The organism is Paenibacillus sp. B-A-8 (assembly GCF_048572915.1).
In the GTDB taxonomy this organism is placed as follows: Bacteria; Bacillota; Bacilli; order Paenibacillales; family Paenibacillaceae; genus Paenibacillus_AQ.
Genome location: NZ_CP183882.1, coordinates 980,418 through 1,038,088, shown reverse-complemented (window position 1 = coordinate 1,038,088; position 57,671 = coordinate 980,418). Strand labels below are relative to the sequence as shown.

Genomic DNA, 57,671 nt, shown 5'->3' with positions numbered 1-57,671 from the left:
CTGCCCAGATACCAAGTACCTTACGCAGTTCCCCAGGGTAGCCGCCTACGGTTACGAGATCGTTCTCATTAACAATACCGCTGAAATAAGTTGTAATGAATGTGCCGCCTGCTTTTACAAAGGCCTCAACCTTCTCAGCAAAACCTGGCTTAACCATATACATCACAGGCGCGATTACAATTTCATATTTGAACAGATTCTCTTCGACACCGATCATATCGGCTTCGATATTTTGCTGATAGAGTGCATCATAATATTTATGAATCTCATTTACATAATCCAAAGCAACGGATGGTCCGCTTGAAAGGTTGATCGCCCAGCGATTTTCCCAGTCATACATAATCCCTATTTTTGCTGCACTACGCGCATCCAATAGTTGATCACCAAGCTGTCCCAGCTCTTTCCCTAGCTCAGCGCATTCACGGAATACACGCGTATGCTCATGTCCCACATGCTCAATAACAGCTCCATGATACTTCTCACATGCACCAATCGAACGGCGCAGTTGGAAGAACAGAACAGTGTCTGCACCACGCGCTACAGCCTGATAGCTCCACAAGCGCATAACGCCTGGACGTTTCAACGAGTTGTATGGCTGCCAGTTCTGCTGGCTAGGTGTTTGCTCCATCAGCATGAACGGTTGTCCATTCTTAAGTCCACGCATGAGATCATGCGTCATGGCTGTGAAGCTGACCGGTGTATCCAGTGAAGGATAGTTGTCCCAAGAAATGACGTCCATATGTTTAGCCCACTCAAAATAGTCCAGTTCATCATAAAAGCCCATCAAGTTAGTGGTAACAGGTACGTTAGGACTGTGCTCCTTAATTGCATCGCTCTCAATTTTGTAGCATTCCAGCAAGCTATGTGACATAAATCTCCGGAAGTCTAATGAAATGCCTTGGAAGTTGGTACGGTTGCCGTCCCATTCTTCACTCAGCTCACTAGGCAGAACAATTTCTTCCCAATCATAGAAGGTGTGGCCCCAAAAACGTGTATTCCACGCTTTGTTTAATGCATCCAGAGAACCATAACGATCCTTCAACCAGACACGGAACGCCGCTTCAGATAAATCAGAGTAATCATAGTTACTGAACTCATTCGAAACATGCCAAGCTACCAGTGCCGGATGATCTTTATAACGTTCAGCCAGCTTTCCTGCCAGCTTCGCTGCAAACTTGCGGTAAACCGGACTGTTTGGATTCGAGTTGTGACGCCCGCCGAACTTGCGTTTTCTGCCCTTCACATCAACACGAGTCACTTCAGGATAACGATGAGCCATCCAAGCTGGGTGCGCTCCTGTACCTGTTGCCAGACATACGTAAGTACCATTTTTATATAGTCTATCCATTAATTCATCTAGTGATGAGAAATCATAAGTGTCTTCGGAAGGCTGAATCAGCGCCCAGGAAAATACATTAATTGTGGCAACATCAATTCCTGCCAGCTTAAACATACGCTCATCCTCTGCCCATACAGGCGCATCCCATTGCTCTGGATTGTAATCTCCACCGTACCAAATCTTAGGTAATTTATCGTTAATCACACTTCGCACATCCTTTATAGTATAATTATATATATATTGTAATCGGTTAACCTCACGCTATAAATATAAAATAATCTTCACAGCATATAAGAATATGGAACTAGAGGAGATGAAGTCATTGAAGGGAATCGTGCATCGTAGAATTGTGTTCCCCCATGAGGGCGGACAACATCTACCTATCACATTAGACAGCATCGGTCACAATCATCAACAGGAAAAAGTATCACGTTTAGATGGCTACGAAACCTATCATTGGCTCCAAACGGCGTCCGGTGAAGGGGTGATTCATTTTGACAATAAAACCTTTTCCCTTCCCGCAGGCAGCGGTGTATTACTTCTTCCTTATACCCCACATCGCTATGAAGCATCGGCTGCTAACTGGAGTACCTCTTATTTAACGTTTGGCGGCAGCTCCGCAGGGTCTATTTTGGAGACGCTGGGGATGAATATGAATTCTTTTTACCGCTGGGAAAAAGAGGCACCTCTCTCTAAATTGCTAAGAGAAATACTAGATCAATATGATGCCTCACAGGACATGTTTGGTCTGACCGCCTCCACTGATGCTTATCGCTTTCTACTTACTTTAAGCAAATATGGGCAATTACATAACAACACGACGATCTCCCGCAATGTGGATAAGCTGCAGCCGCTGCTGAAATGGATGGACAGCCATTATGGTGATCCTGATCTCGGACTTGACGATTTGGCCGATCAGCTCGGAGTATCTGGGCGTTATCTCAACAATCTATTCATACAAACCTTTGGGCTATCTCCTTATGCCTATTTCGTACGGTTACGTATCCGCAAAAGCAAAGAAATGCTCGTTAGCCAGCCTGATCTCACAGTAAAGGTCATCTCACAGAGAGTCGGGTTTCGTGATGTCAGCCATTATGTAGCCACCTTTCGAAAGCAGTCTGGGACTACACCGGAGCAGTTTAGACGACTTCACTAATACTCTAAGGTATACAGCTTAATCGCCTTCTGCGTAGTGAAATGCTACATAAGGTTGTGATGACAGAGCTTATCGCTGTGTGAATCTCATTAGTATGGGCATGTGCGTCAGAGTAACTGCATTTTGTTCACTTAAATCAGCCTGTTCAGCAGAATATATCCATATAAGTGTATTCTGTGCAGTTATATTCTCAGCATTTGGCTATGAACCGCGATATTTCGCATTATAGCTGCACTAAATACAACTAAATCCATTTCATAAACCGAGAGCACAAAATAAGTGTAGAAAGTACAGCTATTCTGTATCAAACCAACTCTCCATTCCTTCCAATTCAGCTATTCCGCATCGTACCAACTGGCTTGTCTCGACAGCTGCAGTCCCCGCCAAAAAGAGAATTCTATTGCACTTCATACATTAGAATGCCCTTTTCCATCTCATTTCGAGCATTCTATTGCACTTCGTGCATTAGAATCTGGTGAAACCCATCAAAATGGACGTTTCCTGCCAATCTGATTGCGCAATCTGCAACAGATCTCAAATCCACCCACCCAAAAAGGAATTCTATTGCACAGAGTGCAATCACAAACACATTCACATTCACATTCACAAGCACAAGGATTCGATCATACGCCGAAGAAGATAAGAATGCCCTTCCCATCATCGGTTACTTAGAATCCCTACATCTCCAGAATTTCTACACCATACGGCTCAAGCTGCAGCTCTCCTGAACGAAGTGAGTGATCCAGCAGACTGCTATACTCCCGTGGCAACGGGACCGTCACCGGCTCCCGGCTCAAATTAAGCAAGAATAAGAAGCTTCCATGATCACCTGATCGCACAGAGGCCTGTACTCCATCCGGTAATCCCTCAAATCTAAACAACCCCTGCTGCTTAGATAGGCGGTCCAATAATACGGACCAGAATCTCTCTTCCATATGAGTCCCAAAATAATAAACCTGACCTTTTCCGAAGGCATTCACGGTTACAGCCGGCGTTCCACTATAGAAATCATCGCCATACCAAGCAATCGGCCATGCCACAACAGGTCTTAGGATATCGCACCACTGTGTGCATTCATATTGGTTACCCTCAGCATCAACGACCTTATGGGCTTCAGTACCAATCGGATCATACTCCAGCACCTCAACCCCTGTGCAATAGCTAAGCAGCCCCGGCAATGGCTGCATGACTGCGATGTTATTAGTATTTTTGACGCCACTTCGGTTGGTAACAAGCAAGGTTCCGCCAGTCAGTGCAAAATCCTCCAAACTACGTACGATCTCCTCATCCAGCAAATATAAATTCGGAGCAATCACTACTTTATATCCGTCCAGTGGCTGCCTAAGGTCTATCACATCGCAGCCCATGCCTAGCTTCGTCACGGCACGATGAATCTGTTTAATGTTCTCATAATAATCAAATCCCTCGGCCTGAGGCTGAATATCCAGTGCTGCTTTCTCTTCATGAGAATGAAGAATCGCCACTTCATTCTTTAGCGTCGTTCCATTCAGCTTCTCCCCAAGCGTATTAACTTCCCGGCATAACTGAGTGAACTCCGCAAATCTGCGTCCAGGGACATTGCTGTGATCAATCAGTCCGTGCCAGAATTGTTCTGCCCCTGCAACTGCACTACGCCAGCGAAAATGAACGACGGTATCCGCGCCTCTTGCAATCGTCTGCCAGGCATAAGCACGAATCATCCCAGGATACGGCGTTCTCCACATCGGCATCCAACAACCCGGTGATCCGCTCAGCTGCTCCATGATCCAGAAATTTTGACGTTTAATGCCACGGGTTACGTCTAGTGAAAGTGCCCCGCTATACGGCGTTGTCCCTTGCTTGGTTGGCGAAGTATTCGGATAATAGTCAAATGCAGCGACATCCAGATCAGCACCAACTGAATACATATCCAAACGCTGCGGATAACTATGAAAGTTATGAGTAATAAAATGCTGTGGACAAACCGTACGCAAAATATTAATCTGCATCTTCTGAAATGCTACCACTGAATCCCACTGAAACCGTTGATAATCCAGTAGAAACGATGGATTTTGATGGGGCGATCCGCCCAGTGGAACGGTAAGCTCATTCCAATCGCTGTATTCCCCACTCCACACAACCGTTCCCCATTCTGCATTCACCCGATCGAGCGTGACATATTTGGCTTTTACCCAAGTACGAAACGCTATGTTACAGGCATCACAATGACAATCTAACATACCGAATTCATTATCCGTCTGCCAGCCAATAACAGCTGGATGTTCACTATAATGCTCCGCAAGACGCTGAGTAATACGGTTTCCGTATTCACACAAAGATGAACTATTATAGCAGCGGTGTCCGCGTACCCCCGGGTGAAAGGTCTCTCCATTCGCAAATACCGGCAGCACGTCCGGAAATTTCGTGGTTAACCATCTAGGAGGTGTAGCCGTAGGTGTACCAATCACGACCTGCAGTTCATACTTGTGAAAAAGATCCAGCGCGCGGTCCAGCCACCCCAATTGGTAATTGCCCTCCGCTATCTCTAAACGGCTCCATGCAAACTCGGCAACTCGAACTACCTTGACACCTGTTTCTTTCATTAATCTAATATCCGGTTCCCACATAGATTCATCCCAATGCTCCGGGTAATAGTCCACACCCATCTGAACAAGATCATATTGTTTCATCGGCGCCTCTCCCCTATCTTGTTATCATCCAAATAAAAGGCGCTCCCCGTCTCATAATGATGAGGTATACGGAGAACGCCTTTGTTAACCACTAGTCCATTTTAATCTTTATGAACGAGCTTTACTTATTTCTTAAGCTTGTCCCAAGCTGCTTGCATGCCAGTCATCCAGCCATTCACATCCACTTTGCCAGCAATCATCTGTTGAATAACACTAGCAAATTCTTGAGTTACACCATCAGGGAATTTAGAGGATTGCAAACCATATACTTTGTCTTCTTTTACATAGTTCCATACGTCAGATCCAAGTTTACCGATATCTTCAGGAGTTGCTTCGATGGTGGACAAAGCAGGGATGAATTTCCATTTTTTAACGATGTACTCTTTACCCATATCAGAAGTTACCAACCAGTTCAAGAATGTTTTAGCTTCTTCTTTAGATCCGGAATCTTTGTTGATAACAAGGTTAGCAGGAATACCTACTGTCATTTTGTCGTTTTTCTCAGCATCTTCATTGATTGGCATTGGGAACATACCGATGTTCATGTCAGGTGTGATGTTATCAACAAGGGTTTGTGCCCAGTTACCTTCTTGCATCATTGCAGTTTCACCTTTAGCAAACATAGCCAAATGAGTGTTAGCATCTGTAGTCAAAGGATTTTTTTGTCCGTATTTCAAAGTCAAGTTGAGCAGGTTGCTCCAATCTTCAAACACTTTATTACCTACGATTGTACCCGTACCCTCATTCAAGCTCTTAATGAAGCCATTTACATCATCTTGTTGTGCAAAGGCTACGCTGATCCCTTGGTTACCAAGGAGCCACCATTCTTGATATGCATTACCAAAAGGAGTTACACCGATCGCTTGCAATTTTTTAGCTGCTTCTTCTAGTTGTGACAATGTTTTTGGCGTTTCAGTGATGCCTGCTTTTTCAAACAAGTCTTTGTTATATACAAAACCAATTCCTTCAAGGTTCATTGGCATACCGTATACTTTACCATCTTTAGTCATTGGCTCTGCTGCCATAGGAATCAGATCTTTCACCCAAGGTTGATCGGACAGATCTTCCATCTTATCTCCCCAAAGCTCCATCTCAGCATATCCACCATTTGAGAAAATGTCAGGTGCGTCGCCGGAAGCAAACTTAGTCTTCAGTGCTGCAGCATAATCGGCACCACCACCAACGGTTTGGATATCCAGCTTGATGTTAGGGTATTCTTTTTCAAATTCAACCTTAAGCTCATTAAGACCTTCAACAATTTCAGTTTTGAATTGAAAGATCTTAACTGTCTTTACTTCACCCTTATCTGTGCCAGCGCTTCCATTTTGTGAGTTACTAGAAGCGTTATTGCCTCCACCACATGCTGTTAATGCTAAACTCATCGCCATGACTGCCGAAAGAGCAATTGCTGAACGTTTCTTATTCATTATATTTTCCCCCTTAAGATAGTGGACTACTATTAAAATATTTGGAACGGAGGGCTCGGTGTTAACCTTTCACCGAGCCAGCCGCTATTCCCTCAACAATGTAACGCTGCATGAACAGATAGAAAATGATAATTGGAGCAATCCCGATTACGAGAGCCGGAAGCGCCATATCCCATTGTTTGGTGTATTGACCAAAGAAGGAGAAGGTCGCCAGCGGAATGGTACGAAGTTCTGGTGCCTGAAGAATCAAAGATGGCAGCAGATAGTCATTCCATATCCCAAGTGCATTAAGCACGATCGTTGTCATTACCATTGGCTTCAGCAAAGGAAGTACTATGCGGAAGAATACGGTAATTGGATTACATCCATCAACTGTTGCCGCCTCTTCAATTTCAAGAGGAACGGATTTGATAAAGCCGTGGAAAAGGAAGATTGCCATTGGAACACTGATCCCTAGATTCGTAATAATCAAACCCAGGAAGGAATTATTTACTCCAAGTACATTTACGACCTTCAAAATAGGAATCATGATCGTTTGAAACGGAACAACCATTGCGGCTACGAACAATAGCAGCAAAATCTGATTGAATTTCGTATTCGCCCGAACCATACGATAGGAAGCCATTGCACTAAACAGAGAGATTAGAATAACACTGATCACTGTGATGATTACCGAATTTCGGAAAGCTTCACCGAAACGTGCTAATTTCCAAGCATTTGTATAGTTCGACCACATGAAGGCCTGCGGCCAGCTTGCGGCATCACTCAGAATTTCACCGAAGGATTTCACTGAGTTCGCTAGCAAGAAATAAAATGGAGAGAGGAAGAGAAGGGCAAGAAGAATCATCAACACTTCTACGCCGATATTCCATCTGCTTTTTGACTTAGCGTTCATTAAGCTTCTACCTCCTTGCTCTTCGTAATACGGACCTGAATCAGGGTGATAATCGCTACGATAACGAAGAACAGCAGCGCTTTAGCAGTACCCAGACCGTAACGGTTGTTCAGGAAGGCTTCATTGTAAATATTCATTGCAACTGATTCTGTAGATTTGAATGGTCCGCCTTTCGTCAATGAAAGGTTAAGGTCGAACATTTTGAAGGACCAAGAGATAGCCAAGAACAAGCCGATAGTTACAGCAGGCATAATCAATGGAACTACAATGCTGCGTAGTACCTGCCAACGGGAGGCACCATCAATATCAGCCGCTTCCAATACCTCTTTCGATACGTTACTGAGAGAAGCGATGTAGATAACCATTAGATAACCGGAAGACTGCCAAACAAAAACCATTACAATCGCCCAGAAGCCGGTTGTTGCATCACCCAGCCAAGGAAGATTAAAGAACGACCAGCCTGTGAGTTCTCCCATGGTTGCGAACCCTTTGATGAAGATAAATTGCCAGATAAACCCGAGCAACAATCCCCCAATAACGTTCGGCATAAAGAAAATCGTCCGAAGCATGTTACGTGTCTTTAATGGTTTCGTTAACAGATAAGCAAGGAAAAATCCTACCACGTTAGTCAAAATTACACCTAACACAGTAAATCTTACTGTAAACCAAAAGGAAGACCAGAAGTCGGGGTCATTTGTAAATATAGTGGAGAAGTTTTGAAATCCGACCCAGCTTACATTACCTGATACACCGTTCCAGTCTGTGAAGGAGTAATACATCCCCATGATAAATGGGATAATCGTTATTAAGGTAAAAAACAAGACTGCAGGACCAACGAAGAATACCTGTTGACCTAACTGGGACAACTTAGTGCCGCGCATTTATTGCCCCCCCCTTTCTTTTGCTCACTTACTTGTTTATGCTTTATACACATATTATCTGTTTTTTTGAGCGCACCTCACACCTACGAAAGTGATCTTTCAGGTGTAAAATATTGATCGGATGTGACAAATTTCGATGAAATGGAACACGATTCGCACAAAAATGATCTTTTTTATCCTACTCCCAACGTTAATCTGTATTATGACCACGATGTTTATAAGTTATCACTTTAGTACCCAGTCCTTACGAACAAGAGCAGTAGATGAGAATACGAACCTTCTCTTTCAGGGCACTAAAAATATCGAAAGTCTGATTCAGGAAATCAATCGACTCTCCCTTATCGTCTATTCAGACTCAGAATTCTATAGATCACTCGAAGCCGGATACGAGGATATGCTAGCAAATGCACGAATTTATTCTTCTCTGAATTACATTTCATCATCTATGCCTGACATATCTCAGGTCTATTTATACGGTGTCAAGGACAGCAAAGCCACTCTGCTCACCCAAAATACACCGAAACGTTGGCAGGGTGTTCCACCTTATCCTGACTCCAAGATCACTACCGATTCTGCGGTATCCTTACAGAGTACGCATTTAAGTCATAGCTACGGCCTAACGGCACCGATCCCGCAATTTATACCGGAGCCAGTGTTTACCTTACACAGAAGAATCGAAAGAGTCCCTACCACAAAAGCGCTTGGCTACCTGTCGATTGATGTCAAGCTAACGGCTCTAACCGACATCATCAGTCAGTTATATGATCAGAAGCAGGAGAAAATCTGGCTGCTGGATGGCAACGGAAACATTGTATACGGGGACAATAGTGAAGAATACGGCAAGAAACTGAATACAGCTTGGTACGATACGAATATCAGGGACAAGCAAAGCTCACAAGGATACTTTGAAGAGGACAAAGCTATGTTTATTTACCAGAATATAGAAGGTCCAGGGTTGAATTGGACGCTGGTGAAGCAGATTCCCGTATCTTATCTTTTCCGAGAAGCCAATGAGGCGGCAACGATCAATATAGCACTGATGGTCCTGCTGCTGATTACAATTACAACGCTAACGATCCTAATCTCTTTTCGAATCACCGCCCCGATTAAGCAATTGACCCGCTATATGAATCAGGTCCAGACCGGGAAGCTTGATATCGATATCCGCCCCATGGGCAAAGACGAGATCGGTGTCGTTACAGAACGGTTCCGCAGTATGATGGATACGATCAACAATCTGATCTTAAGAGAATACAAGCTGGAATTAACTAATAAAACGAATGAATTGCGGGCTTTGCAAGCGCAAATCAATCCGCATTTTCTTAACAACACCTTGCAGATCATCGGTACGCTTGCCTTGGAGCTTAAAGTACCCCAAATCTACTCTCTTCTTTCTGCACTAGCGAAAATGATGCGCTACAGCATGTACAATGAGGAGAAGATTGTCACGGTTAAGGATGAACTGGATCATGTCAAAGCTTACATCGAACTACAGAAGGAACGTTTTGAAAATAAATTCAGTTTCCGTTACGATATGGAGGAAGCTCTTTTAGAGACATTTATGCCTAAGATGATTCTGCAGCCTATTGTAGAAAACTATTTTAAACACGGTTTTAACCATTCCCGCTCAGACGGATTTGTTGAGATCACCGCGGCCAAATTGGGCGACAAGCGAATGGAAATCTGTATTCAAAACAACGGAAATGCTATTCCTTCAACGAAACTGGATCTTTTGCGGCAGAAGCTTCAACATTCCACTAGAACAGATATAGATTTATTAAGAAATACAGAGCAAGACAAGGAAGCTACTGGATCTGGTATTGGTCTGCCGAACGTTCTGGCTCGGCTCAAGCTCGTATGCGGAGATAGCGCCATCTTGACGGTGGACAACCTCAGAGCAGGTGGAGTGGTTGTAAGACTGGAAATAGACATTATAGCGGAGCGTGAGACGATATGAAGGCGTTAATTGTTGATGACGAGGCGAGAGTTAGAAAAGCTGTTAGACTTCTTGTCGACTGGGACGCACATCAAATAGATGAAATTCTGGAAGCCGGAAACGGAAATGAAGCTATTGAGATCATTCGGCAAGCGAAACCAGCCTTGGTCATTATGGACATGATGATGGAATCCGGTAATGGCGTAGAATTAATGACATGGGTTAACGAATTTGCCGGCAACATCAAATTCATTGTGGTCAGCGGACATAATGATTTTGAGTTCGTGCGCCAGACCGTACGTCATGGCGGAATCGATTATATCCTTAAGCCCATTGAGGCAGAAGCAATTAATGTAGCAGTCGCTAAGGCAGTGGCTGCCTGGCGTTCAGAGGAAGCTGACCGTAGCGAACGCCAGAAGCAGAGCATCCAGCTTAATGAGTTCAAGCCCATCTATGGAGAAAAGCTGCTATCCGCACTAATCGATGATCCGATCAACTCGGAAACATCTCTCCGAAGATTGCGTAGCGATGGCATTATCCCGGAAAATGTCCACTATTCACGCCTAATACTGGTGCAAACCGACACAGGAAATAGTCTCCTGCTAAAACGTTTTGGAGGAGACACCGGTCTCCTGAACTACGCTATCGTAAATATTTGCAATGAATTTTTACAAGGACAGTATAAGGGTGTGGCTTTTCGTTACTGGGGAGGCCCTTCGGAAATTGCTATTATTCTGTGGGATATTCAAACGTCCGTTGCTGAGCTTATAGGTAGAATTAATCAAGGTATCTACGCTACTCTGCAGGTAAGAATGCATTTCGGGATTAGCTGCATCGGCAACCTGCCTAAGCAATTACCTTATCAGCGTGCAGAAGTAGCCGAAGCCTTACAACGTCGAAATTTATTAATACATGAGGATTACTGCCATTTTTCCACTTCCTCCGAAGAGTTTAAAGAGCGGAATGAAACCACGAAGACAGAAATTCACGGAAATGCATCGCCTACGATCTTTGCTCATGTGAAGGAAGATTGGAAAATGGCAGTCATTAGTGGAAGCCCTGATGTATTGTCCTCGGCAGCGCAGCACTGGGTGGACGAGCTTAGCCGAAGCGGAATGGTTACACCGGAGATCCTAAACTCGTGGAAGAATGATGCACTCTTATTTCGTTCCCAGTTGGTACGGGAAACGTTAGGTCCTGATGCCGATAGCGCACTAGCCGAGTTAGAACAGGCCGACCAGCTTCACACAGCTCCTTATACGAATGGTTACTCGTTCTCCTTATTTGCCTGGCGTGACTGGTCATTTGAGCTGATGCAGCGTATGTCAGAAGTGATTGCCGCTAAACAAGCTAAAGAAAACAATCCTATGCATGATATCGTGAAATATATCGAACTCAATTACGCCTCTGATCTCTCCTTACAGGAGATTGCCGGAAAGTTCTTTGTTAGCCGCGAATATATTTCGCGTCGGTTCAAACAGGAATACGGCATTAATTTTTCCGATTTCATCGTTAATATGCGGATAGATAAAGCTAAATTGCTGCTGCAGAACCCTCGTTTGAAGCTGTCGCAAATTTCTGAAATGGTCGGATTTCATGATGTGAAATACTTTAGCAAGGTATTCAAGAAACAGGTTGGTACTTCACCCAAGGACTACCGAAACCAGATTAAGATTTGATTAATATCACTCTACAGAAACGGTTGTCATCCTTTATGGAAGACAACCGTTTCTCGTAGAAGTATAAGGATAATGTATAGCGTGAAACTTATTCTTACTTATATTTTTAAGAAGGCGTCCGCAACTGTCGTACCGGCTAATCCGTTCGGATGCGGGTCGTCTGTTCCGCTCATATATTCCGGTCTGATCCGGTGATCATCTGGTGCAGGTAACGACAATAGGCTTGCTATATCAAACACACGGCTCACGCCTATAGGCGGATTGGTCAATATCTCTTGATTCACCTTGCGCCAAGTCTCTTCTCTTTCACCCTGAAAATTGAACGGTGGTACTGTACTTAGAATAATACTTGCTTCTGCATTTTCAGCCTTGATCTTAGAAATAATAGTCGTCAAATCACCAAGAAGCTCATCCGCCGAACGGCAGCCAATATCAATATCATTTACTCCGAGTACGATCATTACTTCATCACTCTGTTTAGCCTTGTTAAGCCATGGACCATCCGCGGCAACATCATAAGCTCTAGCCCAGCCCGAGCCGATATTCCATACACCAATATCTGTACCAAGACCATCAGCAATTCTCGCTACCCAATATTCGTACTCATCCTTTAATGTCCGCACACCTTGAGTAATTGAATCACCCAAGAATACTAGTCTCTTGTTAACAGATTTCTTATATCCGATAAAACTTGGCAGAACTAACAGCTTATCAGATTCTGTGAAACCTTCCGCTGATTCCTGCACAGTAAGATTTCCGGGCGCGTCATAGGCTGTTGCCAGCATCCCTTCTACATTGAAAGGAATCGATTTACCCGCTGTGAGCGTCTTAATCGTCCATGTAAACGCTAAGTAATGACCCTCCGGCAGATCAATGCTTGCCTCATCACTCCAGAAGCATTCGCCAGCCGAAACGGCTTTAGAGACATTACCTTCAAAAGTAAGCGCATGTTGTGTCTTTTCGGTAATCGTTCCGTCTGGTACGGTTCCACCGTCAGCGATATAAGCTGTCTCGATCACCCAGTCACCTCCAGGTTCACTGCCTACAGCTTCTTGCCCTTGATCCCATGTAGAATCGACCGCGTTACTATGCCAAAATTTTAGCTTCAACGAACCATTTTCCCTCAAACGAATATATGTCCTGAAGGTATGTGTAAACGGTTCTTGCCTATTCATTATAAAATTCGCTGCGGTTGAAAGAACCGTTGCTGAGGTATAATCCGTCTGGTTCAATACTCCACTTCCCTTAGTTAAATTAGCATTCATATTGTTTCCCCCGTCATTCAATAAGATTGTAACACTAAAACCTCTCTTATAAACCAGGGAACGGATCGTCCACCCAGTTTACAAGAGAGGTTATGGCTATATCAATATGCTTTGAGAAACGAGCTTATTTCAGTGTAATTGTAAACGATACGGATTTCGCACCTGCGTTTACTTTTACTGTAGTTTCATCTACTTGCTCTGCACCTTCTACAGCAGCGATCGTTCCGAGATCTTTAAGAGAAAGCGAGAATTCTTTACCGCCGCCTTCTGCAGTAACTGTTACGATACTGCCTTTACGGTCAGCCTTCACAGTCAATTCAGGAGTACCTTTAAGATCGCGAACCGTTGCAGTAGTGCTAGTGCCATCTTCAAGCGAATACAGGCCAAATTTAACGCCATTCGCATAATCGTAATCCGGTTTATTATCCACACTGCCGATTGCCAGCAAGGAATTCTGGCGAACGAATAATGGCAGACTGAAGAAATCATATTTCTCTTTACGCCATGATCCGCCTTGTACAGTTTCACCACTAAGCAGGTGCGTCCAACGACCAGCCGGCAAGTAGTATTTCACTTCTCCGTTTTCTTGGAAGATAGGAGCTACAAGCAAGGATTCACCTAGCATGTATTGACGATCCAATACTTCGCAAGTAGGATCTTCCGGGAATTCCATAACCATAGCCCGCATAGAAGCCCAGCCATGTTCATGCGCCTGTCCTGCTACATCATACAGATAAGGCATCAAGCTGCATTTGAGTTTCGTGAAGAAACGGGTAACATCACAAGCTTCATCATCATAAGCCCAAGGCACACGGTACGAAGTACTACCATGCAGACGGCTGTGGCTGGACAATAGTCCAAACGCCAGCCAGCGTTTGAATACATGCGCAGGAGCAGTGTTCTCAAAGCCGCCGATATCATGACTCCAGAAGCCGAAACCGGACAAGCCTAGGGACAATCCACCGCGAAGGCTCTCTGCCATGGATTCATAATCTGCGTAGCAGTCACCGCCCCAGTGAACTGGGAACTGTTGGCCACCGGCAGTTGCAGAACGTGCGAACAATGCCGCTTCATTCTTACCAAGCTTCTCTTCTAACACTTCAAATACAACCTTGTTGTACAGTTGAGTGTAATAGTTGTGCATTTTCATCGGATCAGATCCGTCGAAGTACACTACATCTGTAGGAATACGTTCGCCGAAGTCTGTCTTGAAGCTGTCTACGCCCATATCTACCAAATCACGCAGATAGCCGGCATACCATTCACAAGCTGCAGGGTTAGTGAAGTCCACCAGCGCCATGCCCGCTTGCCACAAATCACATTGATAAACGTCGCCGTTAGGTTTTTTGAGCAGATAACCGTTCTTCTTACCTTCTTCAAACAAGCGGGAACGTTGGCCGATATAAGAGTTGATCCATACGCAAATTTTCAGGCCTTTATCTTTCAGGCGTTTTAGCATACCTACCGGATCAGGGAATACGCGCTCATCCCACTGGAAATCGGTCCATTGATATTCACGCATCCAGAAGCAGTCGAAGTGGAATACGCTCAGCGGCAAATCGCGCTCTGCCATACCATCTACGAAGGAGTTTACGGTTGCTTCATCGTAGTCGGTAGTGAAAGAAGTCGTCAGCCACAGGCCGAATGTCCATGCTGGCGGAAGTGCAGGCTTGCCAGTGAGTGATGTATAGTTGCTGATAACTTCCTTAATGGTAGGACCATCAATCACGAAGTATTCTAGGCTTTCTCCAGATACGCTGAATTGCGCTTTTTTCACTTTTTCCGAAGCGATTTCATAAGAAACCAGCTCAGGATGGTTAACAAATACGCCGTAGCCTTTGCTGCTTACATAGAAAGGAACATTCTTATAAGCTTGCTCGGAGCTAGTACCACCGTCTTTGTTCCAAAGATCTACGGTCTGTCCATTCTTTACAAAAGCGGTAAAGCGCTCACCCAAACCATATACGAATTCACCTACACCGAGATCCAGCTCTTCACGCATATACGTGTTGCCGTCTTGATCCGTGATATAAGCCATGGACTTGAAACCGCTGCCTGTAATTCTCTCGTCTCCACGATAGAAATCCACAGCCCATTGCTGGCCTTTGCGAATCACTACCCGAAGTCCTCCGCTGATCATCACAGTCTCGGAATCGTTTTCTTCAATCTTAACGTGATCTCCAGTACCTTTCGTAAGTTCGAAGACTGGACCGCGTTCTTGTACGCCATCATGATGAATAATCTTAACCCCTACCACACCTGGAAGCGGGGAATGAAATTTAACAGTAAGCAGGGTTGAATTCAGCGTTGCTGAACGTCCTGTGATTGGAGTCGTTTGAGTAATTGCTGTTAATCCTTCTGGAGTCTTTTCTACAACATAATTTTGAACTGCGCCGTTAATCGTGATACCATCACGCACCAGCCAGAGACCATCAGTAAATTTCATTGTGTACTTGCCACCTTTCAATTTGGTGTTTATAGTTGCATTATACCGATAAAAAATACACAAAACTAATACTATATAGCTCATTTATAACACTATTTTGATGTTTTATCCGAAAGGAGTGACATTTATGGACCGTACAACCCAGAGTTTGCTAAAAGAAGACAGAGTGCATGGCGATAGCATGTTTCCGCTTGCAGCTTATTGGATCGAATTACCTGCAGGAACACATGTACTCGATACCCATTGGCATGAAGAAGCGGAGTTTTTTATGCTGCTAGAAGGAGAGATTCTGTTTCAGGTAGACACCGAATATTTCCCTCTTAAGGCCGGCGAGGCTGTATTTATCGAGTCCGGTGATATTCATGCCGCCTATGTTCTGAATGAAGATACTCCCTGCAGATTCTGCGCACTTGTGTTTCTCCCTGATCTGTTGGCTAGCGCTCAATATGATGCGATCCAGCAAAATGCCATTTTACCCCTTCAGGAGAAAAGACAGAGCTTTCCTCGCCACCTTACATCAGCTGTGCAATGGCAACAAGAACTTCTGCAACACTTAGAACGTATGATGGACGCCTACGCTACAAAATCCCCCGGTTTTGAAGCTTTTATTAAAGGCACACTTCTCATCATGCTCTCCCAGATTGCTCCAGAAGATCGTTTTGTTAACCGCAGCCAGCTGGATGACGCTGATACTACTAAGATCAATCGTCTTAAGAAGATTATTCTCTATATTCAGGATAACTATCAGGAGCCGATTCGAACTCGAGACCTCTCTGAGCTGATTCCCATGAGTGAAGGACAGTTCTGCCGTTTTTTCAAAGAGATGACCCGAAAGACTCCAGTGGATTACATTAACTCTTATCGCATTCGCCAAGCCGCCGATCTCCTGCAACAAAGCGACAGAAAAATATCCGACATTGCATTCGAAGTCGGATTTGATAATGTAAGCTATTTTATTAAAGTGTTTCGCAGAGCGATGAAATGCTCGCCTTCGGAGTTTAGGAAGGGGTCCCGTTGACATCTTGTTGTTCGACTTAGCTAATGGCTCTCTTTATTAATTCTTCCTGTTCATCTACCGATATATTATAGATAGATCTTATCGTCGTAGGAGGAGAATGAGCCATGCATATAACGAATATGACCTCTGCTATGGGAACGAGACTTAATGTAGCTGTTAGTCACCAAACTAACGATAAAACCATAAATTCAAACAGCAAGACAAGTGGTAGCGGAGACCACTTATCGATAAGCAAATCTGCAAAAGCAGCTTTTCAAAATCAATCTAAAATGAGCGGAATGGTTGATTCTCTACTTAAACAAAAACAGAGTATCATCGATAGCAAGAACAGCTTGATTGAAAGAACTACCCAAAGCTCTCACAGTCTGGATTCAATTCAAGATCAACTTAAGGACTTCGACAAGCAGCTCCAAACAATTGACCAACAAATTGCGAAGTACACCTTTGAAGAGCAACAAAAGAACTTAGAAAAAGCTCAAAAAGAAGATCTATCGGATGAACCTAAAACCGAGCAAGAGACACAAAACGAAAGATTGAATACGATTGTTGCTATAAGCCAAAATGTTTCACAAATGGAGGTAGTTTCTTCCACCCATTCTAAGATGCATGGCGAGGCAAGAGTTCTGACCAAGGAAATCGAATCGGATGAAGCTCGTTCTACTCATTCTGCAACAGCCAAACGTGAGCAGTTATCCAAAATCGAAGATAGAATATCGGAAATGAATGAAACGTTAGGCGATACCATAAAAGACACCGGAGATAAAATTAAAGATCAGGAACGGACTGAGAAATTAGCCACCTACCAAGGAATTCAGCGTTTAGCCGAAGATTCTGATAAGTCGCAGCTAGAAATACTAATCTAACAAAGACAAAATTCTCTATATAGAAAAAGCAATCGGACCTCTACTACATCAAAGGGTCTACCGATTGCTTTTTTAAATGCAGATGATGTTATTGTTCAACTATTCCTTCCGAATCACGATAAAGCAGGTGCTGTCTGGCAAGGCCACTTCCTGTCCGCTCTCATCCATGAATCTTACTCTGTCGCACAGTGCTTCGGTATACCCTTCTTGCAAGTAATGCCGGAAGACTTCAATCTTCGCCTGCTTTCCTAAATTCTGCTCAATAAATGAGGCGAACTCCGTAGGGGTAAAGTATCCAAACTGTTCTTGGACCTCATGAATGTAAGCTTCTTCGCCCCAAGTATACGTATATAAAAATTCCATGGCATCATTAACGGGCATAAGAACTTCTTGCGCCTCTAATCTTTGATACTGAATCTGACGTCCGGCAAAATCCTTCGCATATCGCTCCAGCCACACCAGACCGTCCTCTTCCAGAAAGCGAACTCTCCTCAGCAATGATGGGGGTTCGGTCATAATCCCATCACGAATAATGATAACCCCACCTGCTGACAATACATCAAAGGCACTTCGCAGGGCTGCGGAGACGGTGTCATGATTGAACTTTTTACCATTAAACGGCACATAAGAATATAGCTCATGCAAGATGGAAGAGAAGATTACCGTGTCCACTGTTCCAGCCACCACGAAATCTTTAAGGTTCAGCGCATCTCCCTGAAGGACCTCCCACTGACGACCTTCCCGCTGCTTACGCTGCCGCAGAGCTTCCACTACATTGCTCGATATATCAATGCCGATAGGGGTGACATCTGGCATACGCTCTTCCAACAAATCCAGCAGCACACCGCCGCCCGGACCGATATCGAGCACTTTTTGACCAGTAACATGCTCCAGAATTACGGCTTTATAATCTGCTGTATTATTCATCTGACTTAAGTAGGTATCTTCATTATGAAAACGGTCGAATGCGTCCCTCCGCAGCTCGAACAGGTCGAACAACAGCAATACTGCACGTTCATACAAAGGCGACTTTTCAGCTTCCATACAAAATTCAATCAGCTTCTCTGCTGCTGCCGAGAATTGGAACTGGAAAAACACCGTGTCTGGCAGATGCTCCTTAGCATATTGACGAAGCATTAGATGCGGGTTCTCAGCAGGCAAAGTCCCTTGTTCGATTTCCTCCCATGTAAGCTCCGATAAATATTTTTCGATAATCCGCTTCTTATAAACGTTGATCTTCTTAACACCCTTGTAGTCGTAGTAAATGCTGTTCATGACATGTTCGAAGCTGATATGATTTAGGGATTCATTCTGGGCCCTATGAGCAGCAAGTATCATCAACTTCAGAAATTGCTCCAGCGAAAAGGTCTGCAGTGCAGATTCCACATACCAGAAGATAATCTTACTTAAGGCGTCCAATCGTTCCGCATGGAAGCCTTCGTGCATAAGCTTTGCCCATTCCGTAGTGAAATCCTCCCCCCTGGAGATCGGACCCAGCCGCATTCTGCGCAGTCTTTCTTTCATCGGCATTGGACTAGCAAGTTCACCGGATGAAATCAGAGCGATAAGCTGTTTCACTTCATGCTCTACACTCAGCCAGAGCTCGGGGGACACAGCGCCGATAACGCACTGATTAAGTACCGTCAACAACCGTTCCAGTTCCTCCGCCGTCAGCAGCTGCGCTTCCACAATCTCATGCAGCGGCTTATTCACTTCTGGTGGGACCTCCCCACGAATTTGCTGTCCTATTAGCCCATGGGTTTCAATAAGTCGTTGAACCATTGTGCCTTTCTCGGAGACTGTCCTGCCCAAATGCCTTTCATATAACTGAGCGGAACCAATATTATGTACAAAACAGTTAATGCCTTCCTCCTGCCAAAGTAAGCGCTCCTTCAATGTGCCACCTTTAGCCGATTCTGACCAAATTAATGTTTCTTCTACAAGCTCTTTTACCCAAATCGAACAGGGAAGTTGATTCAGAATCCTCAGACTGCGTTCCACATAGTCCAGCACAGAATTCCTGTGGTCCAGCTCCTCCAAAGTTGCCACACGTTCCAGATTTACAATTTGCTCCTCCGCTTGAACAATAAGCTTCAGCCAGAGATGATCTTCTAAATGTTCTTGCACGCCTTCACGGTATAAGGTGATAGCTTCCAACGATTTCAGCATATACTCCTCCTTCGCTCCAAAGCGGAGATGATAATAAAAAACAGAACCAGGACTCATGAAATACCCATGTCCCGATTCTGTTTGCATTCACACATTTAAGTTCCGAACCGTTGCCGATATCCGCACTTGCGGCACAGCTCTTCTACCGCCTCTCTACGAGAGAACCCGTAAAATAGATTGTTCGCTCGTTCACCCTCTACGATTTCTGAGAACGGAGTCTCATGAATGTTTCCGAGGTTAATGACGCCTTCACCATCCAGACAGCACGGTACAACGGTACCATCCACAAGGATTGCCGCTTGGCTGCGCAGCGCATGACAGAACCCTTTTCCGTCATCTTCCGGCTCGTTCAGTGCAGGCCAACGGAACTCATGGTCCTGATTGAGATATACCCGTGGGGCAACCTTGACGCCGCTGCCAGGTACAACCTTTTCTTCGATCTTGAAATCAAGGTTAAAGGCTTCCTCCAGCACAGCAAGGGTCTCACGGTTCCGATTTTTCTCCAGATTGGTCAGATTATCCTCCGTTAAATTCCACAGCCGGAAGGAAATAATGACCCCTTGCGCGGAGGCTTCCCGTACAAAAGAAATTATCTCCGACAAATACCCTTCGCGGTTCTCAGATCCTTCATGCCCGTCAAAGCTATGCAGAGAGAAGTTCATCTGTCGTAATGCAGGTTTGCCTAGAATCTTAGGGCCAGCCTTATGAATTAACGTACCATTGGTAGTAATATTGACCTTGAACCCTTTGGCATGTGCCGCATCCAGCAGCTCACCAATCTTGGGATGCAGCAATGGCTCACCTTTTACGTGAAGGTAAATATGATTACTATGTGGCTTAATTTCATCTAATATCGTATTAAAAGTATCGAGCTTCATAAAATTCTTTGTTCGGGCGGTTGGTGGACAAAAGCTGCAGGCCAGGTTGCAGACGCTTGTTATCTCAATGTATACCTTTTTAAAAGTCTTCAAGTGCTGCTCCCCATTCTATTTATAGATCTGCGGCATAGCGGAGGCCGATTTGTGCTCTGGCTTCCTCCATAACCTCTGCTACCGCCAAGGAATTCGCATGCGTGTTAATTCTGCTTTCCCGGTCACCGTTCTTAATTAAGTTAATAAATTCCTCAACCTCATAATACATAGACTCGAACACCTGAGGCTGCGTAAGCTCCTCGACGGTTCCATCGCGATACTGAATCTTCACTTGGTAAGGCTGGTTGATCTTATCGATCACCATGGTACCACTTTCCCCTTGAATCTCGGCTGGTAAATAGGAATCAGCGATCTTGGAATGCATCACAACTGCGTCCATATCATCGTATTGCATAACAATACTTCCTTCACCATCCACACCAGAAGATAGCATAAGACCCACAGCCTGTACAGAATTCGGTTTCCCGAACAACACTACCATAGGATACAAGCAATAAACGCCAAGATCCATGAGCGAGCCGTTAGAGAAGGCCGGATTAAAAGCATTTAACACCGTTCCCTGCCGATAAGCATCATATCTCGATGAGTATTGACAATAACTCGCGAAATAACGGCGAACTTGGCCGATTTTATACAAATTGTCTCTGATCACTCCGAAATTCGGCATGAATGTCGATTTCATTGCTTCTACCAACAACACATCATTGTTCTTCGCAGCTTCAATCATTGCTCTTAGCTCCGCACTGTTTGAGGCAGCTGGTTTCTCACAGAGCACGTGCTTGCCATGATTTAAGCACATAATCGCCTGCTCAGCATGCATGGAGTTCGGGCTTGCAATGTATATAGCATCGACATCTTTACTGGAAACCATATCTTCCAAATTCGTATAAATTGTAGCTCCAGCATATTTTGCAGCAAAGGCCTGACCTTTCTCCATTGTGCGGGAGTACACGGCTGTCAGGATAAACTCCTCATTCTCCAAGCCGGCTTGCACGAAGCGGTCTGTAATAAAGTTTGTTCCAATGACCCCGAAACGAATTGTCATGATAATCCCGTCCTTTTTAGTTCTTACTAAATCTCTATATGCTATTTTCTCACTCTCTGGGTAGTAATGTCTACTTTTCAGGACAAATTTCCGACAAATTCTGATAGATCCACCTTGTGAAAAAAAGCACCACTCCTTCATCTTTTGTCGATAAGAAACTATTCCTGGTAGACTGCGACATGATTTGTCGAAGGATGCAGTAAAAAGGCTCCCATTCTTAACTTAAGAACAGGAGCCTTATGAGCCATATAGAGTTACTGCTTATTTATAAAAAGCCTGCAATTGACGCACAATTTCATCCTTGTCATGATCCACTACGGTTTGATGCTGTGGCATCTCGAACAACGCTTTAATTTGTGCCGGGAATTCCTGCTTAATATCGATCAGGGTTATCGCTTCATCAAATTTAGCTGGATGTGCCGTCGCAAAGGTAATTCCAATCTCGTCCGAGCCATTAAAAGCCTCGTAAGCCGCGATTCCACATGCAGTATGCGGATCAAGCAGATAGTTATATTCTTTTTGATACTTAGCGATTGTATTCAAGCATTGGTCATTCTTCACACCCAGCGCTGCAAAATCCTGCTGCACCTGCTGAAGCGCATCGCCTTCAACCGTAATCTTACCTTCAGTTTGGAGCTTGGACATATACGCGGATAGTTTCTCGGAATCCTCGCCTACCAAATAATATAGATAACGCTCAAAATTGCTCGCCACTTGGATATCCATTGAAGGACTGTATGTGCTTGTGAAGCTGCCCGGTTTGTATTCCCCGGTGTTCACGAAACGCTCCAAGATGTTATTTTCATTCGTGGCAATAATCAGTTTGTTAATCGGCAATCCCATTTGCTTCGCCAAATATCCGGAGAAAATATTACCGAAGTTGCCGGAAGGCACGCTAATGTTAATCTTCTTCTCACTGCTGCCATCGACATGTAGATACGCATAGAAATAGTAGACGGTCTGCGCCAGAATACGCACAAAGTTAATGGAGTTGATTGCACGCAGATGATAGCGACCCTTAAAGTCGAGATCCGCGAACAGATCTTTAATTACCTTCTGGCAATCATCAAAGTTACCGTGCACAGACAGGTTCAGTACATTGCTATCATCTACCGTAGTCATCTGCAGCTCCTGCACTTTACTTACCTTCCCATGCGGATGCAGAATACAGATCTTGATGCCTTCTTTACCGCGAACGCCCTGAATGGCAGCCGCCCCGGTATCCCCTGAGGTTGCTCCGAGGATGTGGATGATCTTGTTCTGCTTTTTGGAAATATAAGAATACAGCTCACCCATAAACTGCAGCGCTACATCTTTGAAGGCAAAAGTAGGGCCATGGAACAATTCCAAGACATATAAGGAATCATTCACTTGGTGAATAGGCGTTACTTCCGGCGTGCGGAAATTGCCATAACTAGTGTTGACCATGTCCTGTAAATCCTCGTAAGGAATTTCATCATTAGTGTAATAAGCGAAGATCTTCAGGAACAGCTCCTGGTAGCTAAGACTTCTCCACTCTTCCAAAGTAGCTGCTGAAACGACAGGAATCTCGGCTGGGACCATTAATCCACCATCATCCGCAAGTCCCATCAACACCGTATCGATAAAGCCTTTAGGTTCCACATTGCCTCTTGTGCTTATATACTTCATGCTCATCCTCCTGAACCCCTCTATAAATACATATAAATTATAAGTTTCACTTTATAGCTGCTTGTTTTCCCTATATACTACCACGTTTACGCGCTAAAGTCCGTTAATTCTTTGTCTTATTTTGTAGCTCTTTCCAGACAGTTTTGTTGCTGTATTGCCGTTCTGTACTGACATCCTTACCGAACCATTCCGGTGCCTTGAAGCTCTCCGCTTCCTCTAAAGATTCAAATTCAACCTCCAGAACGGACAATTTCAGCTGAGAATACACGTCGATCTCAACCGTTGTGCCCTTCCACACTGCAGTAATCCGCTCTTTGACCAAGGCTACCGCATTTACTGCCTCAATCATCTGATTATATAAACCCTCTGAGATAAAATATTCGATTTCTTCACGTTTGATCCCTTTGCCGTCCTTAAACGTATGCGTGTAGGTTACTTCGCCTGAGTCCAGATCCGTAATTTTACGCACACGCAGCTCTTGGCCCCCATCTATCGCCAAATAAGTCTGATCGATATTATGCCGGGTAATAATCTTCAATTCGCCTTCTTGAATAAGCCGCTCCGGAAATTCCGGCAGCAGAAACTTGCGTTCGATCTCCAAAGCCATGATGTTTCGCTCCTCTTCGTGCCATTTATTTTATATTACTAATCATCATAGGGGTGAGACAAACCCAAGTCAATGTAGATTACAGAGAAATAGGTTATGCTTTTATCAAAAAATGAAACTGTTACGATCAGCCTGTGACTGTCCAGGTTCAGGATCTACGATTGTCGGGGGGGCCTCATTGTCTAGCTATCCGGACCCAGAAGGCAGCGCGGATAATAATAGAAACAGCGACGGTCATGGACGTGAAAAAGCAAGCCCTAGACTGTCGCTGCTAATTATGGACATTTTAAATATTTCCTAACAAAGAGGACATATTTTTTTGATTTTCTGCGAGCCAAATCATTTCCTTCGCAAAGCGAGCTGGCGGTATACTATGTTGATCCTTGTTAGCATTAATCCACCATGTACTTTCCATATACCACAACAACTGTAATGAATGCGTTAAATAGCCCTCTATCACTTCACGTTCCTCACTGTACCCTTCCATAAACGCCGAAGCCAGAGAGACATCTAAATCATCATCTAAAGCACAAGACATAACAGCACGAGCTACATCAAGCTGCGGATAGTCATATTTTAGTCGATCAAAATCTAGAATTGCAGATAGTCCATTATCATTAAATAAAAGATTATCTACCCAAAGGTCACGATGTGCCCATCCTGTTTGAAGTAGTTCGAGTAGTTCTATATTCATTTCTTCTGTAGCTTTTATTTGAGCTTCTATATCAGCAAGTAGCAGAGGTTTACCAATTCCCTTACACTCATGCCAAACTACATTCCAATGTGCTAAACGCGCCTCCCGGCTTGGGGGATTAAATTGCGGACTGTTATTCATACCAAGTGTCCCGTCATTTAACAATCGATGCATTTTTCCTGTTGCTCGACCTAAATCGTATATTTGATGGATATTAGTTTTACCTGGTGACATTATTTTTCCTTGGCAATATGCCATCACTATGAAACGTTCTCCATTACCAGATTCAAGAAAAATATTTTCGTTCTGTGTTAACACTTTGGGGCATGCTAGACCTTGATCATATAATCTAATCTGTTGAGAGAGTGCTAACAATAGCTCCTCTGGGTTATATAATTTATATCTTTCTTTGTTATATTGTTTAAATAAAAATTCCCCTGCATCCGTCGTAACTTTCCACTTTAAATTTAACCAGCCTCGTTTTATTGAAGTAGTCTCTATTACATTCAGACCGAAACTTTGATGAAATGTTTTTATTAGGTCTTCCAGGATCATTTCCTCTGTGAATATAGTCTCCATTGGGTCAACTCCTATATTTAGAGTGTATAAGTTTTTATTCCTTATGGAGACCAATATAACCTTTTGGATAAATCTAAGTTTTGTAAATAAAACCTAATTAGTCTGTTATTAATTTGGAATACATATTGAGATCTATAAACTTTCCGTTTACTTTTTCATACCTTCTTAAGGTTCCCTCAAACATAAAGTTTAGCTTTTGCAAGACTTTTATTGAATTCACGTTTTCGGGTTCCACTTTTGCTTCGATTCGATTCAGCTTCAAGGTTGAGAATGCGCATTCTAACAAAGCACTTATAGCTTCTGAAGCGTACCCGCTTCCCCAAAATGCTCTAGCAATATCATATCCAATCTCTGCTTTTTCATTTTCAAAATCTAAGAAATTATACCCACAAGAACCTATGATTTCATTGGATTCCTTTTCAATTACGGAGAAACGAATAGCTTTGTTATCTCGAGAAAATTCATCAAGCAGTTGTATCATCTCTTTTACCTGACTTTCATCAGTAAAGCAATCGACATTCATGAACTTGGTAACCTCTGGATCAGACCACACTTTAAACAAACTTGGCGAATCCGAAACCTTCATTTTTCTTAAATGTAATCGTTCTGTGTGTAACTCTGTAGTTAACATTATTTTTACCTCCATTAAATTTTAATAGTTGGTTTAAAAATAATGATCTCTGCGCATAGTTCAGTCCCTTCATTTATCATTCCCCATTAGAGTATCACATCATCTCTAAAACGAATAATATACCTCTTTCCCCTTAAGAAAATCCTGACATAAGGTGCTGCATATTTTGGAGGCGTGCTCTTTGATCCAGCCGTTCCTCTCAGAATCATGAATAAAAAATACGTAACTAATAAAAATATCCATAAATATTTGTCCTTCAATGTACCGAATCTCATTTAGCGAAAAGCTAGATTTAGAAGCATAACCCTCCAAAAGCGTTTTGCGGAGCTCACTTTTCAGCATAGAAGATGCAGAGCCCAAATCAAACAAGTAATATCCATAACCAAATAAGCAATAATCTATTAAGATCGGGTTTTGTTCTGACACAACGACATTCCCCAGCTGAAAATCAGCATGAATGAATCCCCATGAGTTCTCCCTAGCGTCTAGTTCTGCTAACTGTTCTTTTACTACGAGTAGAACGCTACGAATAACTTCGTAATCCTCCTGATTAAGGGCTCCATTGTCTGCTCCCTTTCCAAGTTCTATTAAAGTTTCATCAATCTTTTTGACGTTATATACAGGTCTATGTAACTCCAAGGGCATTAGCGTTCGTGAGAATTCATGTAAACTGGCAAGATTTCTACCTAATCTATAAACAATCTGTTCAATGTTGTCTTCATCTTGGGTAAGCGTAAAGCCTTCAATCCATTCTAAAAGCGTTGCCAAGCTGGTACCGAATCGCTCCGAACTATATTCAGTAACCATCTGCCCCTTCTGATTTACAACCGGTCTTTGAACTTTCAGTATGTTCTTCTGATCGATTTCCCGCAGAAAAAACATTTCGGACTGCAATCCATCTCGAGTATGTTGTAAGCCTGAGAACCCTTCCGATATTGGTTTATGTATACGTAATAAGTACTTCTTGTTATCCAGCTGGTTGGTCACTTTAAATGTAATATTCTCATTATGTCTAATGAATTCAATGATTGGATCAATAAACGAATACTGCAACAATACTTTCTCAGCTTCAATAATCACAAGACTTCCCTCCTTTGAATCTAGAATATCCTTTATATTGTACCTGTTGTTCGTTGTATTTTGTTGGAATAAATAACTATATTTAAATTATCTCTTTGATGACTCTTATAAAAAAATAGAGGTACATATTAGTTTCCTAATACGTAACTCTATTTATTACATTAGCTTTTATTCATTGCATTAATGCAAAATCAATACACCAAACCCTTCCAAAGTAACCTCACCCGATAATGTTGTTCCGCTCAGTAAATCCGTTTTGGTCTCATGTAGATGTATGGAGGCAGGCGTCTCACTATAGTTAAGTAAAAAATTATAACTGGAATTAGCCGCGCTACGAATTTGCAGCTCTACTTCTGCTGGAAGCTCGATCCACTCTGCTGGCGACTGCAAACCGATTTGATCAATGATTATAGACGCTGCTTGTTCATTAAAGACTGCTCCGTGATACCAAACTTCGCCTTTGCCGCGATGATTTCTCGTAACCGCCGGTTTTCCCGCGTAATAGTCCGAAGCATAAACCGCCATGACTTCGGCCGAATCATCCTCAATTCGGAGAATATCATTAAAATCATCTGCCCCAGTGACCACTTCGGCCACACCTGACCAGCTAATCGTTGTTGGTTGACGACTGCCTTTAACCATTGTGAATTCTTCGACTGTGATCCCGCATAGATCCCTGGCAGCACCTGGGAACGGACGCATATAACATTGACCACGTTCATCCTTATAACCGGTTCTACATCCGAAGATCAGTTTTCCACCTTGCTGAACATATTCATCCAGTAGTGACGCTGTCTCATCTGTCATGATCGCCGGGTGAGGATAGATAAGCACATCATATCGTGCGAGCTCTTCCAGCATTGTCTTTTTGCGTAAATAGAATACGTCATTCGGGATATGCTTCCGCTGGAGCGCTTTGTACCACTCCTTGTTGCTCTTCCACATAAACGGACCATGCCACACATCGTATTCTCCATCCCACTCATTATCATAATCACGAACGATAGCAACGTTAGCCTGATTACGAGTACCGATAAGTGCTTGACCTGCCGCCGCGAGCTCTTGTCCGATCTGTCCCGCTTCCCGTACTCTTCGGTTCGGCTGATTATGATAGTCGTTAATGCCATGCCAATAGATTTCATTACCCATCGTAGCTGTCCGCCAGCGGAAATACAGCACCATATCGGCGCCATGAGCGATCGATTGATAAGTCCATAACCGCATCTGTCCCGGCTTCGGAGAAGGCATATCCATCCGGTTCACCCAGCCACCCGGCCCCGATTGCTGCTCCATAATACAGAAATTCGGAGAAATCGAACGGACAACAGATAACGACAGCCCCCAGCCTCTATCATTCAGCGGATTCCGCTCGTTCGGGTCATTAGAAATAGTAGAGAACTGCGGATAAGAATCATAGCTGAAGAAATCCAGCAGCTCATCCGTCATTTCATGGCTATCGAGATGCCCGAACAGACCATTCGTGGTTACCCATTGTTTTGGAGCATGTTTACGAATGATATCCGCTTGGTTTTTGGCAAAAGAGATCGTATTGTCCGATATAAACCGTTTTTCATCCAAAGCCTGATGGGGATTAGGCTGCTTAGATACTGGAGTAGGCCGTGGAAGATAGACCTGAGACCAGTCACTGTAGCTTTGATTCCAAAAAACAGCTCCCCAAGCCTCGTTCAAATGCTCAAGCGTAACATATTTCTGCTGCAGCCATTCCCGAAAAGCCTTATGGTCACTCTCGGAGTAAAATTCACTAATTTCGCAGTTGAGCTCATTATCAATTTGCCAGCCGACTACACCTGGATGATTGCCGTAATGTTTAACCATCTGTTCAGTAATCCTTGCACACAGCTCCCGATATATGGGGCTACTGTAATTATAATGACGACGCATGCCATGCTGAAGGGTAACACCTTCATACGTCACGTTCAATACTTCTGGATACTTATGGGTCAGCCAAGCTGGAGGGGTTGCCGTCGGGGTTCCGAGAACAACCTGCAGACCATTTTTATGAGCTAAATCAATCGCCCGATCAAAGAGTCCGAACTGGAATTCACCCTCAGCAGGTTCAAAAATTGACCAAGCAAATTCCCCCATCCGAATGATCGTGAAGCCCAGTTCCCGCATCCGGCGATAATCGTCCTCCCACAGGCTTTCCGACCAGTGTTCCGGATAATAACAGACGCCAAGCTCGAATTTTTCTGTTGCGACAGGTTTCTTCATGATTACCTCCAAAGTATTAAAAATATGCTTTCAGTATTTTATAATTCTATTGTAGTATCAGTAATAAGAAGGCTTATATAACAAAATATTGCGATCGTATAACAATCTTGCGTTAATTACCTTAATCCAACTAGCGCTCTGCAGCGCGATAGAAACGGGTGCTGTCAATCATGAAGAAACAATGGTATTTGCCGACACCGGCTTTTTCAAAATATGTCTGTTATCCTGAATTTTTGGGGCACTACACTCACTTTCCACAGCATACTGAAAGAAGAAGTGAAGGGTTTCTGGGAAGCTATAACCTGCATTTAATCTTTGGTGGGGAAGGTTATGTATTCCATGAGGGTGAACGTATTCCGATGAGCAGAGGACGAGGTTTTCTTTACCCTAAAGGTGCTTATCAGCAGTATGGGTCTGATCCCGGAGAGCCTTGGGATGTTCGTTGGGTTCATTTTAGTACTGAAATTGTACTCCCCTTATTAGAAGAAGTGGACCAGTCACGTGCATACCTGTTCACTTTTGATTTAGAGGCCAAGCTGGACGAGCTGTTCGAGGAAATGTACTTGCTGAGCGCTTCCTATGTAACACGTAGTGAGCCAAGACTATCCGCGCTACTCTATGAGCTTCTAGTGAAATTGCTGCAGAACTCGGAACCGCTTCACGGCTCCGTCCCCCACGAGGTCAGGCAGTCTATCCGCAGTGCCGCAGATATCATACACGTCGAATGTGCCCGCCCTTGGTCACTCGAGTCGATGGCAAGACTAACAGGGTATAGTAGCTATCATTTTCTTCGGCTGTTCCGGATGGTTATGGGGAAAACCCCAAACCGTTATTTAACGGATTGTAGACTGGCCAGAGCAAAGCTTCTACTGGTTTCTACCGGACTCTCCATTGCTCAGGTTGCGATACAATCCGGCTTTTCCCAGTCCAGCTATTTTATTAAAGTGTTCAGAACGTTTGAGGGAATGTCTCCCGTAAAGTACCGACAGGCTTTTGGATCATAATGCTTAAACGATGAACAAGAAAAAACCGAACGACAATCAGAGATAATCCTGAAGTACGTTCGGTGCAACGGTATATTTATTTAATCTCTTTCATAAATGATCTGAAGTTTTCTACGATCTCTTTTGCTTTCGTACGATATAAATAATGTCCTTCTTCAAAGGTTATCACTTTTCCATTTACAGAGTCTTTCACTTGCTTTACATGCTCTGGTAACCATCTATCCGTTACTGGATGATTCGCTTGTACAAATAAGATTAGAGGAAGATTTTTGGGAAACGATAAATTTTCAGCTCCTTTAAAATTAGAATACATACTTCCGGCTTCATTTAATTGGGTAGGATTATATATGTTTTGGCGATTAATCAATCTCATTTGTTCTTTTGTTGTATCATCAAATGGCAGTTCAGCAATGGGGTCAGCACTTAGTTTCATTTGCAATCTGATGAGACCTGATTTTTTGAGTAGATTTAAAGCTCTCAATGCCGAGGCTTCAATCTTCCGCTCACTTAGCGATGGAACGCTGCTATCGAGCCCGACAAATGCACTCACTTCATTTTCATATTTGTTAACATAATCTATTCCGTAAAGGCCAGAAATGGAGTGACCCATTAGAATATAACGGTCAATATGAAGACCCTGTAGAGCTTCATGAATTTCACTTACAATATTCTCTGTGCTGCGCTCCTTTTTGGTCAGATCACTTAATCCATACCCAAAAGGCTCAATCACGACAACTTTGTAAAACGGGGATAGCTCATCTATTAATGCTTTAAAATCAAGAGCTGGTGCTGCTGTGCCATAGCTTGGTAGAAGCACGACTGTTTCTTCGCCATCCCCTTGAATCAAAACATTCATGTTCTTCCCATCTACAGGTACTAGCTGACCATAAGGTTCTATTCTTCTTTGTTCCGATTTGTTGCTGATCAGATTAACGGTATACACAATGGCGAGAAACAGCACGATGGCTATGATTATTGCTCCTAATATTTTAACTAGAATATTTAGTATCTTGCTTGTTCTCGCGCCTGCCTTCGTTGTTATGGCTTCTCTTATTTTCACTCGTATCTTCTCCTGTCATCCTCTGTGTATTGGACTGCCCTAAACCACTGTTAAGCTAAGGCTAACCAATGAAGATGTACTCCCCATGACGTCATCATGAACAGAATATGAACAGACAAAAATAAATACTTATATACCCATACAAAAAGCAAGCCAAGAGCCGGGCTCATGGCTTGCTTCCTTTTGAAATAAACTCCCTATTCCTGCACCTTCAATTTAAAGCATCCGCTGACAAAATCCTGCTGGATATCCGGCAGAGCCAGTCCGACCTGCATTAGCCGATCACCGCCGTAAACCTCACCACTTGCCTCCAGAGTATAATTCAGCTCCGGATTCAAGCCATTCAGCTTCAGGCTGCGGCGTGGCGGGTGCGGCACAGCCATTACCCGGAAGTAATAAATGAGTGCCTCATGTTGATCGTCTGAGACGAACATCCATGCCGTCTCATTCCCCTCGAACGGGCTTTGCAGACGGTACAGATTGCCCTGCTGTACAAGACTGCGGATCTGTTTATAGTTCGCAATCTGCTCCCTCACAAGCTCCTTCTCTTCGTCAGTAAACTTGGTAAGATCCAGCTCATAACCAAAATTACCGGACATAGCTACATCTCCACGGAAGGAAAGCGGGGTGATCCGTCCTACCTGATGATTCGGTACGGCAGACACATGCGCGCCTATCGAACTAACCGGATATACCAGACTTGTTCCATATTGAATCTTTAGCCGTTCCACAGCATCGGTATCATCACTGGTCCAGGTCTGCGGCATGTAATGCAGCATACCCGGGTCGAAGCGTCCACCACCACTACAGCAGCTCTCGAACAGGATATGTGGAAACTCTGAAGTGATTCGCTCCAATAGCTCATACAGACCAAGGACATAACGATGTGCAGTCTCCCCTTGGCGTTCAGGGGGTAACTCTGCAGAGCCAATCTCCGTTAAACAACGGTTCATATCCCATTTCACATAGCTAATGGGCACCGTCGAGAAAATTCGGGATAATGACTCATAAATGTACTGGCGCACATCTTCCCGTGTATAGTCCAGCACCAATTGCCAGCGGGCTTCGCTGCGGCGGCGTCCCGGCACATGCAGACACCAGTCGGGATGCTTACGATAGAGGTCGCTATCTGGCGAGATCATTTCTGGCTCGAACCAGAGTCCGAACTGTAAACCTAGATGGTTCACGCGCTGGGCAACATCAGACAATCCGCCTGGAAGCTTGCGTAGATCCTCCACCCAGTCTCCGAGAGAGGAATTGTCAGCGTCTCTTTTGCCAAACCAGCCATCATCCAGCACGAATAGCTCGATCCCAAGCTTCGCGCCTTCGGCCGCAATGGACTCCAGTTTGTCCGCATTGAAGTTAAAATAGGTAGCTTCCCAATTGTTGACCAGAATAGGCCGTTCCTTATCTCTAAATACCCCTCTGCATAAACGGGTCCGGTACAAACGGTGATAGGTTCTCGACATTTCCCCGATCCCCTCAGATGAATACACCATAACTACTTCTGGGGTCTGGAATTGTTCTCCCGGCTCCAGTAGCCATGAGAAATCAAAAGCGTTCAGCCCCATCGTAAACCTTGTCATCCCGAAGGAATCGACCTCTGCCTCGGCTTCAAAGCCTCCGCTATATACAAGACTGAAGCCGTAGGCCTCTCCATGATTTTCATCCGTTTCAGGTTTCACCAGCGCTGCAAATGGATTTAACTGATGACTGCTCATCCCTCTGCGGCTCCCAATGGTCGTACCCCCTTGCACCAGACGTCTGCGAGTCAGATTACCTTCTCTTGACCAAGCCCCTGCCAAATAGATCATATCCATTTCGCCAGACGAGAAATCGACACTGGCACTCAGTGCACGTTGTAATTGGAGCTGGGCATCTCCACCATTTGTGAACTCCACAGAGCGGGTAATCACGTTAGAATCCTCATATATGGTATATCGTAAAATAACAGTTAGCTTGGCATAATCATCCTTGAGCGTAAGCTCCAGCGTCTGTGCTTCCTGGTCGGACTCCACATATACTGAAGGCAGCCCAGCAAGTGCTGGTTTCCCCTTCATGACCCGGTATCCACTGTATTTCAATTCCGTGATACGAGTGCCATCTTCAAGCCGAACTTGATAAGCGGGTGTTCTGAAATCTCCCGTACCGTATTGTGGGTATTCCTGCGGGAGTCGGTCAAGCCCCGTATTTCCTCCCAGATTCAACAGCCCTTCCAAATTACTGTCACTCCGTAGCTTCTTGCCCCAATACACATGTGCCGGATAATCATTGATAAGCTGAAGAATATAACTCATTCCTGCACTTTGTAAATGGAAAAGCCCCTGATCTTCCTGAATTAAAATCCCCATGCGCTAGTCCTTCTCTCCTTAAGATTTACAGTAAATCTTCGCTAACAAAATCAACCATAGATTTAACCTTTAGCCCCTTAGGAACGGCCGGAACCCAATCTCTTCCATCCTTGCCCCGCTGAGAGAATACTATCGTCTTGGACTGTCCTGGGAGAAGATCAAAGAAGTTGTCGGAGAATATACCTTCATCCTCTGAGATCAGGTATACGCCCCTAGCCAATACATCACTTGTCACAGTGAAGCTTAAACCACCGCTATCCGGAGTTTCATTTATCGTAATCACTGAATGCTGCAACGGAATTTCTGTTTCCGGGACAAAATAATGTACCTTGCGGTCTATCACCTGTCCATCAGCCTGCAAGCTAATCTCTAACACTACCTCGTCTGATCCATGACCTTCTAGCAATTCCACCACAGGAGACGAGAATACAATAGCCGTAGAATCGGCTCCGAGCTCAACCGGATGTGTCCACTCTCGTAGCACCGAGCCGTCAAACTTATACAGCCTAAGCATCAGCTCAGCAGTTATTGCTCTTCTTAAGTCAGAAACGACATGAACGTCAATCCGCTCACGGTCTGTACCATCAATAGACAACAAGACATCCTTAAAGCTTGAGCGTACGGTATATTGCAAAGCTTTCCAGCGCCCGTTGTAATCCATACCCGCCCAAGAAGCAACCGGCCAGCAATCATTCATCTGCCAATATAAAGTGCCCATACAATAAGGTTTATTTCTTCTGTGACTTTCAATCGCAATTCGGATCGCTTCAGCTTGTAAAATTTGACTCATATATAGAAATGCTTTGAAATCCTTCGGCTGCGGCAGATACATATCCATATATTCTTTGATCAGCAGATTACCGCGGCCATTCTTCTGATGAGCCAGCATCACCTTTGAAGTAAGCTCCAAATCCTGCTCTTCGGCATAACTCATTACGGTTTTCAGTTCCGGGAACGACTGGAAGCCATACTCACTCATAAAGCGGCCAACCTTTGTATTATAATTCTCAAAAGGCTCAATTCCGTGCCACACGCCCCAGTAATGAACATCCCCATCCCCCGCCATCCGCGTCGCATGCTGATCCATATTGCCCGTCAGATCCCGCAGCGGCGAAGACGGCCAATAGTCTACTCCTGGATGGAAAGCGGTAACAGCCTCCGGCAGAATATGGTGGAATATTTTCTCATAATCAGCCCACATGCTCGCTCTATGTTCAGCATCGATTTTTTCTTTCCAGCCCCAGCCCATATTTTCCTCGAACTGTGACCAGGCCGAATCAATCTCGTTATTGCCACACCATAAGGCGATGCAGGGATGATTGCGCAATCTTTTGACGTTATACTCCGCTTCTTTCTTCACATTTGCAAGGAACGCCTCGTCCCCCGGATACATGCTGCAAGCAAACATAAAATCCTGCCAGACCAGCAGACCATATTCATCACAAAGCTTATAAAAAATCTCCTCTTCATAAAAACCGCCGCCCCATACGCGCAGCATATTCATGTTTGATTCTACCGCCGTGACAATTTCATGCCGATACCGCTCCTCGGTAACTTCTGTGATGAAGCTGTCATTCGGAATATGGTTGGCACCTTTAGCAAAGACCGGCACACCATTCAGCGCGAAAGAAAATGAAGTTCCCTTGGCATCGCGTTCCCGAATCAATTGAATACTGCGCAGTCCGGTTCTTACACTTTTGCTAATTATAGCTTCCTTACCCTGCACCAAATCGGCTTGGAAAGTATATAAATGAGGTTCGCCTAGCCCTCTACACCACCAGAGCTGCGGCTGATCTATCACGATATCCATCTCTACTTGCTGTTTGCCACCCTCTAATGTAACTGTTCGCATCCATTCTAAGCCATCGGCGCTTATACGCAGCATTCCCTGCCAAGCAGTAGGAGCATCCACTTCAATAATTGCGGTCAGTCGAGCTTCTTCCTTGGTGATCACATTTTGACGGATATAGAGATCTGTGATTTGAACTTCGTCACGTCCCTCAAGGGAGGCTTCACGCCATATGCCACTGGTCAAGAAACGCGGGCCCCAGTCCCAGCCGTAATGATAAGGAGCTTTGCGGGCAAAAACACTAATCCGCTGTTCATCCAGCCCCCCAAGCTCGGATTGATCATTCGGTGCAGGCAACGTATACCCCAGCTTTGCTAGTTTAGGCAAATCCTCTTTGACTACAGAGCGGAACCTCACTCTAATATTGTTCTCACCAATCTTCAGCTGCTCTTTGACATCCACTCTCCACGCCAAAAACATATTATCTGCCGCGAGTACATGTACATTGTTCACATAAACATCAGCATAGGTATCAAGACCTTCAAAGATCAGCTCCGTGCAAGAAAGCCCCGACCACTCTTCACCAAGCTGCAAAGTCGTTTGATATTCCCAATCCTTCTTATCAATCCACTGTAGATTATGTTCATTCATTCCATAGAAGGGATCCTCAATTTTTCCGTTCTTCAGTAAATCCGTATGGACCGTGCCTGGCACAGTAGCTGGAAGCCACTCCTCATCTCCGCAACCTCTAAATTCCCACTTTGCAAGCTTCATCTCTAGCTGTTTCATTTTATCCTCCTAAAAGTTTTGTATAGCATACACTTCTTTGAACGACTTCGTACAAAACTCACTTCGAAAGCATTTGCTTAAAGTTTTGTAGAGCATATGCTTCTTTGAGTGTCTTCGTACAAAACTCACTTCGAAAGCAGCAGCTTAAGTTTTGTAAGCCTATTCATCTTTCAAAATAGCATACCTCTTCTAGCATTTCATTGAAGTCAATTGATATTCTTTGTATTTTGTTATCCATTCGTTAGGTATACACTAATTATAATCGCTCAAACAAAACAAATAAAGACAATAAATAATAATACAATACATTTCTAAACGCTTTATTTAAAGCTATAATGTTCATGTAAACGCTAACAAAATAATGAAAAGGGGATTAAGTTATGAGAAATAAGTTATTTTCGTTATCTTTTGTTATGATCATGGTTTTATCATCAACGCTTGCTGGCTGCGGCTCGAACAACGGCAACAGTACAAATAACGGGGCTTCCGCAACAGATAAGCCCGCAGCAACGAATACAGAAAATACAAGTGGTGATTCAACAAACACCGCAACAGCTGAGCCTGCAGCGGGAGCTGATATTAGCGGAAAAATCACCTTCCTGACCAACAGAACAGACATGATTGGCAAAGAATACGACGAATATTTAAAGCGCTTTAATGAGAAATACCCGAATATTAAAGTCGAATTCGAAGCTTCTCAAACCGACTATAATCAACAAGCTAAAGTCAGAATGGCCAGTGGCGAGCTTCCAGACGTTATGTTCGTACCAACCATCCCTAACTCCGACCTGCCGAAATACTTCGCTTCACTGGATGATCTTGGCCTGAACGATCAAATCACCTTTAAAGACTTTAAATCCTTTGATGGCAAGCTGTACGGAATTACCACAGGGAACTCTACATCCGGGATTGTTTATAACAAAAAAGCATTTGCCGATGCCGGTATCACAGAAACACCAAAGACTTGGGATGAATTTTTGGCTGCCTGCGAGAAGCTGAAAGAAAAAGGTGTCATTCCACTGGCTTCTAACTTCAAAGATAAATGGCCGCTTGGTACATGGGCTTATGATACGCCACGCCTGATTGCAGGTAATCCTGACTTCCCTAACGAGAAATTGAACACAGAAACACCATTCACGATGGATAACGGCTATGGGAAAGCGTTTAGTCTGCTGAGAGAGCTCAATGAAAAAGGCTATCTGGAAAAAGACATCAACTCTACTAACTGGGAGCAATCGAAAAAAGACATCGCTTCCGGCAAGTTCGCCATGTACTATCTCGGAAACTGGGTTATTAACCAAGTTATTGGAGTCGGAGCTCCTTCAGACAATGTTGGCTTCTTCCCGTTGCCTTATGATAATTCGGGCAAACCATCTGCTACCCTCAGCCCTGACTTCTTCTATGCTGTCGCCAAAAACAGTAAAAACTTAGAGGCAGCAAAAGCATTTGTAAAATGGATGATTGAGGATTCGGGATATGAGGATTTCGCGGGCTTTATCTCTCCATTAAAAGGAAAAGAGTCTAATCTGGCTCAGCTAAAAGAATTCCAAGCTACTGGAGTAGAGCTTATAGAAGGAACTGTCGATGATGCGAAGGTTACAGAGATCGGCAATAAGGCACAGCTGGATCTTCCAGCAGTAGTTCAAGAATTCGTGCTTGCTAAGGACCCACAATCTGTAATAGACAAGTGGAACAAGGCTTGGGCAAAAGCCAAGAAAGACCTCGGCTATTAATTAAGGCATCTTTTCACTCATGAAATAGAAGTACACTACGGCGCAAAATGGATTATCGCCCTTACGGATAATCCATTTTGCCTTTCCATATCAAGCTTTTATGAAAGAAGGGCTAGCGATGTTCGGAACACTTTCCTATAACAAACAGAAAATGATAATCATCGTATCATTCCTCACGATCCCATTGTTGCTCCTTGCGACGTTTACGTATTATCCAGCGCTTAAGCTGATCTATTACAGCTTTACCAACTGGGATGGCTATAGCCCTGAGAAACCTTGGGTTGGTCTTGCTAATTACCGCGAGGTCTTCTCTAATCCTGATATTTTCAAAGTATTTACACATAACTTTGCTTATTTCGCTATGGGAATTATTCAGAACATTGTCGCCATTTATTTTGCAGTTGTTCTGAATAGTAAACTCAAAGGTAAAAATGCATTCCGAATCTTACTTTTCCTTCCTTACATCATGAACGGGGTTGCCGTTGCTTTTATGTTTGGTTATGTCTTTGACACTACTAACGGCTCATTGAACATGTTCCTGAATAGCATCGGTCTAACCGGACTAGGACAGACCAGCTGGCTCGGAACAGAAGGTCTGGTCAACTACTCTCTGGCGTCCACAGGATTTTGGCGTTTCATGGGCTATAACATGGTCATCTACATCGCCTCTTTGCAGGCCATACCAAACGATATCTATGAAGCCTCAAAGATCGATGGTGCCGGACCTTTTCAGACGCTTTGGAGAATCACTTTACCCAATATGAAGCCAGTCATCCAGCTCAACTTATTTCTCACCGTCACCGGGGCACTGGAAGTATTCGATCTCCCCTTCGTACTGACCAAGGGCGGCCCTGCAGGTGCCAGCGAAACTTACGTTCAGAAAGTTGTAGATACTGCATTTGCTTACAACAACTATGGTCTCGCTTCTGCCATGAGTATTATCCTGCTCTTCTTTGTCGTTATCGTACTGTTAATTCAACAACTAGTTCTTAGCCGGGGAGGAGACAAATAGACATGACACACTCCAAGTTTCGCTTCACAGACTTCATTAAATACTTCTCGCTAATAATCGGCGTATTTGTCGTACTCTTTCCTCCTTATGTTGTTATCGTAAACGCCTTCAAATCAACTGATGAATTCAACAGTAGTAGCTCCATGGCGTTGCCGACAAGCTTTTTAAACTTTGATAATTTCATTGCAGTCTTCCAGCGTGGGGGTCTACTTAACGGCTTTGGTAACGTGTTAATTATTATTGCTATTACTTTAATTCTGAACATTCTATTTGGAACTATGGTAGCATTTGTACTGGGACGCTTCTCTTTTAAATTAAAACCTGTTGTCTTCGGTGCTTATTTAATAGCCACTATTATTCCAAGCATCACGACACAAGTAGCGACTTTTGGTATCATCAAAAGCATGGGGCTTTATAACACGCTCGGCGCACCTATCGTGCTCTACATCGGAGCAGATGTGATTCAAATTATTCTTTATTTGCAATTTATCCGTAATATTCCCGTAGATCTCGATGAGAATGCGATGGTTGAAGGCGCATCTCTTTTCAAAATCTATCGCTCGATTATTTTCCCATTATTGACGCCGGCTACAGCTACTTTGATTATCTTGAAGACGATTAGTATTTATAATGACATGTACATCCCTTATCTATATATGCCAAAACAAAGCCTGGGCGTAGTTACGACGATACTGATGCGTTTTCAGGGGGTCAATTCAGGAGAGTGGAATTTGATCTGTGCGGCCATTCTACTTATCTTACTTCCAACAATAATTCTATATTTCTTCCTACAACGTTATATCTTTGAAGGCGTAACCAGCGGTGCAGTTAAATAAGGAAGCTCACTTTAAGAAAGGACAACGCAAATGGTATCATTCATCCGGCTAGTCTTACGTAAAATGTGGTTGTTCCTTGCCAATCTTCCGATGGAGCGGAAACTGATCGTCGTATTTATCTTTTTGATCTCGCTTCCAATCACTTATGTTAGTTATTTGTCCTCCCGCTCCATGTTCAATTCTGTTCTTGTGAATGCAACGGAAAGCGCGAACCAAATGACATCGAACGCCTCTGATACCATTGACCGTTATGTCGCCGATCTAAAAAGATATACTGCGCTGCCGCTGTATAATACCGATGTACAATTCTACCTTACTCAGCAAAATACCGACTGGGATAAAAATACTGGCATGGCGATGTTCCTGAGCTACTTGAAGCATACGAAGGAAGAGATCATCGCCGTGTACATGGTGGATCAATACGGTTCTGTTTTTTATGATAGAGTCCCAGGAATCCACGAGCTATATCCTGAGGAACGATTAGCTGAGTGGAGGACCTTAAGTGAAGAAGCTGGGGCCGCTCCTGTCATTCAAGGCAAACATACGATTCGTGTAAACTCCAATCTCCATAGAGAGGTTATCAGTGTACTTCGTACCATTAATTCTGTAAGCACGCTAGATAATATAGGAATTCTCGTATTTGATGTAGACATCAACTTGTTTAAGGGGATCATCGATCCCGTAAATGCGGTAACGCAAGGCAATACACTAATTGTAGATAATAACGGAGAACTGATCTATGCCGGTGAAGAGTCCGCAGACTCGATGCAAGCTGGCGAGGAGCAAAGTCTGAACACGCAGCTTTTGCTGCAGCATGTGAATCAGCAACAGGATCATTTTCAAATAGAAATCAATGGCCAGTCTTATCTTGCAGTGTATACCGTTTCGAAACAGACAGGTTGGACGACAATGGTTACGATTCCTTTGGCCCGTATCCTGTCACCTGTACAAAAGAATCGCAATGCTCTTATATTGACTACACTGATCATTATTGCTTTTGCACTTTGTGTTGCGACGATTATCTCACATGCGCTGACCAAACCTCTTAAATCTTTAGTCCGTCTAATGAAACGGGTACAGCACGGTAATCTGGATGTCTGGCAGCACTCCAAATACAATGATGAGATCGGTATGCTCGGCAGTCATTTTAATCGAATGATCATAAGGGTCAAGGATCTGCTGCAGGAAGTATCCCTCACCGAGAAGCGTAAGCAGAAGGCTGATATGAGAGCACTTCAGAACCAGATCAATCCACATTTTATTTATAATACGCTGGAGTCTATCCGTATGCTGGCAGAGAGTAATGATGACCCACGTGTAGCGAAGCTTACCTATTTGCTTGGACTTCAGATGCGTTACAGTATTGTCCGAAGCGAAGAAGCCGTTACGATCAGACAAGAGCTGGATCATGTACGAAATTATTATCATCTGCTGCAAATCCGGTTCCCAGATAAGTTTAGTCTAGACATTGATGTGCCCGAGAAATTTTTACATCTTCCTGTAATCAAGCTTGTCTTTCAGCCGATTGTGGAGAACGCGGTCTTTCATGGCTTGGATCAAAAAGTAGGGCTCGGTACCTTGCGCATCACCGCATGGAGTGAGCATGGAAAAGTCGTATTCTGTGTAGAAGATGATGGGATCGGGATGGATGAAGCTACCCTTCGATCCTTAAATAATAGTCTGCAAAATGGGACTGAAAGTGAAATGTTCGGTATTGGTCTACGAAATGTGAATGAGAGAATCCGCCTGCATTACGGCAGCTCAATCGGGCTCCTTGTAGAGAGCACGCTCGGAGTGGGTACTCGTGTTACGCTACGCATTGAGGACATTACCTTCACTACGCATAGTGAAGATGACATGAATTACGGAGAGGAGATGCTCTGATTGCTGCGAATTGCAATTGTTGACGATGAAATCCTGATCCGCGAAGGTCTAGCCCGAATGATCAGCAAAGAAAACACTGAATTCCTGGTCATCGGCACCTACTCCGATGGGAAACACTTGCTTGACGAGTTACCTTCACTTCAACTTGATGCTGTGATTACTGATATTCGTATGCCGCAAATCAACGGCTTGGAATTAATTAAACAGTTAAAAACCAGTCACCCTCAAATCCGCTCCATTCTGATGAGTGGATTTGTTGAATTTAATTATGCCAGAGAAGCCATACGCAGCTCTGCAGTAGACTACTTATTAAAGCCGATCGATAAGGAGCAACTATTCGAGCTGCTTTATCAATTGGAGGAAGAGCAACAGTTCTCTCATGACAAGGAGGTACGTCACCGTTCTGGTCTCTTGCTGACCCTACTTCAAGTCGATGAGCCCCCTTCCCCCTTGCTGTTGTCGAGTCTTATCTTGCCCCAGCCTTATTTCTCGGTCTTTGTGTTCAAAGGAAGACCCCGAGAGACCGTCTGTTTCTGTGTAGACAGTCTGAGGCAAGAGAGGACATTTAGCATCGACAGCTTAGAGATTCAGAATGGTCTGCACGTCTGTATCCTGTATTCTACGAAGCCACTCTCAAACAGCGATTGGAATGACATGGGTGACAGGATCCGTATCTCTGCCAATGGTATGATATTGCATATAGGTGCTAGCCGTTCATATAATGATACCACCAAGCTTAGACAAGCATATCTAGATGCTAAGTTAGCCTGCAGTGTCGGTATTTATAATCCAGATCGACTGCATTATCTGAATATTCAGGACATTCGACAGCCTGAGATAAATATTCTAGAGCCTTTTAATGCGATCAAGGAACCCTTAATCCATGATCTGCAGATTCTGAATATGGAGGGTGCCTTAGAACGTGTGCATAGCTTATTCTCAGTACTGAGATCACAACAAGCTGCGCCCGATCAAATTCTCCGTGTCTGTGGATGGGTTATTGAATCTGCGCAGAAAGAACTGCAGGAATTCGAGACCCTCTACAAAGATGCTCGCCCTCTCGGGCTGGATGAAAGCATCGCGTCCAGTATGAGCTTCAGTGAAATTGAGCGTGGTTTCACCGACCAATTCTCTAGCATTCTGTTTGAGATCAGAGCCCATCGCCTAGAGATGTCCGGTACAGCTGTAGAAACCATAAAGCGCTGGATATCAGCCAACTATAATCAACATGCGGATCTAAACACCTTGGCGAATATGGTTTTTTTGACACCAAGCTATCTAAGTAAGCTGTTCAAACAAGAGACTGGACTTACTTTAACGGACTACATCACGGAAATCCGGCTGCGTAAAGCCAAGCATCTGCTCAAGAATGCCCCTGACCTAAAGATTCACGAGATTGGTGCAGAAGTTGGATATGGCGATCCTGCCTACTTCAATAAGCTTTTTAAACGTGTAGTCGGTGTTACACCCAATGAATATAAACGAATTTCTATCGTATAAGGAGATTGATCACTTGCAGTCACAGCTTCACACGAGTAGCGATAATCATGAAACAATCACCGTCTATGACACAACAGAACTATATGGTGAAAAAGGTATGTTCCGCGTCATGCAGTTTTCCAATCAGGCCATTCAAGGTGCAATGGATCTCAATCACCCGGAACGAGTTGTGTTTGAATATCCGCGAGCCATTATTCACTTGATGGAAATTAACGCTCCCTTTTTCGAGGATGCCTTTCTTATTGGTCATGGGATTGGAACGATTGCTGGGTATTTTCTAGACAAAAGATTCAAAGTAGCTGAGGTGGACAGTGAAGTAGTCGAATTAAGCCGCCGCTATTTCGGATACACGCAAGATAACGTAGTGATCGGAGACGGACGTCAGATCCTTGAAGGTGAGGAACACCAGAAATATGATTACATTATCTTGGACGCTTTCACCGCCGCAGGTACACCGAGACATTTAATCTCCAGTGAATTTTTCAGCATCGCGTATTCAAAACTGAATGCCGAAGGGTATCTCCTTATGAATCTTATGGGAAAAGGAGAAAATGACCCTCACATTAACGCGATTCATACCACGCTTGCGGAAGAATTCACCTATATCAAATCCTTTGCGCTGGCTTCAGAAGGGGCTGCGGATATCAAAAACATCATTATTATAGGTGGATTTAAGCCGATTCGCTTTCAAGCTCGCCACATGGCAGGCTTTAATGAAATCCAGCTTGGGCAAGGATATCTTATTCGGGATTAAAGTATATATTAAAAATGACCTCATCCTCCACTTCATTGTGGATGTTGAGGTCATTTTTGGGCTGTTACTATCTGATATCCTTTACACCGGATTAGGGACAAAACTGCCACCTCGGCAATACTTCAGATAATTTAGCGCATGCACTTGTCCAGTCATTTCTAACTCACCTTGATAGACAGGATCATGCCAGCCTTCAATATCAATAGTTCCCTTATAGCCGGCTTGGCGCAGAATCGTGATGATATCCACCCAATTCGTATCTCCAAAGCCAGGTGTCCGATCCCACACATAAGACTTAGGTCCGTGAATCCCATATTCCTTGACGATATCCCAAGCAATGGTGGCATCCTTGCCATGTACGTGGAATACCTTATCCACCCATTTTCGTAGCTGCGGAATCGGATCAATGAGACCGATCAGCTGGTGGCACGGTTCCCATTCCAAACCCAAATTATCTGCTGGAACCGCATTGAACATCTTCTCCCAGGCTGAAGGATTATGAGCAATGTTCCACTCTCCGGCCTGCCAATTTCCACCCATAGAGCAATTTTCAAAAGCAATTCTTAAGCCACGATCGGCTGCTCTTTTGGACAATTCACTAAACACCTCTGCAAATCTCGGAATCGACTCGTCAATCGAAGAACCTGGAAGACGTCCGGTGAATCCGCCGATAATATCTGTGCCGAATAAATGCGCATGATCAATCAGCCGCTCCCAGCTGGCGAGTGTGTCAGCGTTGTCGCCTGTTCCTGAAAGTGGATTGCCATAAATCCCAACAGAAGAGATGACAAAATCATGTTCAGCAGCCAGTTCCCTGAGTCGTGCAGCTGTTTCTACAAGATTAGTTTCACCGGTGGTCTGCCAAAAGTTCAAGTTAAAGGACTCAAACCCATGCTGAACAATTTGCGGAATAACGGCGACGGCCTCCCCGCCACGAACTAGAGTACCTATTCTTAATGTGTCTTGCATTTGGGTTACCACTCCAATGATAGCGTTTATAGTCAGTATTATACCTTAAGTGTTTTGAGCATCTTGCAAGAGCCTCGTTTGAGCAATACCGCATCGTAGACAATATGCTGATGGCCTGATCGTCCAGAAATAAGATCAAACAGGACGCCCACGCTAGATAAGGCCATTTCTGTACCCGGTTGGCTGATCGTATCGAGTGAAGGATGAAAATATTCAGCCATCTCAATTCCGTCAAAGCCAATGATTGAAATATCATCCGGGATAGACAACCCCGCGGTAAGTACAGCTTTGGCAGCACCGATAGCAATCGTGTCAGAAGCCGCAAATATTGCGGTTACTCCCTTATTCCTTTTAAGCAGTCTTCGTGCTGCATCAAATCCCGAGCTAGGACTGTATTCACAATCCTCTACCAGCTGTGGATCATAAGGCAGATTATGTTCTTCCAGTGCTTTCTTGTAGCCCAAATATCGCCGGTTCCCTGTAGTTTCATCCAGCAGTGGGGACTTGGCTAGAAAACCAATATTCTCATGCCCAAGTGAGATCAAATAATTGGTGGCTTTATATGCTTCTTTCAATTCATTAATGGTGACACTAGAAAAGATATCCGGGTCTACCTCTTGCGTGGAGGTGATCGTCGTCAGTACAAACGGAACCGTCAGCTGCTTGAATTTCTCTTCGGAATGATTGTAGGTTCCCCCCATGAAGATGATCCCGCATAGATTTTTTTCTTTGATCAGCTGAATCGCCGCATTGATTTCATCCGTACCGTCCTCTACCTGATGAATAAGGAAAGGATAACCTCGCAGATTAGCCTGGCGCTCGATTTCTTTGATCATATTGGAGAAGAACGGATTCGTAATCCCCTTGACCATAAGTGCAATGTTCTTAGACTCCGTAGTTTTTAAATTTCTTGCATTCGAATTGGGAATGTAATTATATTCCTTTACAACATTTAGAACCTTTTCCCGTGTAGCCTTGCTCACCAGCCCCTTGTTGTTGATGACCCTGGAAACCGTCGAGATGCCCACACCGGAAATCCGCGCGATATCCTTGATATTTACGTCCACTATACTCCCCCACTTATGAATAAGGGAGCTATATGAAACTATAGCTCCCTCACACCTTTTAACGTTCTTTAGTTCACCGGAACAAACTCAGCCAATTGCTTTTCTACTTCGGCAATAACCTTGTCAATTCCTGCTTTTTTCAGTTGCTCACGGTAATCCGCTACAGCAGCTTTAGGATCTTTGCTTGTTTTACCAAGCATCAATTGAATACCAAGCTGGGAATTCACGTTGGAGATGGAAGCAATTTCTGTAGTTACATTCGCTGGATCGAAAGTAAAGCCGTTGTATGGATCATTGATAGCCACTTTATCCCACTCTGCGAACAGAGAGTTACGGATTGGGTTCTCTGTGTCCGTAGGAACTACGAATTTGTCATTACGAAGTGACCAAGCAGCGAAACCTCCGCCGTCTGTTTTTTCGTTGAAGCCTGCAGGCTGCTTTTTAACTCCATTTTCCATGACATATTGCTTACCTTCAATACCGTTTTGGATGAGGTTGTAGTAGCTTTCGTCAGTCATGAACTTCTCGATTACCATCAAAGAACGCTCTGGATTCTCAGAGTTGACACTAATTACGGTAGAGTTATCAACACCCATTTTACGTTTAATCTTCTTGTTAGCTTCTGCAAAAGTATAGAAATCAGTTTCTACCCCTGGTAGTGCAGTCTTATCCCCGCCATATTGACCGAGCCAGTCCTGAGTATGCGTCAAGTAACCCGCGGAGTTTGCTGCTCTGAAGTTATCCTTGCTTCCAAGTGATGAGGACAGTACATCTTTGCCCCAGTATCCCTTGTCTGCCCATTCACGCATCTTCACAGCCCAATCTTCGAATTCTTGGGTGTAGGCTGGAGAGAACACTGTTTTGTAGTCCTCTGCGCTCTTAGTCACTAAATTGATTTCATTTGTTGAGATCCCTGGTGCATTAAGCCACTGACCAGTAGTATCTACGAGCATTCTGAACATATTTTGTGCATCTTCAGCTTTACCATTAATAGGTGGGAATGATTCATTGGCAACTACATTGTCCATGTATTTAACCATATCGTCGATAGATGCAATTTTTTCCATGCCGTATTTTTTCAGCAAGTCTACACGATAAGCATAACCGCTTGGTGTATATTCGCTATAAAGACTCGGAACACCATAGATTTTACCTTTGACCTTCGTATTTTCCCACACACTTGCTGGAATTTCTGCCTTCAGCTTAGGAGCAACTTTGTCGAGCATGTCAGTAATGTCTACCAACGCACCTTCACTTGCTAATGTATAGTAGTTTACCGGTGCTCCAGGAGAAGCATGTGACAAATCAAATGTTTCACCAGAAGCAAATAGCAATGGATATTTCGTTGCAATATCTGGCCAGTCGATATATTTAATTTCTAAAGTTGTATTGATATCTGCCTTGAGTTTTTTGTTAATCTCAGCTAGAATCGCCTTATTTTGAACACCTTCACTGCCCCACAAGTAGTACGTCAGCTTAGCTTCTTTGGAAGTATCGACTCCTCCTGTATTGTTAGCAGATGTTTCTGGTGATTTAGTAGCTGCTGCATCATTGCTAGAAGCATTGTCTTTGGATGATGAGCAAGCTGTAAGTGCCCCCGTAAGCATTAGGACAGCTAGTAAAGAAGACGCCGTTTTTTTACCTTTCATTAGGTAAACCTCCCTTTTTTTCTGTTAATAATGATTGCTTGATTTATAATAAACGCCCTATGAAAAGGAAACGTCCATTAACCCTTTACTGCCCCGATTGTGAGGCCTGTTACGAAGTAACGCTGCACAAATGGATATAGAAGAATAATAGGTCCAGTAGCTAGCACAGCTGTAGCCATTTTAATGGATTGCGTCGGAAGATCAGCAGTATTGATTACCGCCCCCGAATTGACTAGCGCTCCGAGATTCGCCTGATTGACCATTCGCTGCAAGAAGTATTGAAGCGGATACTTCGTCGGATCGTCGATATACAACATTCCGTTATACCATTCATTCCAAAAGCCCAGTGCCGAGAACAATCCAATTGTTGCTAAGGATGGAACTGCTAGTGGAATGAATATCCGCCAATAGATGCGGAAGTCACCGGCGCCGTCAATTGTAGCGGATTCATATAGAGAATCCGGAATAGCTTTCATAAAGTTACGCATTAGGAAGATGGACCAAGCGCCCACTACACCCGGAAGGATCATGGCGAATAAGCTGTCCTTCATATGAAGATGTTTGACCATCAGGATATACGTTGGAATCAAACCACCGCTGAAAAGCGTTGTAAAGTAAATCATAAAGGAGAAGAAATTACGATATTTGAAATCTTTTCGGTTAAGTACGAACCCAGCCATTGACATCATGAATAGTCCAAGTACCGTACCTACTACGGTGATAAAAATCGTAACCTGATAAGCACTTACTAGTTTGCCAGAGTTATTCAACAGCAATTCATAAGCCTTTAATGAGAATTCCTTTGGCCAGAGCTTATAGCCTTCACGGACAATTTCCTGTTCATTCATGAACGAGGAAGAGATCATTAATGCAAAAGGAAATACACAAAATAGTGCAAAGATTGTAATGCAGAGATAGCTGACCGCTTTAATGAGAATACTGCCAGAATCCTGCTTGATTTTTGATTGTTCCACTGATATCACCCCTATTTCGTTTCTGAATTTAGAATAATGCGCTGTCTGGTTCGACCTTACGAACAATAAAGTTTATCACCAGTACCAGAATCAGACCGAATAAGGATTGATAGAAGCCGACTGCCGCACCCATGGAGAAGTTGAATTGCCCCACTAATGAACGGAAGACATAGGTATCAATGATATCCGTCTGCGGATACAGCACGGAGTTAGTACCAATCAGGTTGTAGAATAGGTCGAAGGAGCCTTTAAGAATGCCACCCAATCCGAACAACAGCAATAGAATAAAAGTAGGCTTCAGAATTGGAAGAGTCATGTAGCGAATCCGCTGCCAGGTCGTAGCCCCATCCATATAGGCCGCCTCATACAAATCATGATTAATTCCTGTAATGGTTGCCAAATAGACAATCATACCGTATCCAGTTCCAGCCCAAATCTTAAAGGCAACAATGATATACTTCCAAATCCCAGGGTCAGAGTAAAATTCATAACGATCTAACCCCAAGCTTACAAACATCGTATTAATAAAACCTGAGTTGAAGTTGAACAAGTTGTAGGCAAATACACCGACGATAACCATTGAGATAAAGTTTGGAAGAAGAATGACGGACTGCGTTATCTTCTTGAACCACTTACCTGCTATTTCAGATAACATAATGGCGAAAACGATTTGAATAATATTCCCCAAGGCAAGAAATACAACATTGTAGAGTAGTGTATTTTTGGTAATATTCCAGAGATCACCGTTTTGAAACAGGAACTCAAAGTTCTTAAGGCCAATGAAATTACTACCGAAAATACCCTTATTGAGCTTGTAATCTACGAATGCGACGTAAGCGCCAGGCATTACCGCATAGTGAAAAATAATAAAGTATAGGATTACAGGCAGCAACATTAGAAAAAGCACTTTGTTCTTAATGACTTCCCGGACAATATTTCCACCCGCAAGCTTAATTCTTGCCAATGAGCCCACCTCCAATTTGAAAAATGCATTTCGTCAGATGCATAACTTAGCTTCCTTTCCTGTCCCGCAACCAGCTTAAAACTGATTGCTCATCCTTTATGATAAGGCGTATCGGATGATATAGAAACGTTTCCATAATTTCTTTGAAACTCCCTGTACGAAAATCATACTCCCTAGATGTATGCGCTGTCAATTCATTTTATTTTTGTTTTTCTAGTAATAAAAATCACATTTTACAACCTAAATATAATGAATCGGCCGATTTCACGAAGATAATTGACTTTTTATGGCCTTCGGACTAAGATCGATATGTATCGTTTATGGAAACGTTTCTATCTGTTCTTTCATAACATGTCAGCCTCTATCTATGACGTCTGACGTTGAACTCCCCGTACCGATCTATTACATGTCTCATCCAATAATATTAATCTGCGTATGCACACGGAACAGGGTATTGAAAGCTATCCTTTACTCGGAATCCTCTCCCGCTTAAAGCAGCGGCGAACAGAAATCGCAAGCGCTTTCTTATTGGTATAGCACATCTAATTGTCACAATAACTATCAATGCGCTCACGAGGAAGGTGTTAACCATGACTAAATCTTTTATCCAAGATCTTGTGAACGATATGACTCTGGAAGAAAAACTGGCCCAATTAACCCAGCTAGGCCCTCACTATTGGGGTTTGGATGATACCGTGGATTTAACCGGCCCATTTAAAGAACTGAACATTCAGCCACAGGTGATGGAGAACATAGGAAGTGTTCTGAATGGTATTGGAGCTAGAAATGTGATTGATCTGCAGACCCGGCATTTGCAAGCCAGTCGTCAGAAGATTCCTCTGCTCTTCATGGCGGATGTCATTCATGGCTACAGAACAATTCTTCCGATCCCGCTTGCGATAGGTTGTAGCTTTGATATGGAAGCTTGCGAGCGATTTGCTGAAGTTGCAGCCAAAGAGAGCGCAGCTGCCGGCATCCATCTCACTTTCTCACCTATGACAGATCTCGTACGCGATCCGCGCTGGGGACGGGTGATGGAGACGTCCGGTGAGGATCCTTATCTGAATGCCCGTGTAACTGAGAGCATGGTACGGGGCTATCAGGGCAAAGACCTAAAAGAAAAAGGTCGTATCGCTGCCTGTGTGAAGCACTTCGCCGGTTATGGCGCTCCCGAAGGCGGTCGAGAATATAATACGGTCGATATGTCCCTCGGCGTATTACGTGAGTTCTATCTACCAGCCTATAAAGCTGCTGTAGATGCTGGTGTAGCCATGGTGATGGCCGCATTCAATACGATTGACCGTATACCAGCAAGCGGTAATTCCAAACTTCTCCGGGGAATTTTGCGTGAGGAATGGGGCTTCAACGGCGTTACCATTGCCGATTTCAATTCCGTCAATGAGCTAATCCCTCATGGTGCAGCTGAGGATGGCCGTGAAGCAGCGGAGAAAAGTATAGCTGCAGGACTTGATATTGAAATGATGTCCACCCATTATCTAAACCACGGTGCCGGTCTGGTCGAGGAAGGCAAGCTGGATGTCTCTTTGATCGATGAAGCCGTTATCCGAGTGCTAGAACTTAAGGATGCCCTCGGCTTGTTTGACAATCCATTCAAGGATGCAGACCCGTTAGTAGATGAGGCGCCCACGCCGAGCACGGAGAATTTACAAGCAGCGAGAGAGCTGGGTGCCAGCTCAGTGGTACTGCTGAAAAATGACAATGACGCTCTGCCCCTTAAACGCGGTATGAAGATTGGATTGGCTGGTCCCTTCGCTACCTCTATTCATGTGCTGGGCGGCTGGTCTGGAACGGAAAAAGACCCGGCCGTATCACTCTACAACGGCATTTCTCAAAAAACATCTGCCGCAGATATTATTACGGCCATGACTGGTGAGCTGGGAAGCATGCTGGAGGGTGTTTTTGATGTAGAGGATGAAATCGAAGAAGCCTTCCAGCGCCTGAAGGATTGCGATGTAATTCTCGCTGCTGTAGGTGAGAATCAGCAGGATACCGGGGAAGGCGGAAGCAAAACCAATCTGCGCTTGTCGACCAATCAGGAGAAGCTGATCTGGCGTTTGAAAGATACTGGCAAAAAGATTGTTACCATTGTATTTAGCGGCCGACCACTGGAACTAAAACCTGTTCTTGAGGCCAGCGACGCTTTGCTGCAAGCCTGGTTTCTAGGTACAGAATCCGGAAACTCACTAGCTGATGTGCTGTTCGGAGATTATAATCCATCCGGTCGTTTATCTATGAGCTTCCCTTACTCGGTTGGACAAATTCCTATCTATTACAATGCCTATCAGACGGGACGTCCCTATGATCCCCTATATCCCAATGTACGATATGTAACTCGATATCTGGATTGCCCTAATGACCCTCTCTTCTGCTTTGGCTATGGTCTGAGCTATTCCAGTTTTGATTACAGCAACTTCAATGTTGATGCTGCCGATCGGATTGTTGCCTCCATTGAGGTGGAGAATACTTCAGACATCGCCGGTAAGGAAACCGTTCAACTCTATATCCACGACGTCAGCGCAAGTGTCGTTCGCCCGGTCAAAGAACTGAAGGGCTTCCGGCAAATTACACTCGCAGCGCATGAAAAACAAGTGGTTTCTTTCGAGATCACTAGAGATATGCTGATGTTCTACGGAAAAGACGATCAATTGGTCTACGAGCCCGGAGAATTTGATATTATGATTGGTAGAAACTCAGGAGATCATTTCACACAGCGGATCTGGATCGGCTAACAATATTACACAGTAAGGGAGATACCCCCAATGAGACACAGCTTATCATTTCAGCAAGATGGAACCTTGAAAATTGTACAGTTCACTGATCTTCACTGGATGGATGGAAGAGCCGAAGATCAGCGTACTCGGGAACTGATGGAACGCGTTCTGGAAGCGGAACAACCTGATCTTGTGGTCTTCACGGGAGATCTGATTTACACTGCCCCTGTCTCACCTGGTGAACAGGCGTGTGAAGACCCTGCCCAAGCATTTCGGGATGCTGTCGCTGCTGTTGAGAAAACAGGTACCCCTTGGGCCTTCGTATTTGGCAATCATGATACAGAAACTCTGATTTCCCGCAGTGAACTGATGCAGATTGCATTGGAACATCCCCACTGTCTGGCCGAAGCCGGTCCAGAGGATCTTGAAGGCTCAGGCAATTACACACTTGAAATAAAAGATCACGATGGCCAAGCAGCCGCTGTCCTTTATTTTGTTGACTCCGGCAGCTACTCCGAGATGGAGCATATCCCTGGCTACAATTGGGTTAGTCGGAATCAGATTAACTGGCTAACTGCTGAATCCGCTCGGTTGAATCCTAAAACTGCTGAGAACAGGCTGCCTGCATTAGCTTTCTTCCATATCCCGATTCCCGAATATCGTGAGGTCTGGTCTACACAAGTCTGTCATGGGTATAAGTATGAGCGTGTATGCTCACCTGAGGTTAACTCGGGATTATTCTCGGCTTTGCTTGAAATGGGTGATGTGCTGGGCACCTTCTGCGGACATGACCATATCAATGATTTTACGGGCAGCCTGTATGGCATACGTCTTTCCTATGGCCGTGCTACCGGCTACAATACTTATGGAAAAGAAGGCTTTATGCGGGGCGCACGCGTCATCAGACTGACCCAAGGCACCCAAGACTTCGATACCTGGCTTCGTCTTGAAGATGGATCTGTCCTGCTGGAACAGCCAATTCATCAGCCTGAACCTGCTTCCGTTCCAGAGCATTAATCGTCTTACTTTATTGTCTGCAATCATCTTTGCTCATTTATAGTTATAAAAAGAACCCGCATAGTGCAGGTTCTTTTTTATGTTCCAATATTAGCTTGTTCCCATACTCCCCATTACATCGCTTTTTTTGTTAAAATAGAGTAGTCGACGTATTAAGCACTACAGCGTCAGTCATGGAACGGAGGCAAGTACCTGTGGATTATATTATTCTGGACATCGAATTCAACGGCCGTAAGTTTGCCAGCGAGCACCCTATGGAGGTCATTGAGATTGGAGCTGTCCGGTTAGACTCTTCATTGCAGTATAAGGATGAATTCTCTTCCTTGATCAAACCCATATATTTCTCTACCCTTAATTCTTTTATTAAGAAAAAAACCGGGATTCCCCAAGAGGAAATTGATATTGCACCCCGCTTCCCGAAAGTCATCACTGCTTTTAGAGAGTGGCTTGATCTAAGTACAGACGGAGTTCTGCTACTAACATGGGGTGGCGAGGACATGAAGCGTATCATTCAGGATGTGCGCATGCATAAAATGGACGATTCCTACTGGATGTCCGCAACCTATTTCGATTTACTGAAGGGTGTACTGCGGGCTCGCGGCCTAAGCAATGATGTCAGCGTGGAAAGCGCGATGGCTTTGTTTGAACTTGAGCCGTCTGGATCTGCTCACCGTGCGTTGGATGATGCAAAGATGACTTCGGAAATCTTCCGCGCTGTGTTTAAAGAGCTGGATTTCGAGCGCTCACAGCATTACGTAGATACCTTCTCTAATGCCAAAGAACGCAAGACGGTCAAAATCGCCATTAAAGCGATGAACTCACAAAAAATAGTGCCAACCTGGGACCTTGTTCTTGAACACTATTTCTCAGACAAAACCACCCTAACCGATCCTCGGAAATTAGAGGAATTACAAAATTATTTTGCGGCGCAGATGGGTCAAAAATAACTTCAAACATCAGCAAACTATAACAGCGGCAGTCTTCCCAATGATCTTCAGCGGGTAACTGCCGCTGTTTTGGGTACGCTAAAAAAACATTTGACCTTCACGCTACGTAAAGGTGTACATTGAGTTTGTAGGAGGTGATACTACGGAATACACAGTACAGAAGCTCGCAGAGCTAGCTGGAATCAGCACGCGAACCCTGCGCTACTACGATGAGTTTGGCATTCTTAAGCCGGCGAGAATCAACTCCTCGGGGTATCGTATCTATGGCCGCGCTGAAGTAGATCTACTACAGCAAATTTTATTTTATCGAGAGCTTGGCTTAAGCCTGGAACGAATCAAAGCTATAATGACCGAACCGTCCTTCGACGGGGCCAAGGCGCTACGGGAGCATCATGACAAGCTGCTTGAAAAGAGACATCAATTAGACCTATTAATTGCTAACGTCGAACAGACGCTGGCTCACCAAGAAGGGAGAATGACCATGAGTGACGCTGAAAAATTCGAAGGCTTTAAGCAAAAGCTGGTAGACGATAACGAGAAGAAATACGGTCAAGAAATTCGTGAGAAATACGGGGACAGCACCGTGGATCAATCAAACAAGAAGCTTAAAGGCATGTCAGAGGAGCAATATGCGGCTATACAGCAGCTTGAGGAGGAGATGTTCGAGACGCTAGTGCAGGCAATGGAGCATGGAGATCCTGCCAGTGTATTGGCGCAAAAAAGTGCTGATCTACACCGCCAGTGGCTATCCTTCTACTGGGATTCCTATTCCAAAGAGGCGCATGCTGGTGTTGCGCAAATGTATGTTGATGATGAGCGTTTTACCAAGTATTATGACAAGCGGAGCCCTGGGCTTGCTGCTTTCTTAAGGGATGCTGTTCACGTATACACGGGAACAAAATAATGAAATAGAAATAGAGCGGCATCGGAAATCCGGTTGCCGCTCTATTTCTATTATTCGGAACCTTGCAATAACTCCTATAGACTGCGATGCAGCAGCGACAGTACATTGCGCAGCTCAACCACAGCAATCTGACCTGGTGCAGAAGGCTTATGCGCCGCTCCGAAGGTTAGCGCTGAACCGAAAACTTCTCCGGCTAAACGGCTGATTACCCCAGCTCCCGCCATGGACATCGTTATAATCGGGCGGTCCGCATATTGTTCTTTCATCTTATGGGTAGCTTCTAGTAATGTCAGTACATCCCCCGCATCCTGAGGCATCACCGCGATTTTGGGCAAATCTCCGCCAAGCTCCTGTGCCTTGCATAGCCGCGAGATGATCTCCTCTTGAGAAGGTGTTCCATGAAAATCATGATTCGATATAATAACAGCCACGTTATGAGTATGAGCAGTCTCGACTAGTAACTTTACATCCTGTTCCTCATTGAATAATTCAACATCTATTATATCTGCTAATCCGCTTTCGGCAGCAGCTATATTCAACGCTATGTAATATTCCGTGCTGACCTGCTTTTCGCCGCCTTCTTTGGCACTCCGAAAAGTAAAAATCAGTGGTAACTCCGGAATTACAGAATGAATTTGTTTTAACGCTGACTTAACCGCCTCTACGTCTTCAACTTCATCAAAAAAATCCGTCCGCCACTCCACCAAATCGGGACTCAGTTCTTTCAACGCTTCGGCTTCCTGTTTCAATTCATACAAGGTAGCTCCAATCAACGGAACACATATTTTAGGAATTCCTTCGCCGATGATCACATTTTTAACAGTTACTGTCCTGCTCATAATTTCAGCCCCTTATCCAGTCGTCTACTATAGATTCTGTACTTGTTTATTCTACTACCGATACATGTTTAGAAACTGTTCAACCTCTGATAACTGCGGTAGCGATGGGATTGCTCCTTCTTTCCCTACAGCCAGTGCTCCAACAGCGTTAGCGAAGCTCACAGCTTCTTCCAACGTTTTGCCTAAAACCAATTGCTGGGCTAATGCCCCATTGAATGAATCTCCCGCAGCAACCGTATCTATCGCCTTGACCGGGAATCCCGGAACTGACTTAGCACCCTCAGCATTAACGATTAATGCACCTTTAGATCCCAAAGTAACGATAACGTTCTTAACACCCTTTTGCAGCAAAATACGGGCCGCCTGTTCAGCAGTCTCTAAACTATCTACCGTCATTCCAGTCAAAATCCCCGCTTCAGTCTCATTAGGAGTCAGATACGATACTTGACCCAGCATCTCATCTTTAAGCACTCTTGCTGGTGCTGGATTCAGAATGACCGGAATTCCATGACGATGTGCAATGGCAATAGCATGCTCACTCATCGCCAGTTCCATTTCAAGCTGCATCACAATCATCTCAGCCTGACTAATTACAGACTCTAACGCCAGTATATCGTCCACAGATAGATCAATATTCGCTCCGGGTACAACGATAATCCGATTCTCTCCATCTTCTTCAATAACGATTGAAGCTACGCCCGTTGCCTCAGTTTCACTCACCGAGATATGCTCTATATGAATACCCTCTTGCTTAATAATCTCCAGCATTTCGCTTCCAAAGGTATCTTTTCCGACGCTGCCGATCATACTAACCTCAGCACCTAGACGGGCTGCAGCAACGGCTTGATTCGCTCCCTTTCCACCGGGAGATAGAGCAAATGCTTGTCCCATAAGTGTTTCTCCTGCATTCGGTGCCCGGTTCGTACGTACTACCATATCCATATTTAAGCTTCCAATCACAACTATACCCAACTTAGACACCACCATTAATTATTTCTTCAATCTCTTTATCTTAGGGTCTTCCCTTCACTTTATCAATCACTTCCGTCGATTTTGCCCCTAATTGGCTATTTTCACCAAATCGACGTTATGCTTTTACAGATAAAGTGTGCTAGAATAATGTTGTGCAATCGCTTCCACAACGATTGTCGACTGTTTTTTGAGCAAACGTTTGCATCGTAGATAATGCCAGCAGCTTTACTGCAATTCAATCTAATCCGCGATTAGGAGGCTTATCAAGTGAACGAACAAAAATTACCATCAGTAGCTTATTTCAGTATGGAGTACGGGTTACATTCCGATTTCAAAATGTATGCCGGAGGGCTTGGAATTCTTGCCGGTGACTACATTAAGGGAGCCAAAGATATCAACGCTCCTATCATCCCTATTGGGCTGAAGTGGAAACAAGGTTATACGGACCAAAAGATTGATGCGAACGGAAATCCGTACGACTCCTATCACAATTATGTTTATGATTTTCTAGAAGATACAGGGGTTAAGGTAACCGTTAAAGTCAGAAAGACCGATGTGGTGTGCAAAGTATGGAAGACTGATTATTTTGGCAACAGCACGTTGTATTTACTGGATACGGATATCCCCGAGAATAATGATGCCTGGATTACCGGACAATTGTACGGCTGGTTTGGCGAGGAACGAATCGCACAAGAGATCGTGCTTGGTATCGGTGGAGTCAAAGCTATGCGT

The 57,671-nt window shown here is 44.1% G+C and carries 44 protein-coding genes (2 of these 44 cut by a window edge); 18 read left to right on the top strand and 26 right to left on the bottom strand.

Annotated features, from left to right (window positions below):
• Positions 1-1,543 carry the 5' portion of a beta-galactosidase gene (locus ACN6MV_RS04635; RefSeq protein ID WP_042124329.1) on the bottom strand. It extends 488 nt beyond the left edge of the window, so only the first 1,543 of its 2,031 coding nucleotides appear in the window; the start codon lies at positions 1,541-1,543; its stop codon lies off the left edge, out of view.
• Positions 1,544-1,661: 118 nt separating this feature from the next.
• Between ACN6MV_RS04635 and ACN6MV_RS04630 the strand changes: the two genes are divergently transcribed.
• A complete protein-coding gene (locus tag ACN6MV_RS04630) occupies positions 1,662-2,495 on the top strand; it encodes an AraC family transcriptional regulator (RefSeq protein ID WP_231574046.1) in 834 nt (277 codons plus the stop codon).
• A 677-nt stretch (positions 2,496-3,172) separates the two neighbouring features.
• Here the strand turns inward: ACN6MV_RS04630 and ACN6MV_RS04625 are convergent.
• The 4 genes from ACN6MV_RS04625 to ACN6MV_RS04610 all read right to left on the bottom strand — a co-directional run bounded on the left by ACN6MV_RS04625 (position 3,173) and on the right by ACN6MV_RS04610 (position 8,367).
• On the bottom strand, positions 3,173-5,164 hold the full coding sequence (locus tag ACN6MV_RS04625) for a beta-galactosidase (protein WP_419885809.1): 1,992 nt from the start codon (positions 5,162-5,164) through the stop codon (positions 3,173-3,175).
• Between the two features lie 125 nt (positions 5,165-5,289).
• Positions 5,290-6,591, bottom strand: a complete 1,302-nt coding sequence (locus ACN6MV_RS04620; protein WP_419885808.1) for an ABC transporter substrate-binding protein — start codon at positions 6,589-6,591, stop codon at positions 5,290-5,292.
• A gap of 61 nt (positions 6,592-6,652) precedes the next feature.
• Positions 6,653-7,486: a carbohydrate ABC transporter permease gene (locus ACN6MV_RS04615; protein WP_042124320.1), complete on the bottom strand. Its 834-nt coding sequence runs from the start codon at positions 7,484-7,486 to the stop codon at positions 6,653-6,655.
• On the bottom strand, positions 7,486-8,367 hold the full coding sequence (locus ACN6MV_RS04610) for a carbohydrate ABC transporter permease (protein WP_042124318.1): 882 nt from the start codon (positions 8,365-8,367) through the stop codon (positions 7,486-7,488). Before ACN6MV_RS04610 ends, ACN6MV_RS04615 begins: the two co-directional genes overlap by 1 nt.
• Before the next feature lie 136 nt (positions 8,368-8,503).
• Between ACN6MV_RS04610 and ACN6MV_RS04605 the strand changes: the two genes are divergently transcribed.
• Together ACN6MV_RS04605 and ACN6MV_RS04600 are read left to right on the top strand one after the other, a co-directional pair.
• The gene (locus ACN6MV_RS04605) at positions 8,504-10,324 is read left to right on the top strand and encodes a cache domain-containing sensor histidine kinase (protein WP_419885807.1); all 1,821 of its coding nucleotides are present in this window, start codon (positions 8,504-8,506) and stop codon (positions 10,322-10,324) included.
• Positions 10,321-11,982, top strand: a complete 1,662-nt coding sequence (locus ACN6MV_RS04600) for a response regulator transcription factor (protein WP_419885806.1) — start codon at positions 10,321-10,323, stop codon at positions 11,980-11,982. The genes ACN6MV_RS04605 and ACN6MV_RS04600 overlap by 4 nt, the downstream gene beginning before the upstream one ends.
• A 98-nt stretch (positions 11,983-12,080) precedes the next feature.
• Here ACN6MV_RS04600 and ACN6MV_RS04595 read toward each other — a convergent pair whose 3' ends face one another.
• Together ACN6MV_RS04595 and yicI are read right to left on the bottom strand one after the other, a co-directional pair.
• Positions 12,081-13,247: an SGNH/GDSL hydrolase family protein gene (locus tag ACN6MV_RS04595; RefSeq protein WP_042124312.1), complete on the bottom strand. Its 1,167-nt coding sequence runs from the start codon at positions 13,245-13,247 to the stop codon at positions 12,081-12,083.
• A gap of 124 nt (positions 13,248-13,371) precedes the next feature.
• A complete protein-coding gene (gene yicI, locus ACN6MV_RS04590; RefSeq protein WP_042124310.1) occupies positions 13,372-15,693 on the bottom strand; it encodes an alpha-xylosidase in 2,322 nt (773 codons plus the stop codon).
• A 127-nt stretch (positions 15,694-15,820) separates the two neighbouring features.
• Between yicI and ACN6MV_RS04585 the strand changes: the two genes are divergently transcribed.
• Together ACN6MV_RS04585 and ACN6MV_RS04580 are read left to right on the top strand one after the other, a co-directional pair.
• The gene (locus tag ACN6MV_RS04585) at positions 15,821-16,711 is read left to right on the top strand and encodes an AraC family transcriptional regulator (RefSeq protein WP_419885805.1); all 891 of its coding nucleotides are present in this window, start codon (positions 15,821-15,823) and stop codon (positions 16,709-16,711) included.
• Between the two features lie 104 nt (positions 16,712-16,815).
• On the top strand, positions 16,816-17,574 hold the full coding sequence (locus ACN6MV_RS04580) for a hypothetical protein (RefSeq protein ID WP_375104851.1): 759 nt from the start codon (positions 16,816-16,818) through the stop codon (positions 17,572-17,574).
• A 99-nt stretch (positions 17,575-17,673) separates the two neighbouring features.
• Here the strand turns inward: ACN6MV_RS04580 and ACN6MV_RS04575 are convergent, their stop codons facing one another.
• The 5 genes from ACN6MV_RS04575 to ACN6MV_RS04555 form a co-directional block, all read right to left on the bottom strand.
• Positions 17,674-19,743 (bottom strand): class I SAM-dependent methyltransferase, encoded by a 2,070-nt coding sequence (locus ACN6MV_RS04575; RefSeq protein WP_419885804.1) that lies wholly within the window; start codon positions 19,741-19,743, stop codon positions 17,674-17,676.
• A gap of 95 nt (positions 19,744-19,838) precedes the next feature.
• The gene (locus ACN6MV_RS04570; RefSeq protein WP_042124302.1) at positions 19,839-20,714 is read right to left on the bottom strand and encodes a radical SAM/SPASM domain-containing protein; all 876 of its coding nucleotides are present in this window, start codon (positions 20,712-20,714) and stop codon (positions 19,839-19,841) included.
• Between the two features lie 19 nt (positions 20,715-20,733).
• Positions 20,734-21,720 (bottom strand): Gfo/Idh/MocA family protein, encoded by a 987-nt coding sequence (locus tag ACN6MV_RS04565; protein WP_042124299.1) that lies wholly within the window; start codon positions 21,718-21,720, stop codon positions 20,734-20,736.
• Positions 21,721-21,981: 261 nt separating this feature from the next.
• Positions 21,982-23,370: a threonine synthase gene (gene thrC, locus ACN6MV_RS04560; RefSeq protein WP_419885803.1), complete on the bottom strand. Its 1,389-nt coding sequence runs from the start codon at positions 23,368-23,370 to the stop codon at positions 21,982-21,984.
• Between the two features lie 103 nt (positions 23,371-23,473).
• Positions 23,474-23,977 carry a CYTH domain-containing protein gene (locus ACN6MV_RS04555; protein WP_042124295.1) on the bottom strand — a complete coding sequence of 168 codons (504 nt, stop codon included), beginning with the start codon at positions 23,975-23,977 and terminating at the stop codon, positions 23,474-23,476.
• Between the two features lie 178 nt (positions 23,978-24,155).
• On the opposite strand from ACN6MV_RS04555, the gene ACN6MV_RS04550 reads away from it, so the two are divergent.
• Entirely contained in the window at positions 24,156-24,278 is a 123-nt protein-coding gene (locus ACN6MV_RS04550; protein WP_419885802.1) for a hypothetical protein, read from the top strand.
• Here the strand turns inward: ACN6MV_RS04550 and ACN6MV_RS04545 are convergent.
• From ACN6MV_RS04545 to ACN6MV_RS04530, 4 genes are all read right to left on the bottom strand, one after another.
• Positions 24,264-25,250 carry a phosphotransferase gene (locus ACN6MV_RS04545; RefSeq protein ID WP_375104847.1) on the bottom strand — a complete coding sequence of 329 codons (987 nt, stop codon included), beginning with the start codon at positions 25,248-25,250 and terminating at the stop codon, positions 24,264-24,266. The genes ACN6MV_RS04550 and ACN6MV_RS04545 overlap by 15 nt on opposite strands.
• 97 nt (positions 25,251-25,347) lie before the next feature.
• Positions 25,348-25,896, bottom strand: coding sequence for a GNAT family N-acetyltransferase (locus ACN6MV_RS04540; protein ID WP_419885801.1), 549 nt, complete (start codon positions 25,894-25,896; stop codon positions 25,348-25,350).
• Between the two features lie 90 nt (positions 25,897-25,986).
• Positions 25,987-26,961 carry a phosphotransferase enzyme family protein gene (locus ACN6MV_RS04535; protein ID WP_419885800.1) on the bottom strand — a complete coding sequence of 325 codons (975 nt, stop codon included), beginning with the start codon at positions 26,959-26,961 and terminating at the stop codon, positions 25,987-25,989.
• Between the two features lie 180 nt (positions 26,962-27,141).
• Positions 27,142-29,193 (bottom strand): beta-galactosidase, encoded by a 2,052-nt coding sequence (locus ACN6MV_RS04530; protein WP_419885799.1) that lies wholly within the window; start codon positions 29,191-29,193, stop codon positions 27,142-27,144.
• A 170-nt stretch (positions 29,194-29,363) separates the two neighbouring features.
• On the opposite strand from ACN6MV_RS04530, the gene ACN6MV_RS04525 reads away from it, so the two are divergent.
• Positions 29,364-30,197 (top strand): helix-turn-helix transcriptional regulator, encoded by an 834-nt coding sequence (locus ACN6MV_RS04525; protein ID WP_052414455.1) that lies wholly within the window; start codon positions 29,364-29,366, stop codon positions 30,195-30,197.
• Positions 30,198-30,273: 76 nt separating this feature from the next.
• Here ACN6MV_RS04525 and ACN6MV_RS04520 read toward each other — a convergent pair whose 3' ends face one another.
• From ACN6MV_RS04520 to ACN6MV_RS04510, 3 genes are all read right to left on the bottom strand, one after another.
• Complete coding sequence (locus tag ACN6MV_RS04520; RefSeq protein ID WP_419885798.1) at positions 30,274-31,257, bottom strand: alpha/beta fold hydrolase; 984 nt, start codon at positions 31,255-31,257, stop codon at positions 30,274-30,276.
• A 197-nt stretch (positions 31,258-31,454) separates the two neighbouring features.
• Entirely contained in the window at positions 31,455-33,608 is a 2,154-nt protein-coding gene (locus ACN6MV_RS04515) for an alpha-galactosidase (RefSeq protein WP_419885797.1), read from the bottom strand.
• A gap of 25 nt (positions 33,609-33,633) precedes the next feature.
• Positions 33,634-36,186: a beta-mannosidase gene (locus ACN6MV_RS04510; RefSeq protein WP_419885796.1), complete on the bottom strand. Its 2,553-nt coding sequence runs from the start codon at positions 36,184-36,186 to the stop codon at positions 33,634-33,636.
• A 380-nt stretch (positions 36,187-36,566) separates the two neighbouring features.
• On the opposite strand from ACN6MV_RS04510, the gene ACN6MV_RS04505 reads away from it, so the two are divergent.
• The 6 genes from ACN6MV_RS04505 to ACN6MV_RS04480 all read left to right on the top strand — a co-directional run bounded on the left by ACN6MV_RS04505 (position 36,567) and on the right by ACN6MV_RS04480 (position 43,905).
• Positions 36,567-37,919 carry an ABC transporter substrate-binding protein gene (locus ACN6MV_RS04505; RefSeq protein WP_042124283.1) on the top strand — a complete coding sequence of 451 codons (1,353 nt, stop codon included), beginning with the start codon at positions 36,567-36,569 and terminating at the stop codon, positions 37,917-37,919.
• Positions 37,920-38,037: 118 nt separating this feature from the next.
• Positions 38,038-38,931: a carbohydrate ABC transporter permease gene (locus ACN6MV_RS04500; RefSeq protein ID WP_042124281.1), complete on the top strand. Its 894-nt coding sequence runs from the start codon at positions 38,038-38,040 to the stop codon at positions 38,929-38,931.
• A gap of 2 nt (positions 38,932-38,933) precedes the next feature.
• Complete coding sequence (locus tag ACN6MV_RS04495; RefSeq protein WP_042124279.1) at positions 38,934-39,767, top strand: carbohydrate ABC transporter permease; 834 nt, start codon at positions 38,934-38,936, stop codon at positions 39,765-39,767.
• Positions 39,768-39,797: 30 nt separating this feature from the next.
• Positions 39,798-41,651, top strand: coding sequence for a sensor histidine kinase (locus ACN6MV_RS04490; RefSeq protein WP_076121416.1), 1,854 nt, complete (start codon positions 39,798-39,800; stop codon positions 41,649-41,651).
• Positions 41,652-43,151, top strand: a complete 1,500-nt coding sequence (locus tag ACN6MV_RS04485) for a response regulator transcription factor (RefSeq protein WP_419885795.1) — start codon at positions 41,652-41,654, stop codon at positions 43,149-43,151.
• Positions 43,123-43,905: a spermidine synthase gene (locus ACN6MV_RS04480; protein WP_081390062.1), complete on the top strand. Its 783-nt coding sequence runs from the start codon at positions 43,123-43,125 to the stop codon at positions 43,903-43,905. The genes ACN6MV_RS04485 and ACN6MV_RS04480 overlap by 29 nt, the downstream gene beginning before the upstream one ends.
• Positions 43,906-43,986: 81 nt before the next feature.
• Here the strand turns inward: ACN6MV_RS04480 and ACN6MV_RS04475 are convergent, their stop codons facing one another.
• The 5 genes from ACN6MV_RS04475 to ACN6MV_RS04455 all read right to left on the bottom strand — a co-directional run bounded on the left by ACN6MV_RS04475 (position 43,987) and on the right by ACN6MV_RS04455 (position 49,528).
• Complete coding sequence (locus tag ACN6MV_RS04475) at positions 43,987-44,874, bottom strand: sugar phosphate isomerase/epimerase family protein (RefSeq protein WP_076121418.1); 888 nt, start codon at positions 44,872-44,874, stop codon at positions 43,987-43,989.
• A 38-nt stretch (positions 44,875-44,912) separates the two neighbouring features.
• The gene (locus ACN6MV_RS04470; RefSeq protein ID WP_197069744.1) at positions 44,913-45,941 is read right to left on the bottom strand and encodes a LacI family DNA-binding transcriptional regulator; all 1,029 of its coding nucleotides are present in this window, start codon (positions 45,939-45,941) and stop codon (positions 44,913-44,915) included.
• 68 nt (positions 45,942-46,009) lie between these two features.
• Positions 46,010-47,590, bottom strand: coding sequence for a DUF3502 domain-containing protein (locus tag ACN6MV_RS04465; RefSeq protein ID WP_339268871.1), 1,581 nt, complete (start codon positions 47,588-47,590; stop codon positions 46,010-46,012).
• 77 nt (positions 47,591-47,667) lie between these two features.
• Positions 47,668-48,564: a carbohydrate ABC transporter permease gene (locus ACN6MV_RS04460; protein WP_339289297.1), complete on the bottom strand. Its 897-nt coding sequence runs from the start codon at positions 48,562-48,564 to the stop codon at positions 47,668-47,670.
• Between the two features lie 28 nt (positions 48,565-48,592).
• Positions 48,593-49,528: an ABC transporter permease gene (locus ACN6MV_RS04455; RefSeq protein WP_231574041.1), complete on the bottom strand. Its 936-nt coding sequence runs from the start codon at positions 49,526-49,528 to the stop codon at positions 48,593-48,595.
• Between the two features lie 590 nt (positions 49,529-50,118).
• Here ACN6MV_RS04455 and bglX point away from each other — a divergent pair.
• The 4 genes from bglX to ACN6MV_RS04435 all read left to right on the top strand — a co-directional run bounded on the left by bglX (position 50,119) and on the right by ACN6MV_RS04435 (position 55,128).
• The gene (gene bglX, locus ACN6MV_RS04450) at positions 50,119-52,278 is read left to right on the top strand and encodes a beta-glucosidase BglX (RefSeq protein WP_375104841.1); all 2,160 of its coding nucleotides are present in this window, start codon (positions 50,119-50,121) and stop codon (positions 52,276-52,278) included.
• Positions 52,279-52,308: 30 nt separating this feature from the next.
• Complete coding sequence (locus ACN6MV_RS04445; protein WP_375104840.1) at positions 52,309-53,277, top strand: metallophosphoesterase family protein; 969 nt, start codon at positions 52,309-52,311, stop codon at positions 53,275-53,277.
• Between the two features lie 194 nt (positions 53,278-53,471).
• Positions 53,472-54,224, top strand: coding sequence for an exonuclease domain-containing protein (locus ACN6MV_RS04440; protein WP_419885794.1), 753 nt, complete (start codon positions 53,472-53,474; stop codon positions 54,222-54,224).
• Positions 54,225-54,336: 112 nt separating this feature from the next.
• Complete coding sequence (locus tag ACN6MV_RS04435) at positions 54,337-55,128, top strand: MerR family transcriptional regulator (protein ID WP_375104838.1); 792 nt, start codon at positions 54,337-54,339, stop codon at positions 55,126-55,128.
• 74 nt (positions 55,129-55,202) lie between these two features.
• Here the strand turns inward: ACN6MV_RS04435 and aroD are convergent, their stop codons facing one another.
• Together aroD and rbsK are read right to left on the bottom strand one after the other, a co-directional pair.
• Entirely contained in the window at positions 55,203-55,967 is a 765-nt protein-coding gene (aroD, locus tag ACN6MV_RS04430) for a type I 3-dehydroquinate dehydratase (RefSeq protein ID WP_419885793.1), read from the bottom strand.
• 54 nt (positions 55,968-56,021) lie between these two features.
• The gene (rbsK, locus tag ACN6MV_RS04425; protein ID WP_419885792.1) at positions 56,022-56,954 is read right to left on the bottom strand and encodes a ribokinase; all 933 of its coding nucleotides are present in this window, start codon (positions 56,952-56,954) and stop codon (positions 56,022-56,024) included.
• Between the two features lie 252 nt (positions 56,955-57,206).
• Between rbsK and glgP the strand changes: the two genes are divergently transcribed.
• Positions 57,207-57,671, top strand: the start of a protein-coding gene (glgP, locus tag ACN6MV_RS04420; RefSeq protein ID WP_419885791.1) for an alpha-glucan family phosphorylase. The gene runs 1,149 nt beyond the window's last position; 465 of the gene's 1,614 nt are visible here — the first part of the coding sequence; it begins with the start codon at positions 57,207-57,209; the stop codon falls past the right edge of the window.

Coding starts and splice junctions, on each gene's coding strand:
- ACN6MV_RS04625 (WP_419885809.1), bottom strand. CDS start 5,164: ATGAAACAATATGATCTTGTTCAGATGGGTGTGGACTATTACCCGGAG.
- ACN6MV_RS04620 (WP_419885808.1), bottom strand. CDS start 6,591: ATGAATAAGAAACGTTCAGCAATTGCTCTTTCGGCAGTCATGGCGATG.
- ACN6MV_RS04615 (WP_042124320.1), bottom strand. CDS start 7,486: ATGAACGCTAAGTCAAAAAGCAGATGGAATATCGGCGTAGAAGTGTTG.
- ACN6MV_RS04610 (WP_042124318.1), bottom strand. CDS start 8,367: ATGCGCGGCACTAAGTTGTCCCAGTTAGGTCAACAGGTATTCTTCGTT.
- ACN6MV_RS04605 (WP_419885807.1), top strand. CDS start 8,504: ATGAAATGGAACACGATTCGCACAAAAATGATCTTTTTTATCCTACTC.
- ACN6MV_RS04600 (WP_419885806.1), top strand. CDS start 10,321: ATGAAGGCGTTAATTGTTGATGACGAGGCGAGAGTTAGAAAAGCTGTT.
- ACN6MV_RS04595 (WP_042124312.1), bottom strand. CDS start 13,247: ATGAATGCTAATTTAACTAAGGGAAGTGGAGTATTGAACCAGACGGAT.
- yicI (WP_042124310.1), bottom strand. CDS start 15,693: ATGAAATTTACTGATGGTCTCTGGCTGGTGCGTGATGGTATCACGATT.
- ACN6MV_RS04585 (WP_419885805.1), top strand. CDS start 15,821: ATGGACCGTACAACCCAGAGTTTGCTAAAAGAAGACAGAGTGCATGGC.
- ACN6MV_RS04580 (WP_375104851.1), top strand. CDS start 16,816: ATGCATATAACGAATATGACCTCTGCTATGGGAACGAGACTTAATGTA.
- ACN6MV_RS04575 (WP_419885804.1), bottom strand. CDS start 19,743: ATGCTGAAATCGTTGGAAGCTATCACCTTATACCGTGAAGGCGTGCAA.
- ACN6MV_RS04565 (WP_042124299.1), bottom strand. CDS start 21,720: ATGACAATTCGTTTCGGGGTCATTGGAACAAACTTTATTACAGACCGC.
- thrC (WP_419885803.1), bottom strand. CDS start 23,370: ATGAAGTATATAAGCACAAGAGGCAATGTGGAACCTAAAGGCTTTATC.
- ACN6MV_RS04555 (WP_042124295.1), bottom strand. CDS start 23,977: ATGGCTTTGGAGATCGAACGCAAGTTTCTGCTGCCGGAATTTCCGGAG.
- ACN6MV_RS04545 (WP_375104847.1), bottom strand. CDS start 25,250: ATGGAGACTATATTCACAGAGGAAATGATCCTGGAAGACCTAATAAAA.
- ACN6MV_RS04540 (WP_419885801.1), bottom strand. CDS start 25,896: ATGGAGGTAAAAATAATGTTAACTACAGAGTTACACACAGAACGATTA.
- ACN6MV_RS04530 (WP_419885799.1), bottom strand. CDS start 29,193: ATGAAGAAACCTGTCGCAACAGAAAAATTCGAGCTTGGCGTCTGTTAT.
- ACN6MV_RS04525 (WP_052414455.1), top strand. CDS start 29,364: ATGAAGAAACAATGGTATTTGCCGACACCGGCTTTTTCAAAATATGTC.
- ACN6MV_RS04515 (WP_419885797.1), bottom strand. CDS start 33,608: ATGGGGATTTTAATTCAGGAAGATCAGGGGCTTTTCCATTTACAAAGT.
- ACN6MV_RS04510 (WP_419885796.1), bottom strand. CDS start 36,186: ATGAAACAGCTAGAGATGAAGCTTGCAAAGTGGGAATTTAGAGGTTGC.
- ACN6MV_RS04505 (WP_042124283.1), top strand. CDS start 36,567: ATGAGAAATAAGTTATTTTCGTTATCTTTTGTTATGATCATGGTTTTA.
- ACN6MV_RS04500 (WP_042124281.1), top strand. CDS start 38,038: ATGTTCGGAACACTTTCCTATAACAAACAGAAAATGATAATCATCGTA.
- ACN6MV_RS04495 (WP_042124279.1), top strand. CDS start 38,934: ATGACACACTCCAAGTTTCGCTTCACAGACTTCATTAAATACTTCTCG.
- ACN6MV_RS04490 (WP_076121416.1), top strand. CDS start 39,798: ATGGTATCATTCATCCGGCTAGTCTTACGTAAAATGTGGTTGTTCCTT.
- ACN6MV_RS04480 (WP_081390062.1), top strand. CDS start 43,123: ATGAATATAAACGAATTTCTATCGTATAAGGAGATTGATCACTTGCAG.
- ACN6MV_RS04475 (WP_076121418.1), bottom strand. CDS start 44,874: ATGCAAGACACATTAAGAATAGGTACTCTAGTTCGTGGCGGGGAGGCC.
- ACN6MV_RS04465 (WP_339268871.1), bottom strand. CDS start 47,590: ATGAAAGGTAAAAAAACGGCGTCTTCTTTACTAGCTGTCCTAATGCTT.
- bglX (WP_375104841.1), top strand. CDS start 50,119: ATGACTAAATCTTTTATCCAAGATCTTGTGAACGATATGACTCTGGAA.
- ACN6MV_RS04445 (WP_375104840.1), top strand. CDS start 52,309: ATGAGACACAGCTTATCATTTCAGCAAGATGGAACCTTGAAAATTGTA.
- aroD (WP_419885793.1), bottom strand. CDS start 55,967: ATGAGCAGGACAGTAACTGTTAAAAATGTGATCATCGGCGAAGGAATT.
- rbsK (WP_419885792.1), bottom strand. CDS start 56,954: ATGGTGGTGTCTAAGTTGGGTATAGTTGTGATTGGAAGCTTAAATATG.